Consider the following 57,671-nt stretch of genomic DNA (forward strand, 5'->3'; position numbering starts at 1 on the left):
CTGTTCAACCTCCTACAGCAAAACGGACGAAAATCTCATAGGTATGAGAAGAAAACAGTCTTTGATATATTAGGTGTCGTTTACAATTGTACCATGCCTGATAATCAAGCGGCTTAAATCAAAAAAATGAAACCCATTAGGGTTTATTTCGTATACAAATCTTTAAATTCCCTACACGTAGCCTTTTAAAAAAAGAAACACCCTCTACTATAATTGACGTTGTATGAGCTTAGCTTGATAGCGATGTGGATTCTCCCCTAAACTAATGACCTTTTCTCCTTTTCCATAGTTTCGAATTAGGTCGGGATCTCTAAAGATCGCGTACGTTCCAAACAATCTCACCGCGCTCGTCCCACGTACTGTGATGCCGCTCAAATCCTATCTTCTCTAGCACCCGAAAGGACGCAACATTCCAAGCGCGTACAGTCGACCAAAGTCTGTGGCGCCCGGTAGCAATCGCAGCGTCCAGCACAACGGATGCTGCCTCAGTCGCATAGCCTTTACGATGAACACTGCGGAACAACTCGTATGCGATCTCCGGCTCTTCAAGTGTGGAACGACCGATAATCAAGCCACAGTATCCGATGAAATCGCCTTCGTCTCGTCGGCGAATAGTGAGAAGGGAAATGCCATTTTCGACTGCTCTCTTGCGCATCTCGATAAGCTGGCTACGAACGGCGTCAAGGGTTGGCATGTCCACACCACGTTCGCCAATTAATTTTCTCATCCAGGCTGAATCGGATTCCTCCCACATACTCAGGTCAAGTCGTTCAGTTTTCAGCTGGAACGCCATAGCTTTAAATAAAGCTGTCATAGTGGAAACCTCCTAGTTATGTCACTGCACTCATAATAGCTTCGCACCTCATCACTACATCAGGTTGGAAACCCGGTTGATTCGCGAATCTATTTTCCAACTCTCTCGAGAGTTTATAGCAACAGTATATAAAAAAATAGTGTTATTTTATGCATAAGCAATTCCCCTACAAAATAGACCTTTTTATCAAACTTTTTTACTAATTATCAAGCTTTATTATAAATTATCAAACTTTATTTTAAATCTACAATATGATATTTAAAGAAGTTAGAAATTACAATTACAGTAGAAAACCCTTTTGTAGCTTTAGAATAAAGATTGATCAAATTAATACTAATAGCCTTGATAAACAAGCAAAAAGAAAGAGCGTGTTTTGAAAAAAGATTAATCAAAACACGCTCTTAATATATTTTATTGAATCATTCTTTTATAAAAAAGTTTGATCATTTCCTTTCTATGTAGCTTCACAATTGCGCTCGAAAGTTGAAGAATGAAATTAAAACTTTTCCCAAGGTAATCTTTAGCTGTCTATGCAAAATTTAGACTCTTAATGAGCCACGAAAACCTCTTGCGGCATAATAGGATTCTGCTCCATTGTGATACACGAAGACGTGTCCAAAGCGACAATCACAAAAAAGGGCACCGCCGAGTTCTCTAATATCAGAGGGTGTTTGCACCCAACTCGACGTTTTCATATCGAAATTCCCAAGCTTCTGCAACGCCCGATATTGTTCTTCCGTTAATAGTTCAATGCCCATGGCAGTTGCCATATCAATAGCGTTATTTTCTGGTTTATGTTTTTTTCTTGACTCGAGCCCTTCACGATCGTAACAAACACTTCTGCGACCTTTAGGACTTTCCACTGAACAATCATAAAAAATGTATTCGCCCTTCTCTTTATCATGATCAACAACATCCGGTTCGCCGCCCGTTCTTTCCATCTCATTGAGCGACCACATTTTTTCAGTATTAGCATCTAGCTTTTCTTGGATTTCAGTCCATTCAAGGCCTTTATGGCGGTTCATGTTTTTCTCAAAACGATCTTTCAATGCTCCGAGTAATTCTTCACGTTGTTCTAGTGACAACTCCTTTTCACTTCTCTTTGTCATGCTAGTTTCCTCCTTATTGTTATTACTCATAATGGTTTAAGTATATATAAATATTTGTTTTATAGTAAATCATTTAAATAATTATGTGAATTCAGTTTACAATAAATTATATAATTTAGTAAATCCATTTCCTCACAATCTGACCCTTTAACGGAACAACTTATTGTCACTCAACAATTCCTTAATCTACCTTTTATTCAGATGTTCTTTTTCTTTTAGTCATAAAAACACCCCTTCAGACATAAATGTCCAAAAGGGTATAGCTTCGCAACTTTTTTCAAAAAACAGATTGAACATAAAACAATCATCATTCCACTCATTATGACAGGTTGGACTTTATACATATTGGGATACAAAAGATTCTCCAAAACATCATAATATTGTTACCCTTATTTCTAAATAAATGAGGCTAGTTCTCTTTATTTTTTAATAGATATATTACATTCCCCTTGTCTATTTATCTCAATCTGTTTTTTGTGATCAACTTCTATTATTAACGGATGAACTTCTGCATCTACATCCGAGAAAAACCATCGGCGCCCTGATGGCCCTAATAATAAGTAGACTCCGTTTTCTCCCATAAACTGAAAACCATTACTTAACGCTTCTCCGTCTCTTACCAGAATCCCATGGTTTATTAATCGCTTCCCTACTTTAAGAACTTCATCTGTCGTCAAACTCATTTCACTCACATTTAATATTGAATCAATAGAGAAAGGTTCATTACTTTCTGAAGATGTCGTATGTCTAGAGATAAACTCTACTATATTCCCCGCTGGGTCCATAAGATAGAACGAATGTGCATTCGAACGTGAAAAATATACTTCATCCGCTCCATCCTCTACATTTAAAACGAATTTCTTTTTTGCCCATTCTTTCGCTTCAGCAAATTGATTGGATGGTATATTGAACGCAAAATGATAAAACGGCTTCGTGTTTGAATGACTTTTACGAAATTCTAATTCACTCTCTCCTACTTGAATGCTAAAACTCGCTTCATCACTATGTATTAGCTGAAAACTTAATGAATTATTATAAAACTTTCTCATTTCTTCTAAAGTATTACTGTATAAAGTAACTTTATTAATCAACATTATAAACACCTCCTTCTATTTCAATTTTATATTCAGATTCTATAATGAATACCTTAATTTTACAAATAATTGAATTAATCGGAAAACTAACTTATAATTATAACTAAGTATTAAAACCTAGTATCAAAAGAGGGTATTTTTATGAATTCAAAAGCGCGAATTACAGCTGTTGGGACTTATATACCTGAGAAAGTTCTATCAAATAAAGATTTATCAAACCTTGTGGAAACGACAGATGAATGGATTGTACAGCGGACTGGTATGCATGAACGAAGAATTACTTCCCCTGAAGAATTCTCTACAACATTATGTATCCGAGCAGTACAAAACTTAATCGACCGATTCCAAGTTTCTCTTGATGACGTTGATTGTATTATTGTCGCAACTGCTACACCTGATTACATGTTTCCAAATACCGTAAGTCAAGTTCAGGCTCATTTTGAAATACCTCGTACAGGAGCAATTGATCTAAGTGCAGCTTGTGCTGGATTTGTATATGGATTGATTGTTGCCAACGGCCTCATTACTTCCGGGACTAACAAAAAGATACTTGTGATTGGAGCTGAAACCCTTTCAAAAATCACAGATTATAGCGACCGCACAACTTGCATTCTGTTCGGGGACGGCGCTGGTGCAGCTCTTGTAGAATATGATGAAAACAATCCAAGCTTCTTAGGAACTCATATGGGATCTAAAGGTTCTGGCGGAATTAACTTATATCAAACCGCCTTATCCAAAACAATGAATGGAACCCCATTACAAGATACACCTTACCTCGTGCAAAACGGACGAGCTGTTTACAAATGGGCCGTAAACACAGTTCCACAAGGCGTACAAGAATTACTAGAAAAAAATCATTTAGATGTAACAGATGTTGATTGGTTTATTCCGCATAGCGTTAATTTAAGGATGATTGAATCCATTTGTGAACGAACTGGCATTTCTCTTGATAACACACTTATGAGTCTACAATATTGTGGAAATACTTCTGCTGCTTCTATCCCTCTAGCACTTGATATCGGATTAAAGGATAGAAAAATTAAGAATGGTGATACTTTACTTTTATACGGATTTGGTGGAGGACTTGTACATGCGGGACTTATTTTAAAATGGAATATATAACAGAAAGGCTGATGTCTTATTACATCAGCCTTTTCTATTCCTTATATTGTATAATGAACGTAATACTAAAAAGGAGAGTAATTATATGACATTAGGAACATTACATATATATGAAAGAATGAAGAAATATTCTGTAACTGGACTAAGCTTAGCTATGATTCGTGACGGAAAATTAGAACACACTGAAAGCTTTGGATCACTTGAATCGGGGACAGCTAGAGAAGTGAACATAAATTCTATTTTCAACGCTTGTTCCATAAGTAAATTCCTTACAGCAATGCTCGTATTGAAATTAACAGACCAAGGAATACTAGATTTAGATGATGATGTGAATAATAGGCTTACCTCATGGAAAGTTCCTGAAAATCAATTTACTCTTGATAAAAAAATTACATTACGAAATCTATTAAGTCATCAATCAGGAATCATTGATCCGCCTGAAAGCTTTGATATATATCATTCCGCAAAAGGTAACCCTACCATTCTTCAAATTCTTCAAGGGCACACATCTTATTGCCCAGTCCCAATTGAGATTCAGCATGAACCAGAAAGCACCTTTCACTATTCAGACGCTGGATATTGTATAATAGAACAACTCATAGAAGACGTTACCGGAGAACCTTTTGATCTATTATTACAAAAGTTCATATTTGAACCTTTACATATGAATAACAGTACACTCTTGTATCCTAAGCAAAATATCACAAATGATCGTTTTGCTTGTGGTCATGATAAAAACGGACATGTAGTAGAGGGGAAATATCCGTTCTACCCATATTCAGCTGCTGCAGGAGTTTGGTCAACTCCGACAGATTTAGCCGCTTTAGTAATTGAAATCATCCAGTCTTTACAAGGAAATAGTAAACTCGGTCTTTCCTCAAAAATAACAGAAGAAATGATTTCTCCACAAGGTTGTTCAAAGTGGACTGGATTAGGTGTATTTCTAGACAATCCAAATCAAGAGATAGAAATTTCGTCACTTGGCTGGGACGTTGGATTTCAATGCATGATGGATGCATATCCTTATAGAGGTACTGGCGCTGTCATTATGACAAACTCGGATTTAGGTGTTCATCAAAACGAAGGAATGATTGGAGAGATTGTTAACTTATTAAAACTATAGAAAGCTTTAGTAAAAGGGCTATAATAAAAAAGCTAGCAAAAGACTAGCTTTTTTCGTTCTGACAAGAAATATAAAAATCCAATACTATACAGAGTGAAGAGCACTTAAAGCAGATTCTTCATCTCTTAAAAAGAATACTGCCTTTCCTTTATTACATTCATATATAAAATCCGCAAGACTTTCACTATTATATACACTGAAATCCCCAACAATAGCTAATTTCACTCCATAGTTCATATACTTTTGTAAAATTTCACCCGCTAGATGAGTTCTTAAATTGAAAAATTCCTCTGTAATATTGATTTTGTGAATCAATATTTTTTGACAATCATGCTCATAATTGATGGATGCCATTAAGTCTAATGCCCCTTGTACATCCTCTATTACGATATCAGTACTTTCTATAATAGCAACTTTAGAATTTTCTTTTTCATGAACACGTATTTCCATCTATATCCCCACCTAACATTTCATTCTTCTTTTTTCTTTATACAATATTTTTTGCTACAATTTTCAAATGCTCCGGCGCAATCATTTCCTTTATGTTTTCTTGAAAGTCCTCATGAAGCATTTCTTCAAGATGCTCTAATGACACTTCAAGAGGTGTACACTCTAAGGTATCAATGTTTAATAAAGAATAATGTTCTTTTTTCTTTATTACTAAATATTTATTTTCTTCCGTTATAAGTAAAGAACCCAATCGAACCCCAAGTAAGCGTTGATCATCAAATTTCATATTCTATCCCTCTCTCTATATTGATAGATATACTATAGGAGTAACAAACTTTACATAATTTAACAACTGTATACATACTATGAATTTATCATAATTTATTTCAAAAAAATACAAAAAATTATCGCTATTATTTCTTAAGATAAAACTCACACGACACATTTCACATACAATATTCTTAATTCTCCATATATTTCGGTGTAAAAAACTTTCTCAACATATAGAGATCACTTTTTTGTTTTCGGAATTATCAGAATACGATACAATAGATGTAATCAAGTTTTACCTCTCCTAATTGATGTACATATATTTTGATCGGTACACTTTGTGACCGATCCTTTTTTTGTTTATGAAAGTTCCTCTTCTTCCCTTTCAATCATTGAAAACACAAATTCTGCATCTCGTCCCACCCCGCAAAGAAGCGCGGACCCTCTTTGATGCTGCCAAGGTAATCCAATATAGTATAACCCTTTCACCCCGCTTATCCCTCTCGTATGAATCGGTAACCCTGCTTGATTCACTGCACCTTCTATTTCAATCCACTGGTAATCTGGTATAAACCCTGTAGACCAGACTACATTCTGAACATGGCATGTGCTATCATCTGAAAAGATTGCTTTATTCTGCAATGTATTTACTATCTTTGGTTTCACTGTTATTCGCCCCTGACGAATCAACTCCCTACATTCAAAACCAAATATAGGATCTTTCCGCTTATGAAACCATCTTCCCCGCCTTGTATTGGTTCCGGCATATAATAGACCTATTTTTTCCAGCCAAGCAAAAATACTTTTCCCCATTATTTGTAGTGGAAGAAATGTAAAAGGATGGCTCACTGCAATCGTAACCTCGCGAGACTCTGCAAGTTCTACTGCGATTTGTGTACCAGAGTTCCCCCCTCCAACGACAAGAACTGGCCCTTCAGGAATTTGTTTTGGTGATTGATATTGTGAAGAATGGATTTGAAAAATATCATTGGAAAGATTTTGAGAAATGGAAGGAATAAATGGCCTTTGAAAAGCACCTGATGCGATAATCACCCGTTTAGCTTGTAGAATTTCTTTAGAAGTGTAGACTTCAAACTCATGTCCCTTCTTTCTTATTTTTGAAACATCCGTATTTAGCCTCACCGGTATGGAAAAATGATTCGCATACACTTCTAAATAATTTGCAATTTCATCTTTACTAGGAAATTCATTTTGATTTCCATTTAAATTCATACCTGGCAATGCACAGTAGCCTCTTGGCGTAAACAATTGTAAAGAATCGTATCGGTTTCTCCATGAATCACCAATTCTTTTTTCTCCATCTAATAATACAAAGTTATAATTTCCTTGCCGCAAATAATACCCCATAGCTAACCCTGCTTGACCAGCTCCTACTATAATTACGTCTAACATTTTTATCCCCTCGTTTCATCACTCAAAACATATGAACATTTGCTCATATGTTCATATGTTTTGTTCCATCATATCCATTTTCTTTTTACAAATCAAGGGAAATAACACCATTTATAATTGAATTATACACAAAAAAGAGACACTTAATAATTAAGAAATTTCTTCATCATCAAGTATCTCTTTTTTATTTATAAACATCAGCTCCAAGCTCTTTTAAACGATCTATATTTATCACTTCAAAGCAACCGTTATTCTTTCTTATTATCCTTTTATCACAAAGGGTATTTAACGTTCGCAATAAATGCCTATAACTTGTTCCTAGCAATTCCGATGTCTCAGTTAAATTCCCATTAAATATAATTCTTTGTTCATTATGAGTAAGGCTTTCCCCAGTGGCAAGAATGTAACTTGCTAGTCTATTCTCCAAAGGATATAGTAAATTAATCGTGCTGTTTTTAGAAAGTCTATTTAACTTATGAGATAAGGAGCCACAAATATACCGTAAAAAAGTTGCATCCTGAAGTAACCTTTCTCTCACCTTTTCTAAAGGGATTCCAATGCAATAAGAATCTACCATCACTTGTACATTTGAAGCTGTTTTTTGCGAGTGAATTAATTCAACATCCCCCAATATTTGCAAGTTATCATAGAAACATAACAATACAGACTTCCCGTTACTTAATGTATTATACGCCTTCGCTTTTCCTTCAACAAAAAAATACAGATAATGAATATCTCATTCTCCTTACAAATATGTTCATTCTTTTTAAAGAGTAATAATTCCATATATGATTTCATGTCATTGCTAAAAAACGATTCAATATTATTCTGCTTAACAAACTCATCTAACTTATATGAATTACATATTTTCTTCATACATCCCCCACCCTTATAACTCATTTTCATTATAAAGAAAATTTCTTCCTTTCACTATGACATATGTCATAGTAGCTCACGATTTAATCATGATACATTACATGTAAATTTGTAAGGAGGAAACGTCATTGTATAATTTACTCTCAATTATTATAGGTGCTCTTATTGCCATTATGATTCCTCTAAATGGGATCTTATCTGAAATGACGGGTAACTATATGTCTAGTGTGATAATTCATATCGTTGAGTTAGTTGGCATTGTCATTGTTTTACTCGCTAGCAAATCTAAGCTTCGTATGCAAAAAGGGATACCACTTTATCTTTATAGCGCAGGAGCCATTGGTGTATTTACTGTACTGTTTAGTAATATAAGCTTCACAGCACTTGGCGTGTCTATCACCATCGCTTTAAGTTTACTCGGGCAATCCGTTTCTTCTATTATTATCGATCATTTCGGCTTATTAGGTATGAAAGTCGTGAAATTTGAAAAGAAAAAAATGTTTGGATTACTTCTGATTTCTTCGGGAATTGTTGTAATGACTATTTTTTAACGGAGGATCGAATTATGTTATATATTTGCATTGCCATACTAGCTGGAATCTCTATTGTAGTTGCAAGAATTATTAATGCTAACTTAGCAGCAAAAATTGGAATTTTCCAAGGAACATTTTTTAACTATATTACAGGACTGTTCTTTTCTTTTTTATTTTTACTCTTTAGCAATGAATCTCTTCACGTATCAACCGCAACATTACAATCTATACCATTTGTAGTGTATTTAGGAGGTTTAGTAGGTGTTATTGTAATCGTGCTGTCAAACTATATTACCCCTAAAATCTCATCTTTCTATTTAACGTTATTGATTTTTGTAGGGCAATTGTTTATGGGCGTTTTGATTGATTTTTTCAATTCAGGCGATGTGTCTATCGGCAAAATAATCGGAGGCTTTTTAGTATTACTTGGACTGACTTATAACTTAATACTGGATAAGACATACGAACCTGTGAAAAATAGTAGGGTGCAGCTCTAACAACAGATAGAGTGATGCTTTAATCATTGGGGCATAATTACCTGTTAGTGCAAGATAAAAAACAGAGAGATGAGTTTATCAAGACCTAAATTAAAAAAAGATAAATAATTTAAAGGAGATTACATATTTTATATGACTAATATGTAATCTCCTTTCTTATTCAACAATCGCGCCCGATTGTTGAATATGCTTATTGAAGAAAAGCACCCCTTTACTTTAAGTACAGGACTTCACAACCTTTTTTACGGCTCATTAAACTCAATTCCTATTGTGTTGTACATGCAAAAAGACGTCTTCTTATTTAAGAAAAGCGCCCAACTGTTAAACAATGAAATATGCGAAAGATCTCTCTGCAAATACGTTCTAATTTATTTGACTATCACACCAGTTTAGCCATCCATAAAACAGGAAAATCACCCGCTTCACCATATAGAGAATGTAAAGTGGTTTCACACCTTCAATATTGCTTCTACGGCTGGGCGAGGAAGGTCGCGGAATTATGGTGCTTTAGGACCAATCAACGCCGCCCCAAGAGGATTGCAACTTTCGCAACAGAACAATTTGGCCGAGATGATATGTATCGTGCATCATGATATTGCTGAGTAAACGCTCAATAGAGTACCTGTTAGCTGCATACGGAGCTTTTAACTTTTCATCGTCAAGGTCCGCAATGACCGTTTTTAATTTATTCATGACTTCATTGAGGCGCTGCACTGTCTGGGTCCACCCAATTTCGTCTTCTGGATCCCCCGGATTTCCAAAGGTTTCTTCATTGTCTTCTGCCTTATGCGGATTCTCTGTTACCTTGATTCGATGGATTACGTCTTCATTCCAAAATATCAAGTGGTTGACAATCTGCCAAATCGAATTGCTGATTCCCGAACTTGTCCATGCTGCCTCAGCTGCGCTGACTCCATGAAGCGCCTGATCCATAGATGCAAACCAATCATTCTCATGACAATGCATGTCGAGTTGTTCTAAAAACATTTTGGTTACAACTTGCATACAACCAATCTCCTCACTGTTTAGTATAATCTTTCAAAGTTAAAAGACAAGAAAAAATCTGACTATAGTATAATTAATCGGTCCTAAAAAGGTAAAAACCAAATCCAAGCGGTCCCTTCCATATTAGACATATCTTTCTCTCCAGCTTCTAATTCTCTCCAACATGGCAGGGTAATCCGAAATTTCCGAGTGACGATAACAATAATCCTCAATCAACTTCGAAAAAGCCATTCATACGCATAAAATAACCTTCATTTTCGACTGTCGGCCATATAACGAAAAAATATTCTCAATGAAATACTCCAATCATTTATATTGGGAATACAACAAAACCATGATCACTATGACTTATTCGGCTCATCCAGCTTTTATTCCTTCATCATGACAAGTAAAGTACTCTATAGGACAGACCTTTTTAAGTGTCTACTCTATAGGGGACATTTTATTTTTCTAGTTGAACTGTTGGCTAAACGACATACCTGGCCTTTGATTTTATAAGTGGCTTAATTCATATAATGCTTTGGCATAGATGGCTGTCGCTTTGATTAAATCATCGATTTCTATAAATTCATCAATTTGGTGAGAGCTATCTACCTTACCAGGGAAAAGCGCACCGTAAGCCACTGCATTTTTCATTAACGCTGCATATGTTGCCCCGCCCGATGTTAAAAGTGTGGGTTCATCCCCTGTAATCGATTGATAAGCCGATTGTAGTGTTTTAATCATTGGATGATCGGCAGGGATATAATGTGTAGAGAATTGTTGCGCATCAGCGATTGTAAAATGGCAGGTCTCAGCTTTTTTCGTGATCATTTCAATGGTATGTTGGTGATCATTATTTAATGGGATTCGAATGTTCAACTGAATTGATCCACCTGTATGATTGTAATTAAAAATGCCGGCATTAACCGTTAAAGGTCCGAGCACATCTTCACTGTATTAGATTCCCAACTCTTCCCAAAAAGGATCTCTATATAGGCTGTTTTCGGCAAATGTGATAAATGATTTGTCACTACCCGCAAAGCTTAATGAGTTTAAGAAATGCAGGCACTCCAGTCCGGTATTCACTCCATTTTGCGGTTCCATACCATGCACAGTTTTACCGTAAAGGGTTAAAATAATCGTTTCACCAGACTTGCTGACCTCTCCATGCAGCCCCTGTTCCGTACAATATGTTTTAAAACGATTCACAAGTTCCTCAGGTTGTTTCGTTTTAATTTCAGCAACGGCTTTTCCAGGTACCATGTTTCCCCTGTCACTCGAAGAAAAGTTAACTAAAATAGTTCCATGTTTTTCTTCTTCACTGCCATTTAAAGTCAGTTTCACGTTAATTTGCCCTTTTTCGGCGTGCATCATCGGAAATTCATTATCAGGAGAAAAACCGTAAGTTGGCGCGGGTTCTACGTCAAGATAATGTTTCATACAGAGCATACCGCTTTCCTGAACACAATAGCAGTACCAAGCGCCGAGGCCGCCGGTACGAAGAGGTCGCCCGAGTTCGTCTCCGCTATCGGTAAACCATTCTCTTCGAGATAACTTCGAGTGTGGGAGATGTCGCTCACTGCTACCGCGTACCCGGCGAATCCCGACACTGGGGGGGCCACCTCTCCTGGTAGCAGCTCTGACAACCGCGATCCGGGAACGATTGTGATGCGAGCTCCTTCCAAGTTGAAGATGTGCGTCACTCCATCCGTCCGGACCTCACAATCCAAGTATCGGCCGTATCGCTCAGTGAATTCGTCCAGCTCAGAATCGTCTACGCATAAGATTGATTCGACTAGATCCGTCGCCCCATTCGGATGGTTCGGAGGTATTTGCTCCTTCATTATGGCTAAGGGAGGATTTTCCGCTGCAGCCAGACGACCTTCGTGCACGTTGTCCCCGTCAATTTCCAAATAGCGCACGGGAATAAGTTGAATTCCCCCGGACATCTCAAGAGGTCGTTGCACGGTGTTAACGCCGCTATGACTGATTCCACTCCGTTGGAAACGATCCGCTGTCTGGTCGGCGGCCTCGGTACCGAAACAAAGAATATGCGCTCCTTCATAACGGGACAGACATCTGGAGACAGTATCGACAGTGCGTTTGATTTTTCCGATTATTGCTTGGAGCACATTCGGCGGTGCCTGCAGCGGAACGAGTTTTGCATTGCTCGGAATCCTCGCGCCTTTCTCGGCAACCGTTACGATTTCGATGAAGCTGCCCAAAAACTCGGCATGAGAATTGGCTGCTCCGAATGGCTTCAGAGATTCTCCCTCATTTTCGGCCATTGCCGGATAGGACGGCGGCGAACAGACAAATCCCAGTTTTCTGTACAGCTCGAGTGCAGCTTCCATATCGGAGACTACATGACCGACGTGATGAATGAATTTGATTTCAGCATGCATCTGCATCCACTCTCCTTGAATTCAATAATTGTGATAAAAGAAAAGTTTATTTTAATTACATTGAACAATTTGGGATAGAGACACATAACTATCAAGCTAAAGTTTTATTGCACCTCTAGAACGAAATTTTTAGGCTTTCTTGTAACGAAGAAGCTTATTTATCGTTTTTGGGGTGACTTATTTTCTTAAGTTGATGGCAATGTGGTGGTACCCCAATTTATAATCCTTTGTTTAGTTGATTATTCTTATTTTTAAGAACCTCGATGCTTTACATCTGCGGATACGCCTCCTGCTATAGGCTATGTCCTCCTCCAAAACCAATTAATCCCTTATATAATTCCTTTGTTTTATACTCTTTTGCGTATAGTATGTAGTCTTTTATTTTTAACTAATTTATTCTGAAAAGACTACGGAAATTATCGAACTTTATTTTAAACCTACACCCTACTCTTCTGTTCCATGCCTTCCATCAAAAATAAATACCCTTTAACTATAATAATAGCTAAAGGGATATAACAGTACGACTTTATTCTAGCGCCACAATCGTAAATAGAAGAACACTTAGCTTGTCAATGCGACTGATTTAGAGATACAAGAAATGAATTGATGAATAAATTCATCGATTTCAGCTTTTGTAATAATATAAGGGGGAAGTAGACGAATAATATTCCCTTGTGTAACATCGACTAGCATTCCTTTATCCAATAATTCTAATTGTAGTTTTTTCACATTTTCATTCGTATCATGAATACTAATTCCAAACATCATCCCACAGTGACGTATTTCTTTAATAAGATAAGGGTTTTCCTTCTGAATTTCTTGAAGTTTAGTATTTAAATATAGTGACATTTCATAAGACCTTTCCATTAAACCATCGTCAATTAATGTTTTTAATATAGCTAAACCTAAAGCTGTACCAATCGGTGAATGTGCAAACGTCGTTCCATGATCGCCTGGTGAGAATATATCATAAAGTCGTGAACCTACTATTATCCCTCCTAACGGTGTACCGCCACCTGCTCCTTTACCAAATTGAATAATATCAGGTGTAATATCAAAATGCTGATAAGCAAACAATTTTCCCGTTCTCCCTATCCCACTTTGCACCTCGTCAACAATAAATAACAAATTATACTGTCTGCAAAGCTCTTCCACACCCTTTAAATATTCACCCGACAAAGGATATACCCCGCCACTTCCTAATACTGGCTCTAGCATAATAGCAATTGGGTTTTCCTTGCGTATCGTTCTTTCTAGTTCCTCTAAATTTTCTCGTTCCACTTCATATACAGGAATAGATGTACGTGGAAAATTTTGATATATACTTTCTTGTCTTGTAAAGTGAAGAGCACCTAATGTACGTCCGTGAAAGCTTTCTTTAAGTACAATCACACCATCACGTTTCTGATTTGTTATCTGTCTGTACTTATGGATTAATTTTAAGGTTGCCTCAGTAGCCTCTGCACCAGAGGTTGTATAATAGACTTTCCCGTTCTTTAAAGAATGTTCCACTAATTTTTGAGCGTACTCAATAGCTGCTGGGTTTAAGAAATGAAAGGGAAGATGTAAACATCTCGTACTTTGTTCAAAGGTAGCTTTTATAAGATTAGGATGATTGTAGCCTAATATATTCACTCCTACACCAGAAAATAAATCCAAATATTCTTTACCATTCACATCATAAAGCTTACAACCTTCTCCCTTTTCTATAGCAACTGGCATGCGGTGATACGCAGACATTACATATTCTTTATCTAATTGAAACCAATCGGTCATGCATGATTCCCCCTAGGTGTAATCATAGTATTTTTACATTTTCTAACACAAAAATTCGGTACAACTTCTGAATTGACTACACCGTCATCCGATTTACGTGTTAGAAAAAATATATGAGCATAGAATTTTTATTTATTGTCCTTTTCAATAATCTTATATATTTAGCGAATGATAGAAAAAACGAGATACTTTTTTGTTCCTACAACTATCAGAAACTGAGCAACTAAAAATAATAATTTCATCAGAATTTTCAGTTTATAAATTATATTTAAATATTATTAATGCTATTAAAAACCTTCACTCCTTCTAACTTGTAAGGAGGTTTCAATAATCATATCTAATAGCTTGTTATAAGAAATTCCCGCTGCATGGGCACTTTTAGGCAGTAAGCTACTTTTTGTCATCCCCGGTAATGTATTCACTTCCATCACATATGGGATTCCGTCTTTTATCATCATATCCACTCTCGCATAAACACTACATTTTAATGTTTTATAACACGCCATTGCAGCTTCTGCGACACGTTCATATGTTGCAGGCGGAAGTTCTACAACCTCTTCAATCGTAGCGACATCATCGTATTTCGCATGATAATCAAAAAATTCGGCCATATGTTGAATCGAAATAATCGGTAAAAGCTTTCCATCCAAAATAGAACATGTAATTTCTTCGCCTTTTATATATTTTTCAATCACGATTTCAGCATCCCATTTGAATACATCTTCAAGAGAGGCAAGTAAAGATTCCTTATCGTATACGATCTTTACTCCTACACTGGAACCACCCGAGTTCGGTTTTACTACTAACGGATATCCCATTTTATCTATTTCATCAAGCTGAAGCTCTTCCCTATTTGAAAGATGAATCCAATCTGGTGTTTGAATCCCATCATAACGAATCATTTTTTTCGAAAGATTTTTATCCATACAAATACCGCTTGATAGCATGCCGCTTCCGGTATATGGAACACCTAGCGTTTCTAATGTACCTTGAATCGTGCCGTCCTCCCCATATTCTCCATGAAGTGCTAACAATGCAATATCAAGATCGCTTCCTTTTTCAACAAGCTCTTTTTTATCATGTAGTGTAATAGGGACAATTTCATACTTACTCTTATCCAAATGTGCAATCATTTCTTCCCCCGTCATGAGGGATACTTGTTTTTCAGAGGACACGCCTCCCATAATAACGCCAACTCTCATTTTTCCAACTCCTCATATTCATTTTTCAACGTATCACCAATGATCTTTATTCCATTGAGAATATCCTCTTCTTTTAACCGGGAAAATCCTAATCGAAATGTATTGCTGCCCTTTCCATCTGTGTAAAAGACATCTCCAGGAGAAAAAACAACTCCTTTTTCATAACATTTTTTCAAAAGTGTACGTGCATGTATTCCTTCTTCTAATTCTATAAAAAGATGAAGTCCTCCATCTCCAGTCATTCTTTTATATGGAATGTATTTCTTACAAGAATGAAGGGCTAGTTCATATTTTTTCTTATAAATGGCCTTGGCCTTTTTTAAATATTTTTCGAAATAGCCGTCATGTAAATATTGATAAAGCACTGCCTGATCCAATGTGGACGTATGAATATTACGTGCCCTTTTCATACTCTCCAAGTAGTGGATTAATTTCTTATCCGCTAAAATCCAACCGACACGTAAACCCGGAAAAAGAACTTTTGAAAAACTACTAATATAAATAACGTTGTTCCCGGGTCCAGAAAACGTCAATAACGGCGCTAAATGTGAACCTGAATAACGCAACTCCTCATTAAAGCCATCTTCTACAATTGGAATTTTATATTTTGAAAAAAGCTTCATCATTTCAGATCTTTTTTCGGAGGAGGTGACAATCCCAGTAGGGTTATGGTAGGAAGGAATTAGATAAGCAAAATCAAAATCTGTTTCCGCCAAACTTTTCTCAACTTGACAAATATCGATACCATCATCCTTCATCTCTATACCATGGATTTCATATCCATGTAATCGAAATAGCTTTAATGCAGTATGATGGGTAGGGTTTTCACAAATAATACGCCCGGATTTTTTAGCAAAAGAAGACAAAAAAATATCCAGACCCTCAGTGAAGCCATTCGTAATGAGAATATCTTTATTGGAAGTGTCTACGCCTTTCATTTCCATATAATGAAGAAGGTAATGAATTAAGGGTCTATACCCTTTGGCATATCCGTAGTTCAAAATAATATCTCCTTCATTGGATAACCTCGTTAAAAAAGCTCGTTTAAAATTTTCGACATCAAAAAGCTTTTCATCCGGGGCAATGCTATTGAATGAAATCATACCTTTTTCCCAGCGAACACCGTGCTTCATTAAATCCAATTCATCGGCTTGAAAAGTTACTTCATTAAGCTTTTCTTCCCAATTTAGTTCGATGGACGGCGTTTTGGATGCATCAACTTTCCCTACAAAATTTCCTTTTCCCTTTATCGCATAAATTAGGCCTTCTTGCTCTAATTCTGCGTAAGTAGTAAGAATAGTCGTTCTGCTAACCGATAATAAATTGCTTAATTCTCGGGTAGATGGGAGCTTCTGATGCTCCAATAGTTGGCCTTTCATAATCATTTTTTTCAAATGATCCTTTAATTGAATATAAACTGGGCGGTTGTCTCCAAACTCAAAATCATTAAACACTTCCTTGCCCTCCTTACCATCATTTTCACATAATTATATCTATCTCAAAAGGTCCACTACATATGTATTTTCTTTAACTAGTGGTATGGTTAAAAACACCATTCAGACAACTTTTTTACAAACATCATGAGTTTATTTTACATCTAATTTATAATAGGAAACCCTACATCTCATTTTAAGAGCCATTGAACATCCTAAGCAAGCCTTAGTTGAAGCTATTCGAGTAATGAAACAAACAGGGTTTCCCGAGAAACATTTTTGGACGTACAAAGAAATATACGAGTTCATACAGAAATAAGGATAATTCTTAGAAAACACACTTAATAAAACAAATATGTATTTATACTTATATAAAATAATATGTTATGTGTAAAATGACAAAAAAGTTGTTTAAAAAAATGCGAGTCATTCTATTCAACAATCGGGCTGAATTGTTGAGGAATTATAGACAGTAACCATCCTACTTGAATACGATTAATGGTAAAATTGAGAAGCACAGAAGACTGTATAAAGAATACAAACTAGTTGGTTACAATTAAAAGGATTTTAATATTAAGGAAGGAAGTGCAAAACTATGGATTTCGAAACAGTTATGCAGGAGCTTGAAGCCCTCGGTAAGGAACGAACGAAAAAAATATACATATCCAATGGTGCACACGAGCCGCTTTTTGGCGTAGCTACAGGTGCTATGAAACCAATCGCAAAGAAAATAAAAATAAATCAACATTTAGCTGAAGAGCTTCATTCCACAGGTAACTACGATGCAATGTACTTTGCAGGCATTATCGCAAACCCAAAAGCTATGAGTGAGTCGGATTTTGATCGTTGGATGGATGGAGCGTATTTTTATATGCTATCCGATTATGTGGTGGCAGTAACTTTATCAGAGTCAGATTTTGCACAAGACGTTGCTGATAAATGGATTGCAAGCGGTGACGAGCTGAGAATGTCAGCGGGCTGGAGTTGCTACTGCTGGCTTTTAGGGAATCGCCTAGACAATGAATTTTCCGAAAGCAAGATTTCCAATATGCTTGAAATTGTGAAAAATACGATTCATGATTCGCCAGAACGAACGAAATCTGCTATGAATAATTTTCTATACACCGTAGGGATTTCATATGTGCCGCTACATGAAAAGGCAGTCGAGACCGCAAAGGAAGTAGGTACAGTAGAAATGAAACGGGACAAGAAAAAAAGCAGTTTTCTAAATGCTTACGAAAGTATTCATAAAGAAATTGAGAGAGGAAGGCTTGGTTTCAAACGTAAATATGTAAGGTGTTAAAAATCAGCTTAGTATCGGGGTGTTGATCCAAGAAAGATTGACACTCTTTTTGTTGAATAATGGAATAAAAACTTTTGAAATAAATTTATTCGTTTATGAAGTTCGAATATAACTAACTGTAAAAATATGAAAATAAATTCCTTCATCAATATTGACAATGGAAATAAATCGAAATAAAATTTGATTGATTAATCAATCATTTATTATGAAAGGAGTATCTAAATGAAACCTAGACTTACTAATGATGAAAAAAAGAAAAGAAAAAGATCTACTATTCTAAACGCCGCAATTAAATTATATAGTGAGAATGGTTTTGCAGAGACAACAGTTGCTGAAATAGCAAAAGAATCAGGAGTTAGCTTTGGTACCGTATTTACGTATTTTGATTCAAAAGAAGCACTTTATGAATCGGCGATTTTGGAGCCATTGGAGGAAATCAAACCATATTTTATTGAGATAGAAGAACACTTTAAAGGTGACCCTCTTGAAGTTGTGAAAGAAATGATAGATTGCCATGTACAACTCTTTTCAATGAGAAGTGAATACCTACGTCTAATCCAGCAGGTTCTTGCGAGACCTGATCGATTTCCAAAGCTTTTTAAAGAACTAAACGATTTCGTAAATGTATTTATAGACTGTATTTATCCGGTTATTGAAGCAGGGCAAAGGCTTGGTTACTTTTATGAAGACTCACCTTCATTAATTGCTGAGTCGTACTTATCCATCTTAAACGGAATGCGTTTAACGTTTATTGATGAATATACAAACTTGATGTGGAAGGATATAACGATACAAGCTCTGAGATTATTTGGACCTATCTCTAATAAATAAGGAGTGATTTATATGAAATTGAGAGATATTCATCCCAACATCAAACTTCGTCTGGTCATGCAATTTCTAGGTAGCCTTATTTCCATGGCAGTTATACCTTTTCTGGCAATCTATTTTTCTCAGAAAATCGGAACTACTGAAACAGGGATTATTCTTATAATAATTGTGATTAGTGGGGTTATTGGAGGTTTTATCGGGGGGCATGTCTCAGACAAAATAGGTCGGAGAAAAATAATGATTTATTCTGAACTTGGTATATTGCTTTCGTATCTGTTTATAGCACTTTGTAATTCCCCTTGGTTTAACCTTCCTTATATTTCCGCAGCATGCTTTATCATCAATATGTTTTGTGGAGGAATGTTTCAGCCCGCAGCACAAGCTATGATCATTGATGTTACAAACTCTGAATCGAGAAAGCTTGTATTTACAATTAGCTACTGGTTGGGGAATTTATCAACTGCTATTGGAGGAATCATTGGAGCGTTTCTTTTTAAAAACCACTTGTTTGAGTTATTTATTGGGATTTCACTTATCTCTTTGTTATCTGTACTCATGACCGCATTCTTCATCACAGAAACCTATACACCGGAACCTTCATCTAAGTCTTCTAATTATAAGAAAAAATTTTCACCAATAGAGATGTTTCAAACCTATTCAACCGTTTTAAAAGATAAGCTGTTTATGTTTTATATTTTCGGAGCGATCTTGATCTTTTCCTTGGAACAGTCTTTAACAAACTATATTGGGATTCGTCTTGAAAAAGATATACCCCATCATTCAGCTTCATTGTTTGGAATAGATTTCATGGTTGATGGCACAAAGATGCTGGGTTTTCTCCGAACAGAGAATACAATTCTTGTAGTTCTCCTATCAAGTGTTGTATTATTCCTATTTAAAAAGTGGAGTGATCGCTGGACTCTAGTTACAGGAATGTTGATCTTTTCTATATGTTTTAGTGTTTTTGCTTTTACAAATAGCGTGTTGTTTCTTTTTATTTCCATGTTTATTGGAACAATTGGTGAACTGATGTATGTTCCTATTAAACAGGCGATGATAGGGGAACTTGCACCATCTAACGCTCGTAGCACCTATATGGCTTTTAATAGCTTAACTTTCTACGGAGCAATGATTGTATCTTCGTTGTTGATCATCGTTGGAGAGTGGATTCGCCCCATATATATGGGGGGATTGCTTCTTACTCTAGGATTAACTGGTACATTTTTGTACTACATAATAACAAAAATGTTAGACTCTAAAGTTAGTGAAAAAAATGAAAGAAAAGTACCTGCTTCTTATTAAAGGGTTCTTTTCCCACTAATACATGAAAAAACTAACTAGAAAACGATTTTCCGCAATCGGGCACTATTAAGTGAAAAGCTTATCTTAAGGAGGAGATATAAATGAAGAATGTAATGATGATGCTATCGGACCAAAGCATTATAAGAAATTTAAGTTCCCTCATATGTCCATCGCTACCTTAGAAGCTAAACACCATCCTTACTTAGAAAATCAAGAGGAATTTAAGAATGTAATTCGCAATTTTGTACTGAATATACCTCTTCTAAAAGCAACTGAACGTTAGTAAAAAGTGCTTTCATATACAGAAAGCACTTTGAGTCTACAACTATTTTTTAATAGTTTAATACTTTTTTCTATTTAAATACAATAAATAATAATGTTAATGATTTTAATTATGTGATTCACCTTCGCCTTTTTGAATTGCTACTTTTTTAGGCATGAAACATGCAAAAATTAATGCCACAAAAGATAAGAATAACATAAATACATAGGCATCACTTGAACTAAAGATAGAAGACAGTTTCGCTAGTTGCATAGCTGAAATATTTTCATTTTCCATAGATAACTCCGAAGCATGAGAAGTTGCTTGAATTGTATACACCGTGATGACAACTGCGGTTCCAATAGCGCCTGCTAATTGGCGAATGGTATTATTTACTGCTGAACCATGCGAACCCAACTCTCTTGGTAAAGCATTCAAACCTGCTGTATTGAAAGGCATCGAAATGAAACTTAATCCAATTCGTAAAATAATGGTACGAACCATTACATACATATAAGTTGTCGATTCGGTCAAATCAATTACACCCCACATCGAAATAATGATACATACTAAACCTGTAATAAAAAGTGGTTTCGCCCCGTATTTATCATACATTTTACCTGTGATAGGTGATAAGAAGGCATTAATTATAGCTCCAGGTAATAAAAGTAAACCTGATTCAAATGCGGTAAAACCTCGTCCATTTTGCAAGTATATTGGTAAAAGAATTAAATCCGCGTACATAATCATCGTAATGAGTACGTTAATAACTGATGTAAGAGTGAAAATTTTATACTTAAATACAGATAAATTTAATAATGGATCATTAGATTTTATTTGACGCAAACAGAATAGAGTTGTAACGATTATTTCGATGATAATTGTTGTAATAACAACTGGATGGGCCCACCCTTTGCTTCCTGCACTACTAAATCCAAACAAAATACAACCAAAGCCAATCGTCGATAAAGTGACACTTATGATATCTAACTTTTCTTTTGTTGTGTCTGCAACATTCATTAAATATTTAAGCGCAAGAATAATTACGATTAATACAAATGGTGCTAATCCAATAAATAGCCATCTCCATGATACATATTCAATGATAAAACCAGATAATGTTGGAGCGATGGCTGGTGCAAAAATTATGGCAAAGCCGATGGTTCCCATAATACTTCCACGCTTTTCACTTGGATACAAATATAAAATAACCGTCATCATGAGTGGCATAATAATTCCTGCCCCCATTGCTTGAATCATTCTTCCTGTTAACAGAATGCTAAAGTTCATGGCACAGGCACATAGCACAGTCCCCATGAGTAAAAAAGAGCATCGAGCTAATAAACAGCTGCCTTGTTGTAAAACGCTTCATTAAAAATGCTGTAATCGGTACCAGAACACCGTTGACGAGCATAAAACCTGTTGATAGCCATTGTATAGTTGCAGGTTTAACGTCAAATACTTCCATTAAATTACTCATTGCTACATTTAATAGTGTCTGATTTAATGTTGATAAAAAACAGCCAGCAATTAGGACAATTAATATGATTTTTTTATTTCTTTCTGCTATTTCCTTTTGCATGAATAAACTCCTTCATTCTTCCCTTGAATTATCGACATCGTGTCGATAAAATTAATGGTAACAAAATATATTTTCTTTGACCATGAACAGTTTTTTTGAAAATGTTTACTACTCGACATAGAAAGTATGCGATGTCGAGTAAGTCAAGAAAAAATCTATAAAGGGGTTTAAAAATGTCTACACCTAAAAAAGAAGATCCTCGTACAGTTCGTTCAAGGGAAATGTTCAAAAATGCTGTTTTTTCTCTCTTATGTGAGAATCCTAGTATTTCAAGTTTAACAGTTCAAAAAGTCGCAACTAAAGCAGGATTGAATCGGACAACATTTTACTTACATTATCAAGATATTCAAGATTTACTAGACCAAATTACTAATGAGATTTTAAATGAGCTTTCTAATAAAATTGTTGATTTAATACACGAAAAAGATTTATCAGAAAAACAAAAGCTAACACAATTGCTTGATTATTTATATACCCACCGAAGTTATTTATTTGTTTTATTTAAAATGAATCAATTTGAAGAGCAATTGTTTTTATTTTTAAAAGAATTAATAGAAACGAGAAGAGAGAATACTAAAAAGGAGTTACCTAATAATTATGTTGCGGTTGATATAAAAACAGCCTCATTAGTAGGTATCATAATGTGGTGGATAAGGAATGGACTACACTTTAGTTCAGATTATATCGCAAATCAAATTTATTTCATGTACAAAGGGCAATAAATCTAAATCATTTATCAATATTATTCGTGTAGGACTTAGAATAAAGTTTGATCAAAACACTGGCTTCCTTCTATTGGTTCCTATATTTTTTTTAAGCAAGTAGATAAACGATATTCTATAAATTTATACTTAAGTAGCATATGGCTAATCAAATTTCCATTTTGTTCAAAATAAAGAGTCCACCAATTAAGGTAGACTCTTTATTGGGGTCCTGCCGCATCGCCATCAAGCTAATATTTTGAAGTGTCTCCAAAACAAAAAAATTGTACATTTCCACCTGGAAATGCCAATTTTCTCGTTTTGGGATATTTACTTTTCTGAGTTTCATAGTGATGGATGACATACCTATTACGTAATGATTGTTAGGCGTCCAATTTGATTACACTCTTCAGCGAACCAAATATCGCCATTCGGACAAAACGTGATACCATGTGGCTCTGCATTATTTGTAGGTATCGTATATTCTGTAATAACTCCTTCAACTGTAATTCGGCTGATTTGGTTACCTCCCCATTCCGTAAACCAAAGATCTCCGTTCTTCCCGGGTATTATGGCATGAGGGCGAGCGTTCGGCGTCGGTATAACAAATTCTTCGATCTCACCTTCGAACGTAATTCTACCAATTTTATTGCCCATGATTTGCACAAACCATATTGCTTCATCTGGTCCGCTCGCAATTCCAACTGGCCCGGAGTTAGGTGTTGGGATTGGATATTCTGTCACCTCACCTTTAGTGGTTATTCTCCCAATCGTATTGTTCTGATTCTGTGTAAACCATAATGCCCCGTCTGATCCCAGAGTAATAAAAGAGGGAAATGATTTAGAGTTAGGCAATTCAAACTCGGTGATTTCCCCTGACTTTTTTATTCTTCCGATCCTACCGTTATTCATTTCTGTAAACCATATTGCTCCATCTGGTCCTTCCGTTATGCCAAAAGGGGCAGCATTCGTTGCAGAGAGTGCATATTCTTCAAAAAGACCGTTCATCGACATTTTACCGATCTTGCTTGCGTTATATTCCGTAAACCATAAGTCACCATTCTGGTCCGAAATAATTGACATAACTCCTGCATTTGCTGTCGGAATGGGAAAAGAATTTATTTCACCATTAGCATTTATTCTTCCAATTCGATTCCCTTTCTGCTCCGTAAACCACAATGCCCCATCTTTTCCTACCGTTATTCCATATGGTCCTGATTCTATTTCATTGACCACATATTCTTGTATTGTGATCCTCATATCATTTCCTCCCATTGAAAATTTTGGGTGTTGTTTATGAGTATACCACTTCTACTCATCAGGTAGCATAGTAAAAAAATTGAAACCCGTCAGGATTTTGTCGACATGTTTATAACATTCGGTTTTTCATTATATGTTAGTCATTTTTTATTAATATATAATATTTTTAAAACATTTAAGCTATTTAGGAGGAGAGTATATAGGGGTACCGCCACATCGCTATCCAGCAAATATTTTAAAGTGTCTCCAAAACGAAAATTTTATTATTTTACAGTTATTTATGAGAATTCAACTCATTTCCTTCGTTTTGGGGAACTACCAATGTCTTAAGTTGATGGGCATGCGGTAGGACCCCTTATTTAACTTCTTCTACACTTCTTGGCCCATAGGGATAACGCTTATTATCACCAATATAGTAAATACTCTCTTTTGGCAATTGTCTTATAATTTCTTCGACAACTGTTAATCCCCCAACTCCTGAGTCTAGTACACCTATTACGGAATTTTTATTAGCTAGATTCATATATTTCATCCTTTTTAGTCTTTTCTCTTTTGTTAATACAGTTATTATAAAATCTTAAAAACTTTATAATATAATATTATTATTTGGTATGTTTTATCTGAACTCCCTATTAAATTCACAATAATTATAATGACTTGATTATTATTTTTTTATAAATGTCTGTACATTAGTGGATACAAGCTATAAATGTATTACATAATCTAAATTAGCAATGTAAATTGAAGGGCGGTAAAAGTTTAATGAAAGTCATAATTTTGTGTGGTGGAAAGGGATTAAGGATGCAGGGAATTCTCAAAGATATTCCAAAGCCATTAGTTCAAGTTCAAGGAAAACCTCTCATTTGGCATATAATGGATTGGTATAGTAAGTTTGGACATCATGAATTCATCCTACCATTGGGATATGGTGGTGAAAAAATTAAAGAATATTTCATGGACTATATTTGGAAAGAACATGATTTTAATTTAGATTTAAAAAATAATCGGTACCAGTTGCTTGAAGAACCAAGACAATGGAATATAAAATTTATAGATACAGGGATTGAAACCATGACCGGAACCAGATTAAAAAAACTTGAAAAGCATATGCAGGATGAGATGTTTTTATTAACTTATGGTGACGGATTAGCAAAGATAAATATTAACGAACTTATAAAATTTCATAAAGACAAAGGAAAAATCGCAACATTAACCGGTATAAAAAAAAGTAGTCAATATGGTCTTTTACAGATTGAAAACGGGATTGCTGTGGATTTTAAGGAAAAACCCCTACTTAATGCTGTAATAAATGGAGGTTTTTTTGTATTTAATAAAGGAATATTCGATTATTTGAATGATAATGATTGTATGCTTGAAGAAGAACCTCTACTAAATTTAATAAAAAACAAGGAACTTGCAGTTTATGAGCACAATGATTATTGGATTAGTGTAGATACACCTAAAGATCTTAAAGATGCAAATGAAAGCTGGAACCCTAACAAAAATAGTTGAAAGGGGTGAATAAACATTGCGTTTTAACAATAGAAAGAAAGGTTGGCCGCACCGCTATACTCCCTTTAAAATAGAAAAAGATTTTCCGTTATCTTCAGATGCTTCAGCTATTGATCACTCTAAAAAAACTACAAGCAAACAAATCTATCCTCTACCTTATAATAAACAGCCTCACTCTGAAAATCATTTTTGTGCCATAGTTGGAACAGAATACGTCTTGAAAATAATTGCTTTGCACCAATCTCTAATGCAAAATTCACAAACGTTTACATTATGGATTTGTTGTATAGATGTGTTTGCTTATTCAACATTGAAAGAAATGAACTTGAATAATGTAAATCTCTTGCAGGTAGATGATATAGAAGATCCAAATTTGAAAGATATTAAAAGAAATAGGACAGTCAGTGAATATTGTTGGACTTTAAAGTCCGTACTTATTGAATATTTATTGGTAAATTATAATTTGCCATCTGTTCTTTATTGTGATAGTGATTTATATTTCTTCTCTGATCCTAACACGATATTTGAAGAATGGGGTGACAATTCTACTTATCTTTGTCCACAGAGAGACCGTGACTGGGTAGAAGAAAAATATGGGAAATATCAGGCTGGGTTAATTGGGTTTAAAAACGATTTCTACGGATTAAAAAGCGTACGATGGTGGAAAGATAAATGCTTAGATTGGTGTAGTGCTAATCCTGATAAAGGAAGATTTGGTGACCAAAAATATTTAGATTTAATTCCTATTTACTTTCCAAAAGTAAAAATCTCAAGCAACCTAGGTATAAATGCCGCACCTTGGAATTGTATTTATAATAACAATTATATAATTGATAAAAATCAAAATAAGGTATACATTGAAACAGATAAACTAATTGTATATCATTTTGCATGCATTACCATTTTCAATGAACAGGATTTTGACCTTTGGTCTTTAGATAAAATTTCAATACCGAATAATATATTACACCTTATCTATACCCCCTATCTAGAAGAAATTCAGTTTATCCTCACAAAATTGACAGAAAAATTAGGTAAAAAAACACAGCGCCTGTTAAGTGTTAAAGACATAAATGAGGCGCAATCTTTATATAAAGATTCACAGTTAAGAAGAAAAATGAATCTATCAAATCATTTTATGAACTATTCAATGATTATGAGTCAAAAACGTTTAATTCAAGGTCTGACTTGCTATTATTCCCTAGAAAGCCATGGCACAAATTTTATTGTGTGGATCTGTTGTATGGATAATTTTACTTATCAAATTCTAACAAACTTAAAATTGGAGCATGCTATACTGATTCATGTGAAAGATATAGAAAATCAAGAACTCTTAAGTATAAAGAATGAAAGAAGTTTGCAGGAATACTGCTGGACATTAAAAGCCCCTCTATGCCTTCATATTCTTAAATATTATTCTGAAGTTGATCACATTATATACTGTGACGCAGATATGTTTTTCTTTACAAAGCCTACTATAATTTTAGATGAATGGTGGAAGTATTCTGTATTTCTTTGTCCACAGAGAGGCACTACTGAACTGGAAAATGTACATGGCATGTATCAGGCCGGCCTAATAGGATTTAAAAATGATCAAAATAGTAAAGATATTTTAACATGGTGGAAAGATAAGTGCCTGGAATATTGTTTGGATGTATATGATGTTGAGATGAATAGATGGGGAGATCAAAAATATTTAAATCACATTCCCGATTTATTTTCTAACATTAAAATCATGACTCAAAAGGGTATTAACGCTGCACCTTGGAATCTAATTTTAACCAATCATTCTTCTATAACCAACACAGAAAACAGGATTTTTATAGATCAAGATGAATTAATCGCTTTTCACTTTGGGAGTATGCAAATTATTAATGAAAATGAATTTGATTTATGGAAACAAGAACATGTAGAAATAGATCCGTCAATTTTAGAATATATCTATATCCCTTATATCGAAAAAATAAGAAATACATGTCGCATACTTAATGCTGCTTTTTCTCTTACTCCTTTATTTGCTGGACAATTAGATAATTCCTCAGTAAAAAACTATTTCCGATACCCTACCTCACATTTCAGATAAAGTCCATTCTCTCTTTTACACAAGTAGTATTATTTTCTAACTTTTACAAAATAAATAAGTAAAATTATTTATTCCCTTCACCTAAAAATTTTTTAAGGAGACGAATGAAATTCCATGAATAGGATTTATAATTTTGAAAATAAAACGTTTCTTATCACTGGCGGATACGGATTTATTGGTTCTCATTTAGTACGAAGATTACTAAGATCACAAGCAAAAATCGTTATTTTGGCAAGACATTCATCTAACACGTGGCGCCTTAAAGACGTATTAAAAAATGTAAAACTGTATGAAGTAGATATACGCAATAAGATACAAGTTCAAAATATTATAAAACAAATTCGTCCAGATTATATTTTTCATCTCGCTGCATATGGGGTAAATTCAGCTCATACAGATTACATGAGTGCCATTGAAACGAATGTTTTAGGTACAATTAATATTATTCAAGCAGCAAAGTCTATAGATTGCAAAAAGATTATTAATATTGGAAGCAGTTCTGAGTATGGAGATAAAGCAGAATCTATTCATGAAGATATGGCATTAACACCAGTAGATATTTATGGAAGTAGCAAAGCAGCAGCCACTATACTTGCTCATCAAATTGCTGCTGAAAATAATACTAGCCTTATTACCTTAAGACCCTTTGGAATATTTGGAGAAGGTGAAGAACCACATAAAATTTTTTGTTATATTATTTTACAAGTATTGCGGGATAGAACTGTAGATTTAACTCTATGTAATCAATTAAGAGATTATTGCTATGTAGATAATATTATAGATGCTTGTATGCTAACAATTGAAAATAATTCTATACAAAATGAGATTTTTAATATTGGAAGTGGTGAAATTTACCCTTTAAAACATTATGTAGAATTACTCTTTAAACACTTACAAACCGATAAAAGACCCAATTATGGTACATTATCCTATAAAACGAATGAAAGAAGGATTTCTAAACCAAATATTAATAAAATTAAACGGATGCTCTCCTGGGAACCACGTATAAGTATTGAGGAAGGTATTATTAAAACTGTAAATTGGTATAAACATAATGCACATCTATATCCGAATGTATGAAAATCTATTTCTAAGGTGTGAATCAATTGTTAAATAATAGCTTTAATAATGTATTTCATGGAAAAAAGATTTTAATCACAGGACACACCGGCTTTAAAGGCTCTTGGCTATCCATTTGGTTAAAAGAGTTAGGTGCAACTGTAATTGGATATTCTTTAGATCCTAAAAATAAAAAAGATAATTTTATGTTAACAAATCTCCAAAACGACATAATTGATATTCGTGGGGATATTAGAGACTTTCATAAATTAAATAAGCTTTTCAAAGAATATAAACCTGAGATTGTATTTCATTTAGCAGCACAGCCACTTGTTAAATATTCCTATGATTATCCTAGAGACACGTATGATATTAATGTTATGGGAACAATGAATGTATTAGAAGCAATTCGTTTACATGAATCAACTAAAGTGGGAATTATAGTTACAAGTGACAAATGTTACGAGAACAATGAATGGGTTTGGGGATACCGCGAAAATGACCCAATGGGTGGACATGACCTTTATAGCTCTAGTAAAGGATGCTGTGAACTTTTAATTTCTTCCTACCGTAACTCTTACTTTCCAGAAAAAAAATATGAGCATCATAAAAAAATAATCGCAAGTGTTCGAGCAGGCAATGTAATTGGCGGAGGAGATTGGTCAATAGACAGAATTATTCCTGATTGTATACGAGCACTGGAATCAAATCGAGAAATCTTTATTAGAAATACTAATGCAATAAGACCTTGGCAACATGTACTAGAACCCTTAAGTGGATATTTACTTTTAACAAAAAAAATTTTAACAGATGGTATCCTTTTTTCTGGTGCATGGAATTTTGGTCCAAAACTAAATAATATTGTCTCAGTAAAAGAGCTTGTTACCGGTATAATAAAGTCCTGGGGATGTGGGAATTGGATATCTTCAAATGTAAATCCAGAAGAATTTCATGAGGCAACACTCCTAAACCTGGATATAAGTAAAGCAAAATTCAAGCTCAATTGGGAACCAAAATGGTCCCTTCAACAGACTTTAGACCATACGGTAGACTGGTATAAAAATTACAAGGCGTACTCCAGTACAGAAATGAGAAATTTATGTATTGATCAAATTAAACAATATGTGCAGTCTTAAGAAAAGAAAATAACAATTTTGGTAGACCAAGTTGTTATTTCAGGGTGAATATCAGTTTTCTCTTATACGTATTAACTTGAAACATTTTATTCCTGTCAACAGTATTTCCTTTTAAGAAGTTAGCAAAAAAAACGTTTTAATATTAGGAAGATTCAATATGAAATTTTCATTCTATTTTCTCCTTTAACTGATACACACATATATTAATAATCTAAAAAAGCACTATTCGAAAGTGCTTTTTTTGGTTAATCCAGTCTTCGAGCGTAATGTTATATGACTGTCTTATTCTCACAAAAATGTCTTTTGCATAATTAGATATGTCATCATCAAACACTTTTCTGCGGTATTTAAAATGATCATGCAGAAGAAAGACTGAATGTTTATTACTATCTAATTCCATTGTGTTCTCAACTTTCTATGTGTATAGATTTATTTTAACAAAATCATCAGATAACTATAAGCACTTTGACTTACGCCACCAAAAATTCATCTCCCACTTATCGTTGATCTACGCCCTTCACACGATTGAAGTGAGAGGATTCTTTTCTTTTTTAATCATCAATGATGAATATAATCTTAGATTTTAAGATTCATGCATTTAAATCTGTTATGGCAGGAACATTAATTTCCTTTACACATGAAACAGGTGATAAATTCATAACACATTGGACAATCGCTACAATGTCTTGTACAGGAATACGTGTACCTTCATACAACATAATTGCCTTTTCTGCACCTTCTTCATAAGGGACTTCAGCACCAAGCTCTCCTGGATTTATACACGTTACAGAGATCTTGTCTTTTCTTACATGCTCACGCAAAGCATTCGTAATGCCACGTAAGCCAAATTTAGATGTGACAAATGAAACTTGTGCATTATTCGTATGATCTAACCCTGCTGTTGAGCCAATTAAAATAATTTTTCCGTTTTCCGCCTGTCTTACATTAGGTAAAAGCGCCTGAATATAAGTAATAGTAGAGGTTAAATTAATATTGATTAAGCTCGAAATATCTTCAATTTCATCCTTATCAAACGTATAATCATCTTCAAAACCACGCTTTTCCCATACGCCGACATTATAGATTAATACATCAATAGGGACACCTTTTAACGTTTCTTTTAAATAAGAAATTTGTTGTTGACTAGATAAATCAATTGCGAGCCATTTACGATTGACACCATCATTTATATCTAAACTACTTGGCCTAGTGCGTGATACTATCCATACTGTATCTCCCTTTGTAGGCAAGCCTTTTACAAATGCATCGCCTAATCCTTGGCTTGCTCCAAATATAATAAAGTTCTTGCTCATCCCATCACTCCTTCTTAACAACTAAAGTAATCCTGTATAGGGGTACTCAACTACTTGTATGTCATTTCAAAAGTCTCTTTCTTTACATCCCATTCAATTGTAACAAGAAACACTTCTTCCTTATCATGCACTGCACAGCCTGAACATGATGATTTTAATTGAATCGTTCCTCTATCAATGAATCCTGTTCCTTCTTGATTGCCACTATTACTTTCAACTTTCCATTTCACTTCATTAACTTTTTCTTTATCTTTTCCTTTGTAAGTAATCGTACCTTCACCAGACTCACTCGTATCTGTTTGTGAAATAATATATTTTCCTTTCCAATGCTTACTTTCTCCATCATATGAATAGGTGCGATTATAGCTATTTAACGGTAAGAAATATATCATTACACTAAACAGCATTTTGATTTCCCTCATACCTTCCACTCCAAAACTCAATATGGAAAAAGGGGGAGTTTTATTTCTACAAAATGAGTACATTATAAAAATTCAGGGAATGTTTTACAACTTTTCTCTTGTTCCATATCATGTCCAAAGAAAACGATTGGTTTTTCATCCAAAACAATTTCTTTTAATCGTTTAATAGATTTTGAGGTCATTTCTGAATCAAATCCTGCGAATGGGACTTCCTGTTCAAAATTTTCCTGTGTGTATGATGCATCAATTGTGAGCAAAACAGAACCTGACTTTTCTGTTTTAACGAATACTGATTGATGCCCTGGGGAATGCCCCGGCGTATAGAGCAACTGAACACCTGGCATTACTTCATAATCTCCCTCAATTATTTGATAGTTCAACCTTGGTAATATGCATTCCTTTAAATATTCTTCTCTATGTAAAGCAGCATCATGTTCAGTTCGTTGCACAATAATAGGTGTATGGGCAAAGCTTCCATTCCCTCCAGCATGATCAAAATGTAAATGAGAACTTATAATACAGAGAAGATCCTCAGGCGCATAGCCTACTCGTTTTAAAATATTTACAATTCTATCATCCGGCTTCATTTTAGGAAGAATCTGTCCTTCAACATATGTCCCCTTAAAAAAATCTTCATTATCTACTGCGCTTTCCGGCATTCCTGTGTCTATCAAAATTAGGCCTTCTTTTGTTTCTAAAAGATAGCACCATACTGGTAAATTCAAAAGTTTACCAGGAGTAAGCGTACTATTAACAGAAGAATGATCCAACATGCAGCGGCCAGCTGGTAAAAAGTATAGTTTTTTAACGGTCATTCTATATCCACCTTCTCATGTCAATTTGGATGAAACAATACAGTAATACTTCCGCTAATAGCAAACTTTCTCCTTCTATCTCTTTTTTCACTATAAACTTTTCTTTATATTTTCATTTATCCATCCCCGCATCATCAGCAATTCCTCATTTGAAGCAGTTCCTTCCCCATATCTCACTTTTCCATAAATCGGAATAATATCATCGCTTTTACGAATACGAGAAAACCACATTTTATTTCTTTGAATGTATAAATACATATACATTTTTCTCTTTCTATTACATTACAAAATTATTATTTCATTACCAGTGTTTCTATTTCCTTACTAACATTTTAAAGCCTAATAACATATTAGAAAAGTCGCTTTCATTCCTTTTAAAATAGGTGTTGGTATTACAGCCAGGAGGTGAAAACATGATAGATCAAAAACGTGAATTGTGGCTTGATTCAGCAAAAGGATTTGCAATGATCCTTGTTGTTGCAGGACATGCTTACAATCATAACAGCTTTATAACCTATATCTATTGGTTTCATATGCCTGCCTTTTTTTTGTTTAGTGGTTATGTATCTAGGCCGGTAGAGCGGTGGTCACAAATCGGACCTTATCTAAAAAGAAGAGCACATAGTCTTCTCATTCCTTATATAACGTACTTAGGTCTCTTTACAATCATTCGCTATGTAGAAGAACTAGTACAAGGGAATGTTTCTTTAAGTTGGTATATAGAAGACATTGGAAACGTACTGTTTGGTGGAAGGTTTATTACAAGCTATTACGGAGTATTTTGGTTTGTAACTTGTCTGTTCTTTACACAAGTATTATTCCTTGTTATATTTCTTATTTTTAAAAGAACAAAAACCCGCTTGTTGTTTATTATACTCTTATATATAGTGTCTCATATTGAAGGAAGTTATATCGGTACATTGGGCGGCTTAGAGCCTTCTCTACATGTATGGATCCCTTGGAATATAGATGTGTCTATGCTTGCCCTTGTATATTATAGTATAGGGTATTATATAAAACCGTATGTACAACAAATCCCTTCTGTACTTACAGGGTTCTGCATCTTATTGATAATTGGATTTATTACAATTCAGGAACTGAATCTGATGGATTATCATTTAAGTATGAAGTATGTATCATATGAACACTATGGTTTGGATGTAGTGATTCCGTTAGTAATGACCATAGCATATTGCGGGATATTCCAGCTCATGAAATCTGGAAAAATCCTATCGCTTTTTTCTCTTATTAACAAAAAAGGCATGGCTATCATGTATATGCACATAGGGGTTAATAAAATCCTCCTTCAATTTATAGATTACGGAAATATAATTTATACAATTGTAGGAGTAACAATCCCCCTATTCATTACTATCTTTATTCTAGAGAAAAAAGATAAAGTTAGGAATCTCTTCTTAGTTATTATGCAAAGGCGTAGTGAATTAAGACACTCTAGAGGGATGAGAACAGGATAAAGTGAAACTTCCATCAGTGGGGTTTTTCTTCATCCCCACTGATAGTTAGCCCTCACCAATCGTACTTTTACGGACAGTTGATTCCCCACTTACTTTCTTTACTGCTGCTGAATTTTGAGATGGGGGTCTTACTGCCCGTTAATGCGGGATAAATAGTGTATACAACTCTCTATACAAAAAAAGATGTCTAAATTAGACATCTTTTCATTTAGATACTAAATTAGCAAGTTTCCAATGGATATCTCCAAATGGATCAAGCTTGCTATCCATATATAGATACATACTATTGAAATCTTTTGGTGGATTTTCCATCTTAAATGAAACGTCAAAAGTTAAAGAGTAGCCTGCTGGAACACTTTTGAATTTCTCTTCGTACATAGGCATAACTTGACCTTCATATTTTTCTCCCGTCTTTTCATCTTTAACAAAATACTGTATTTCTGAAAGATCAATTGCTTTTTCATCAGCCCGAGCATTATTAATCGTAACACGAGCTACAATGCGCTCTATTCCATCTACTTTTTCATATTTTGCATTTTCAACTGTTGCTCTGTAGTACCCACCTTTTGCAATTTCTCCATATAGTAGTGCATCCTTCTCCATTTTGTTCTCTTCAGACACTTCTTTTGATTGAGTAGTTACTTCTTGCTTTGTTGTCGTTTGTTCACTACAAGCTACCGTTAAACTTGTAAGTAAAAATGCTGTACATGTTACTTTTAGTAAAGATTTCATAGAACTCCCTTTCCCTATCCAAAAAATTAAAACACAGGAATAATTTTACTCCAAAAGATAGATAGAAAGGAAGACTTTTTAGGGAATTTGTTTTTATTCCCAGAACGCTGATTATGTCAATGAAAAGTTCCTTAAGTATTTCTAATGTACTCTTTGTAAATGATTAGCCAAGTGTTCAGAAACAAGAATGGTATAAACCTTCACAACAGAGTAATAATACCAGTATAAAGTAACGATCTATTTAAGGAGGAACAATGCATATGTCTACTCATAAGCCAAATCGTTCAAAAAAAGAATTAACACCCAAAAAAAACCAACACACAAATGAGTTGAACGCCACGGAAGATGTAAGCATGCAGGATGGCGATAACATCTCAATTTACTGGGGCGATGAATGGAATGTAGAAGAGGGAGAAAAGAAACAAGAAAAATAAGGATAAACCTTAGGAATATTATATAAAGTGAAACTTTAATCAGTAGGAGTTTTCCCCATCCCCCACTGATTCTCATCCCTCACCAATCGGGCTTTTACGGACAGTTCATCTCCCACCTAACTTCTTTAGAAAAGCGGAAGCGGCTCGCCCAAAATCGCAGGACGTTGGAGCCCTAGGCAGAGAGGCGCTTTTTGCCTCGTCCGAGGGGGTGAAACGACCGGGGATTCTAGCCGCTAGAGCTGGACATTGTTTTCGCTGAATTTTGAGGTGGGAGTATTAATTACTGCCTGTTAATGCGGGATAAAATAGTTGCACTCTTTATAATGTTTTAATTACGAACAAGCTCTTCACTTAAAGAATAAATATAATTTTACATAAAGAGGTAGATAGAAAGACTTTTTGGGGAATTTGTTTTATTCCTAGAACGCTGATTATGTGAATGGAAAGCTCCTTCTATACTTCTGAAGGAACTTTGAAAGGTTTTGTGATACTTTGATTTTATGTTAGCAAAATATAGTCTTTATTTTGCATATCCTTTATACGTTTTTTATCAACATATAATCTCCTTCCTCCATTTTTATTCTGCATCTATATCAGCTGAAAAAGTTCTCCTCACTAAAAATTCAAAAAGATATTAGAATTTCTTGTTTTACTATAAAAAACGAATACATCGAGAATTAATTCCTTGCAGTCGTTTTTTACACATCGGCACGATATATAAATTAAAAAACGTCAATATACCTGTTTTTCAATTTACCCTATAGGATATTTTTGTACAAGCTGTTATATAGATGAAGGGGCACATCACTTCCAATTACCGGAAATAAAATATCTCAATTAGATGAAAATACAAATAATATTACCGATTTATTTTCTTTTTTCCTTTTCTTCTCGTTTTCTTCTTCTATAAAGAAATTATTGTTTAACCCTTTAAATGCCACTATTCTCATTCCTATTATCTCGTAAAAAATATGTTCTGTTTAATAAGTAACGATACAGTTTTCAATAAACCTCAATATTCCATCAATAATGTAGATACAATAATCTTTCTCCTCCCCCTTGAAGATGAGCAGCTAACTATTGCTAGCTGCTCTTTTTAATTCATGTAATTTCTTCTCAAGTTCCTCAATTCGTTCATCTCTAATTTAAAGATTATCTCTTAAAAACTTATTTTCTTCTTTTCAAGAAAATTCTTTCTAAACATTTTGCAGCACTGATATCTGGAGGTATTTGTAAAATAAAAACGAATTCCTATATTTGCAAGATAGAAAAATTTTAGGAGGATGTTAAAATGGAAAAAACAATGATGGTAGGAACAACAAACATGATGATGTCTATGGAAAAGATGATGTGTGAAATGAAATGTATGAAAATGATGATGAACAATATGATGCAAATGGATGTAGAAATGGATAAAGCTATGGTGAATAAAATGCAAGAATGTGATGAAATGATGAATTCTACTATGTCTATGATGAAAGCAATGAAAGAGAAGTGTTGTTAAAGAACAACATTGTTTAAATACGTATATAAGGAAAGCTAGGTTTTTATCGGTCTTTCTTTCATTCATTTTTGATACGATTATATTTTAACACCTTTTTTCAAAATGCTTGTTACCACCAAAAGGATATAACAAAGTGTTTTGATCAAGACATTTTTTGAGTTTTTCGATGTCGTAATATATTTTCATTAGAACTAACAATTGTATACATGTATCTTCTTATATTAGATTAGTTTTGCTTATTAACAAAAAAGGAAAAGAATTATTATAATTCTTTTCCTTTTTTAGTAGGGAAACTTTCATATTCATTAGTTTTCCAATGAAAAATGTTGTAGAATTTACATCCTCTATTATAACAATATAAAACATACATTAATAATGAAAGGAGTAAACGAATGAAAAAAATTAATCTTGGTGATTTAAACTCACCAGAAACTATGCGTAATCCCATTATTTTCTATAAGTCTTTCTTCGAACAACAAGAACCCCTCTTTCGACTTGATGATTTTTACGGTATGGGAGGAGCTTGGATCGCATTGCGCTATGACGATGTTTTTTCCATCCTGAAAGATCCTCGCTTCCTCAAAGATTTGCGAAAATTCGAACCACCCAAAGATAAAAAGGAATTTACTGAAGAAAATACATCTGTGAGCAAGCTGTTTGAATGGATGATGAATATGCCGAATATGCTTACGGTCGATCCACCTGATCATACTCGCTTACGCCGGTTGGTCTCTAAAACCTTTACCCCGCGTATGATTGAGAAACTTCATCCCCGTATTCAGGAGATTGCTGACGAATTGTTGGATACGGTAAAGGAAAAAGGAAAGATGGATATTATTGCAGATTTTGCCTATCCTCTGCCCATTATTGTTATTTCAGAAATGCTTGGAATTCCCACTACTGATCGAAATCAATTTCGTGACTGGACACATGAGCTCATGAACGCTGCTTTGGACCCTCGTCAGGGTGCTACAGTTACTGCAACGCTCGAAAAATTTATTCATTACATTGAAACATTACTAGCCCAAAAGCGCATAAATCCTAACGATGATCTGATGAGCGCTCTGGTCCAAGTACAAGAAAAGGAAGACAAGCTAAGTAAGAACGAGCTTCTTTCGACGATTTGGCTTCTCATTATCGCTGGGCACGAGACAACAGTCAATCTAATTGGTAATGGCGTACTGGCTTTACTGCAACATCCCGAACAAATGGACCTGCTACGAGACAACCCTTTGATGCTTCCCTCCGCTGTCGACGAGCTGTTGCGATATGCTGGTCCAATTATGATAGGTAACCGTTTTGCCGGTGAAGACATCACGATGCATGGCAAAACGATTCATAAAGGTGAAATGGTACTATTTTCACTTGCAGCTGCCAACATTGATCCGAAGAAATTCTCTAATCCTGAAGCATTAGATATTACACGCGAAGAAAATGATCATTTAGCTTTCGGCAATGGTATCCATCACTGTTTAGGTGCTCCGCTGGCACGCCTAGAAGGACAAATTGCATTTGGCACATTGCTACAACGTCTACCTAACCTGCGTCTAGCAACTAAACCCGAGCAACTAGTTTATAATTATAGTAAATTCCGTTCTCTTGCAACTCTACCAGTAGTTTTCTAGCTCTTGCTTCCCGTGATTGCCAAAATCATTTAAAAAAATTGGCTTCGCCTAACAAAAATTCATCACCCACTTTCATTGATGCTTTTACACCTTCACGTTTAGAAGTGGGGGATGAATTTCGAGATAATATTAAATTTTTACCCAGCAAATATTTTTCTTCGACCATAAGCAAAAATGGTCATCATTACACCTAAGATAGCACAAACCATATACATAAATGAGTATGAGGTAAAGTCAGCTATTGGCCCCATAATGACACTGCCTAGCGAAACACCTAAATCAGCCATGGCAATAAATAAACCAATTAACACATTACGATTCTTTTGTGGTAAGACAAAAGTCAAATACGTTGTTAATGCTGGATAAAGAAGTGCCTGAGGTATTCCCATTAAAATTGCACCCATGTAGAAAAAAACTGCTCCGCCTATTATAGAAAAACTTACACACTGTGCAGCTACTGCTAAAAGAAGCATAGTCCCCATAACAAAGGACGCATGCCATTTACCGTCTGAAGGAATTTTTTTTCTTAAAGCAAAACGAACAAAGACAACAGTCCCCGCCTGAAGCATTAAATAAACTCCAGCATTTCCACTTTTCAATTGTATAGCGTATAGTGGTATAAATGTTGTAATAGCTCCAAATACAATCGAAGCAACTAACATTAATACACTGCATTTCAACAAAAGCAGATTTTTTACTAACTGCCTGAAAGATTTAAGTATACTTTCTTCTTGCTCGGTACTATCTGAAACAGGTTGCTTCTTTCTTTTTTCTATTTTAACACTATAGCCAAACATCCCTGTAAAGATAGCAATTGTTATCAGCACCACTGTAAAATAATCCATACCTCCTGCCTTCCAAATGTTATATGCTACTACAGGCCCAATAATACCTGGCATATTAGCAAATAAAGAGTAAAGCGAAATTCCCTGAGAGCGATCCTTCTCTGGCAGTGCATCAATTATCCCCATCTGTAATGCCATTGAAAAGAAAGCTGTCGAAACTCCTTGTAAAATACGTGCAATGAAAAAACCCCCTAACCCAGAAATAGTATATAATATTAAAGCAACACCATTGAGAATGAGAATAATACGTAATACGTTTACCGGACCGTGCTTTTGAATAATATGACCTGCCCACGGGCGAAAGAACATAGTTGTAAATAAATACCCTCCCATAATTAAACCAATTGTTGTATTGTTCGCCCCTAATATTCCCCCTTGTAAAGGAATAATAACGTTTAATATGGCATTAGCACTAAAATAAAGAAAAATTAATATATACAAACGTAGAAAAGGCCAAGACATAGCTCCATTCACAATTTCTCCTCCTAACTCTATACCTCTTTGCAACGAACTCTTTTTCTGAAATCGTTTCATTATTTACCTAAAAAGACCTACTCTTTTCATACCTACACTATAATAATGATGCATACTCAACATGGATCATATCAAAACGTTACTACCATCCCCAGTAATTTCCTTGCATATTCTGACCGAACATCCTTTAATTGCTCAATCTGGGCCATTTCTTCAATCTGACCATCTTTAAAGATTATAATTCTATCACAGATATAGGCAGCAGCCTGAATATCATGTGTTATAAAAATATAACTCATATCATAAATCTTTCTTAATTCCTTTAATAATTCAAGTACTTGTTTTTGAACAGATACATCTAAAGAGCTGATTGCTTCATCTAATAAAATGCATTTGGGCTCTGTTGAGATGGCTCTTGCGATACATACTCTTTGAATCTCCCCTCCCGATAACTCATGAGGGTATTTCTTTCTATAGGACGGATTTAATCCAACTTGATTTAGCAAATTATCAATCTTGTTGTTAAATTCTTTTCTATCCTTTTTCTGAGCTTTTAAGGGCTCCATAATCGCTTCTTCAACAGTAAAAAATGGGTTGATTGAGGAAGCATAGTCTTGAAAGACGGCGCTAAGGTTACCTAACCTCACTTTTCTGTCCTCTACACGATTTCCCTCAAATAAAACTGTTCCACGATCAGGCTTTTCAATTCCTAATATCAAACGTCCTAATGTTGACTTACCACTACCACTTTCTCCGATAATGCCGAGACATTCACCATTCCTACATTCAAAACTAACTTTCTTCACGATTTTCTGCTTTTCTCTAGAAAATAATCCGCCCTTATTATAGGATTTCTCAACACGATCAACTTTCAACAATTAGAACTCCTCCCCACTATTCTCTTAAAATGATTGCTTAGTGCTAATCTAGTGGATACTAAGTATCTTGTATATTCATGTTGTGCTTCTGAAAAGATGGTTTGGGTATTTCCCCTTTCAATAACTCTCCCATCCTTCATTACCAAAACGTTATCGGCAATTTTTTTTACAATACCTAAGTCGTGGGAAACAAAAATCATCGAACAACCCACTCTTTCCCTTAATTTAATAAATTGCTCAACGACCTCAAATTGTGAAATTGTATCTAGTGCTGTGGTCGGCTCATCAGCAATTATAATGTCAGGTTTCAATACTAATGCCAATGCAATCATAATTCGTTGTAACATTCCACCCGATAGCTGGTATGGATATTTATGCATTACCTCTATCGGGTTTTTCAACATGACACTTTCCATAGCATGTTTCATTTCACCCACTATTTTGCTATTATTCCAACCAAAATGTTGGGCAAGTGTTTCTCTTAAATGAACACCAATCACACAGGAAGGATCCAATGCACTCATGCCATTTTGTAGAATCATACAAAGGTTTTTTCCCCTTTTCTTTCTCATCTCTTTCTCAGAAAGACTATTCAAGTTTTCTCCTTTAAATAGAATATCTCCCGATTGATGAATACAAGGTTTATTCAATCTCATAATTGACCTACACGTTACAGACTTACCACTTCCACTTTCTCCCACGATTGCTAGACAGCTTCCATACTCTAAATGAAATGAGCTATTATAAATAATCACTTTATCAGTGTTGCTATCCCAGATTCTTAAGTTTTTGACTTCTAATATATTCATAAATTTATTTTGCCACCTCTTTTTCTTTGAACTTATCTTTAGGGGTGATCCAATTTTCTCGAGCATTATTTTTAGAAGTTCTTAATTTAGGATCTAAAGCAATCTGAAATGCATCAGATAAAAAATTAAACGCGGATACCACAATAATAATAGCTAATCCAGGTGCTAACATTAACTCTGGTTTTGAAAACATAACTTTTCTCGCCTCATTTAACATCATTCCCCATTCGGCATCTGGAGCTTGAACTCCTAAACCTAGAAATGAAAAACCAGATATTTGTAAAATCATTGAACCAATAGAGCTACTTGAGATCACCGCTATATCAGGCAATGCAACAGGAACAATATGCTTACATATAATTTGTATATTACTCATACCAGATGCTTTAGAAAATTTCACATAGTTTAACTCAGAATACTGCATAACAGATGTTCTGATTACTCGGGCAAACCATGCCCATTTGATGAAAATAAATGCAATTAATATATTCTTAAAACCCACGCCTAGAATACCCACAACTGCTAATGCCATAACGTACCCTGGAAAAGAAAGCATTATATCACAAATCCTCATAATAAAAGCATCTACTCTTCCTCTAAAGTAGCCGGCTATGAGGCCTAAAATAGTTCCAATTGAAACAATTATCAATAGCGTAACTAAAACCCATAGAATGCTAGGACGAATTCCATAAATCAGTCTAGATAAGACACATCTCCCTAAGTGATCATTACCTAATAGGTATTCCCACGATGGTGCTTCATACCGAAGTCTCATATTTACTTCCTCGGGATCATGTGGCGCAAGTAAAGGAGCAAATATACCGGCAACAATTATCACAACAATGACTACCAAAGATATAATGGCTAACTTATCTTTCCTTAAAGCTTTTAATATTTTCATTTAGAGATCATTCCTTAATTTAGGATTCATTACAGCATTTATAATATCGGAAATCATATTAAACAACACAAATGCTACCGCTAGTATAAGGACATACGCTTGGATAACCGGTAAATCTCTACTTAGAATAGATTTAACACTCAGACTTCCTATCCCCGGCCATGCAAACACATTTTCTATCACTACTGTACTTCCCAATATTATAGGTATAGACATACAAAATATTGAAACGGCAACTTGCAGTGAATTTCTTAAAACATGTATAGTAATTTTCCCCTCTGTTAAGCCGCATGCTCTTCCGTACAGTACATAGTCTTCAGTTAAGTTACTTAACATCGAACTTCTAACAGTTCGAAAGTAAACACCTACATAACTTATCGTGATGACAATAACCGGTAGAATATAACTTTCATACGAATTCATCCCGCTTGTTGGTAATAGATCGAATTTAACAGAAAAATACCAAATCATAATGGAAGCAAGCCAGTATGACGGCATTGCTGTTAGAAGAAATAAAATCCCTCTTACTGATTTATCAATTATTCGTCCTTCTTTCATTGCACAGATAACACCTAATAATATCGATAAAATAATAATGGAAACAGATGACACTATGGTTAGTCTTAATGTATTTAGAAAAGCTGGTCCTATTAATGACCAAACTGGTTTCCCTGTGACATATGAATTCCCAAAATCTAATTGCAAGCAGGCAATGGTCCAATGTAAATATTGTTCTATAAATGGTTTATTCAGCCCTAACTTCTCTTTCGTTTGTGCAATTAATTCACCTGTTATTTCTGGAGTATCTTGTGCACGTAATATCACTTCTGCTGGATCTAAAGGAGAAAGATTGATTAAAACAAACGTTGCCAATGAAATAACAAAAAGTAAAGGAATAGATATTAATAACCTTTTAATAATATAGCTTCCCATAGAAAATCTCCTTTTAATAAAAGGGGGAAAATCCCCCTCTATATCTTTATTTAAAGTTCATTCTCTCAAATGGTAACTCATATTGTGTTTGCTTAAATGAAATGTCTTTTAAGTTTTTGGGAGCAACTACAGTGACACGACCATATGAAATTGGAATAAAGACTGCTTCATCATGAACAGTTTTTAAAATATCAGCATACAATTGTTTTCGTTCTGCCTCATTCGTAGATACCATAACCTCAGCAATTTTATTGTAAAGCTCATCTGCCTTTGCAATACCACTTGTAGTATGCAAATAAGAAGCATTGGAAGTAAAACCAGCTATTGTACTTTGTGGATCATACGCTAGTCCCCATGTTTGATTGAATAATAAGTCATAGTCCCCTGTTGACCTTCTATTAGCGATTGAAGTTGATTCTTCACCAATAATTTTTAATTGAATACCTATACTTTTTAACGAACTTTGAATAAATTCAGCCTCTGCTTTTTGGGAAGGAGAATTACTATCATAATAAAGATTCATTGCTAGTTTATTACCGTCTTTAGTTCTAACAACAGCATCACCTTCCAATACCCAGCCTGCTTTTTTTAAAATTTCTTTTGCTTTTTCTAAATCATAGCCTCGTTTCTTCAATGGAACATCTGCATATTTAACATTAGAAGAGAACAGTGTATTAGCTACTGTTTCGGTATTATTTAAAATATCCTTAGTAATTGTTTCTCTATCAATAGCGTACCAAATAGCCTCGCGAACAGCTTTTTCACTTACTGGATTATGAGATTTACTACTATTAGCCACGATCATTTTCGTATTCATTGCTTCACTTCTAGTAATTTTATAGCTGCCTGAATCAATCAATTGCTTCATTGCCTCAACATCAATACTGTCTGCACCTCTATCATCTGTGAAAGCAAAATTAACTTCTCCTTTTTGTAATGCTAAAAATGTTGTTTCCCCTGCTGGTAGAACTTTAGAAGTTATCTTCTTAATTTTAGGTAAGCCACCCCAATAGTTTTCATTTGCTTTAAAAGTTGCGGATTCATTGATTTTATGTTCATCGAGAATATATGGACCTGTACCGTTATATCCATTTACACCATCTTTTGTTTTCCCATTTACAAAATTTTTAGGTGATATAAATACATAAGGTCTAGTCATAGACAATTCAACTAGAGTTGGATAATATGCTTCTGATAGCACCAATTCAACTGTATATTCATTCACCACATTACAAGCTACTATTTTTGTTGATAGTTTAATCCATGAATGCTTTTCTGCATTATTTTGTATAGCATCAATATTTTTTTTCACTGCTTCTGCATTAAATGGTTCCCCATCATGAAATTTCACGTCTTTCCTTAGATGAAAAGTATATATTTTTCCATCTTTTGATATCTCCCATGATTTAGCAAGTAAAGGCTTAATCCCTTCTTTTGTATTTTCAACTAATGATTCATATACCATTCCTTGAGCGGACATTGAACCTGTATACAAATGCGGATTCATATCATTAATATCTTTAGATACTGCATAAGTTAATTCTTTTTTGTTACTTATTGAATGATCACCTTCCTTTTTCTTGCTATCTGAGCTTTTCAAAATTATAAAGCAAGCAGCTAGAAGGCATAAGACTGAAAAAACTAGAATCGCTACCTTAAATCTTTTAATCAACAAAGTATTCCTCTCCCTTTCGTCTTCTTAATTTAGATGTAATTTATTTTTGCTATTTAACTATGATTGACGCTCCAAACATATTAATCAAAGATATGAAAATAGTAATCATTACGATTTGAATAGTGTGGTGATTTACTTTAAGTGAAAGTTTATTCCACCATTTTCTCTCCAATATTTTTTTCTATTTCACTACAAATCATATTCAAATCTTCATCGAAACTTTGAATATAATATGCATTAGATAATAATTCTCCTTTATAGAATTGAGCAACTTTTTCAATTTTACTCTCGTATGTCTTAATAAATTTATCTATTGTTGGACAATTTAAACTTAAATATTTTGCAATTCCTTGTATTATTTTAATACGATAATAGTCTTCCTTAGGCATTCTCGGGATATCCCAATACCCTTCTCTGTTGACAAACATTTTTCTAATTGGAACAGCTGAAAAATCAAAATATTTTCCATCCTTATCTGGTTCTGAAAAAGGATCAATTAATAATGAGGAATAACGAATATACAATAAATATTCTTGATGGATATCTTCTAAATGATTAAAATTTTCTATATCTTGTCGAGATAGACTTTCCAATCTTACTGGATAATTATCATCTGTCATGAATTTCAACAAATTAAGTCTTTTAATCTTCATTTTTTCTACAATATTCATAATTTCCTTCCATTGGGCCAGCATATCACGTATTAAATATTGTGTAATTGGACCCTCAGGGTAAATTTTATACACAAATTTTCGGGTATCTAAATCTCCAAATATCGCACTTAACGAAAAATCATTCATAAATAATGGTGGGTGAACATACAAAGAAATATTTCTTGTTTCTGCCTCAATTGGAGATTTCATGATTTCTAGAATAATGCCTAATTGTTCATATGCCTTACAAAACATGTCGACATTTTTAGATGGATAATTCGTCGATCCTATATAGATTTTTTTCTTAATCGCTGTTGTCAAAACATGACTAGAAGGGCTATCTTCCATCCAACGTGTATCCCCATAATATGTAGAAAATACTAATAATTTCTGCTCCCGAATTAATACGATTCATATAATTACTTATTAAGCTATTTGAACCAAAAGTCGGAGAAACTAAAACAATACACCTTACTTGTTTCAAAAGCTCTTTATTAATCTGCTTTATTACTTCAATATACGCATCCGTTGTTACAGAGAAAATAATGGTATCCCAATTACCTTTAATAGTTTCATACCCTTTAAAAACTTGATCAACGAAGCATTCACCTTCCATATTTCGATGTTGTTCATTTTGAATACTTACACGAATTAGATGATTACTTTGTTTAAGAGCCGAAAAAAAGTTCTCTGAACGAGCTGATTCTCTTCCAGCAATCCCTACGTCACTTTTCAATTTCTTTTTTAAATTTACAGCAAGTTGAATAGATGTAGGACCAGTTCCTAATATTAAGACACGCTTAAAAGCATTCATAAAATCTTTCCTTTCTCATAAGTAAGCAATTTAAACTTTTTGATACAACTCAATATCAAACACATCATCTGGACGCAATATATCATCAACTTTATTCCATTTTTGTTTATCAACTTCCCTCGAAGGGTAATTAAATAGAGACTTTAACTGATTACCATATCTCATAGCCACCACTACATTATCATTTGTTAATGTATGTAATTGTTCTAGTATGTCATATTTATCTTTAACAGTTGAACTAAAAATGATATGAGTCGCATCTCTTGTAAAATCAAGATTTTCTACTGGTACTCTTTCTAATCTAATATTTAATCCTGCACCTATTCTTTCTACAACGTTTAATCCAAATTTGATAGCCTCATCATCAATATCTATGCCAACAACCTCAGCTCCAGTTCGCTTAGCAATTAATATTGGTGTCATTGGAAATGAGCCAGCCCCTACTAGTAATACTTTGGAATCAGAAGTAATTTGAAAACTACCAAATTCCTTTTCAATACATGATTCTATATTCTTAAAGTAATCTGTTATTTCAGCAACTCCACTAAGAAGCTTTAATGCACGATATTTTTCCATAATAGCTACACAAAGCGCTGATTTTTCTCTTAAAGACACCGCAAGTTGGTTCAAATCACAGTGTTCTTGTTGCTGCAATTTCTCCCATATTTCTTTGTTCCTTGTGTTTATAATAAAGTGTGAGTATTCATCTATTAAGGTCTCTAACTCCAAACAATCATTGATAGTGTGATCATACCTTCCTATCAAGGCAGTAAATTTCTCTAGGTAATTACTCAAATATTTCAGAAAATCCCCTAAGTCATTCATTCATTTTCTCTCCAATACAATGTAATAGTTAAACAGTTATAAATGCTTTTCCTTGTGCTACTATCCCAACACCTCCTTCAATTTTAAGACTTGTTAACTCTTCTTTATGCCAGTTGGCGACAACAGTAATAGTTCCACCAGGTTGTCTTACATGTGCAACCACCTCCTTTTGATTTTTCCAAGCCAAATAAGCTCCTAAAGAGGCAGTACCTGAACCACATCCCCTTTCCCATACCATACTATCAAGATGTGGAACATAGATAAGTGGAGACAATTCATTAGAATTTGATTTATACAATAAGATACCTATCAATTTAGTGTCTAAGGTTAATGCCAGTGATTTTGCTAATGTTTGGGCTTTTTTTCTCACTTCTTCACTAATAACCTCTACTTCTATCACAATATGAATAGAATCATGGTAATTTACTATAACAATGTCTAAATCATTTCCTTCATGCTTTATAGTTTTCTGTTCTATCTCTTTAGGGATAGGCATAGTAACTTGACAATAATATTCCTCTAACTCTCTTCTCACTTGACACACTATGAGTTCGTCTGTACCCGAAACTTCTAATAATATCTCCGATAAATCATTGTGTTTCAGTCCTTTTTTAGATGCAATAAAAGCTGCTAATGCCATACAGGCGTTACCACAGAACTCACCTCCAGCCATTTGTAGATGTGCGTCGGCTTCATACTTTGTAGATTCTTCTATAAATCCTACTTGTTCTGCATACACGCTGTCATACGACATAATTTTTTTTGCAATCGTCTTATACTCTATAACTGGATGATTAGTCTTAACGAGAATCGTCATATTTTGAGTTGGATTAAATTTTATAAACTCTATTTCCTGTGTCATCTCACTTATCCTTTACGTCATATTTTTATTGATTTCCTTTGTCCAACTAAATGAAAACAGTAATCATTACGTTTTACATTACGGGAATAGATTATATCATAATTTTTATGGTGTCAATATTTATTCTTAAATTAATTGGATGCTTCTGAGGCCGATGAAGAGCCGTTTTCTTTAAATCTAATTCTTACACTCTCTTTTTGTTCACAAAAAGTTCGATTATTTCATATAATCAAATACCTTATAATTATGATAAAATAATTTTTAATCTGATATAACATGACTCCTGGGCAACTAGGAGTTTTTGCTATATAACATTTGAAAATACAATAGGAATTTACGAATCAAAAATGAACATTACGAATTCTACTTCAGGAGGTATAAAATGAAAAAATTATATTATGCATCGTTCGTATATTTAGTCATTGGTTTATTATCAGGTGTATTCGCTAGAGAATACGCAAAATCAAAGGGTATTCTAGGATCTACACTGCTGAACCTTTTACATACTCATACGCTCGTACTCGGTTTTTTATTTTTCTTAATCGCCCTTGCATTAGCAAAATCATTTTCATTTCATAAAGTGAAGGGCTTTAATAGTTGGTTCATCGTCCATAATGTCGGATTAATTTTAACCCTCTCTTCATTGGCAACTCGAGGGCTTCTTCAACTTAATGGTGCTAATTTTAAAGAATTAACCTACATAATCGGATTCTCTCATTCTCTCATTGGTTTTACCCTAGTTTGGTTTATGATTCTATTAAAAAAATCATTCAAAATGTAATGTGTAACAAAACATCACCAAAAATAGAACGGGGCTGTCTTTTAAAAGACAGCCCCGTTTCTATATAGATTATTCCCCTGTTTCAGCAAACTTCTTAATTCGCTCACCAATCTCATCACGAACACGTTGGAATACTAACCATTCTTGCCCTGCTGGGTCATCAAATCCCCAGTGAACACGTTTTACATGCGAAGGTGTAGTCGGGCACACATCGTTTGCATGACCGCAAAGTGTAACAACAAGATCTGCTTTATTTAAAATGTCACGATTAATCATATCAGATGTTTGCCCAGTGATATCGACATCTACTTCTTTCATTGCCTTAATAGCATTTGGATTCACGCCATGCGCTTCAATCCCTGCAGAATATACATTCCATTTGTCGCCCAAATATTTCTTTCCAAATCCTTCTGCAATTTGGCTGCGACAAGAGTTACCCGTACATAAAAAGTAAATCGTTTTTTTCTTTTCCATATGAATTCCACCTTTATTATGATTGTTTTTGAAAGTATTTTTTCTGAAACCATAGTGCTACATTTACAAGTGCTATCATAACGGGCACCTCAACTAAAGGCCCAATAACTGCCGCAAATGCTGCTCCAGATTGAATTCCAAATACCCCTACAGCTACAGCGATTGCTAATTCAAAGTTATTACTTCCAGCTGTAAACGCTAATGTTGTTGTTACTCCATAACTTGCACCAATTTTCTTGCCCATAAAGAAAGAAACAAAGAACATCAATACAAAATAAATGAGCAATGGAATCGCGATACGTACAACATCGAATGGTACGCTAACAATGACTTCACCTTTTAATGAGAACATCACAATGATTGTAAATAATAATGCGACTAATGTAATTGGACTAATCTTTGAAATGAATACTTTTTCATACCACTCTCGACCTTTTACTTTTACAAAAATTAAACGCGTTAACATGCCAGCGATAAAAGGAACTCCTAAGTAAATAAAGACTGACTTTGCAACCTCTGCCATTGTAATATCCACAACAGCTCCTTCAATTCCTAACCATTCTGGAATGACTGTTACAAACACATAAGCGTATACTGAGAAAAATAACATTTGGAATACAGAGTTAAAAGCAACTAACCCTGCCGCATACTCCGTATCACCTTTTGCTAAGTCGTTCCAAACGATAACCATTGCAATACAACGTGCTAAGCCAATCATGATGAGCCCTACCATATATTCTGGCTTATCTTGTAAAAATATAATGGCTAAAACAAACATAAGGACAGGACCAATAATCCAGTTTTGTACAAGCGATAATATGAGTACTTTTACATCTTTAAAAACGTGCCCTATCTCTTCATAACGAACTTTTGCAAGCGGCGGATACATCATCAGAATTAAACCAATTGCAAGCGGAATAGAGGTTGTTCCTACCTGTAACCGATTCATTCCATCCACAAAACCAGGTGATAGATACCCTATTGCAATTCCCACTATCATCGCAAGAAAAATCCAAAGGGTTAAAAATTGATCTAAAAACGATAATCGTTTCATTTTTTCTCCTTTTTTGTTTTAACAACATGAAGTTGAATTGATATTCTTTTCATCAGAACTTACACAGGACGTTTCTATTTTATGAATTTCACTATCAGCCTTCGTATAGAAAAACTCCCATTCATTCCCGTCAGGATCCGTTACCCAAAACTTATCTTGCACGGCGTAGCAACAAGTCGTATCCATTTCCTCACGAGCAAAGAAACCCTCCTTGTCTAAACGCTCTTTATGCATGATGATTTCTTCTTGATTCTCTACTTGGAAACCAAAATGATTGACCTGGCTTCCTTTTACTTCATCTCTTACATTTAAAGTGAAATTTAGCCCTGGACTTTCCAATAAAAACTTCGCGTAATCTTCTTTTACTTTCACTGGTGTTACTCCAAATACCTTACTGTAAAATTCAATTGACTTTTCCAAATTCGTCACATTGATCCCCACATGTACATATTGCATATCCTATTCCTCCCTCACTTTAATTAATCAATTTTTTTTGATTTATTTAACATAAAAAACTCAGCAGCAACTACCTCTGCCAGTTTTTCGGAACACACAACAAAGTTCTTCCGACAACAAATTATTCACTTCTTCATCATTTAAATCATAATAGCTCCATGTTCCCTTTGTTTCTTTTACAATTAAATTTGCATCAAGTAATATTTTTAAATGATACGAAAGTTTAGATTGTGAAATTCCAAATACTTCCGTCAAATCACACACACAAGTCTGTCCACGTTGACATAACTCGTACATGATCTCTAATCTTTTTTTGTCTGCAAGAGCTTTAAACTTCTTTTCAAACTGTCCGAAGTTTTCTTTCACGCGCTTCACTCCCTTTATCAACTTTTTTTGATATTTATATTATATACATCATTCTAACTACAATTCAACCTATACATCAAAAAAAATTGATTTATAGGTTGAATTGTAGTTTATGAATCTAAAAAAGGAGGGATTTCCCACTCCTTTTTCCCCATCCTTATTCAAAATATACTTGTCCACCATTCAAATAAACATCTTTCCACTTTCCATTTTTATTGATAAATTTGATTTTCACATTACCTGATTGTTCCGTTAAAGGTGCGACAGGGACATTTAATACACCAACAAAATTCCCAATTTTGACGCTTCCTATTTCTGATTCTTCATGCAATATTTGAATCTTCATTTCTGAAAATTTCCTTTTCGCTTCCACAACTATATTTTTCGGTTTATGGTAATCTCTTCCTTGTCCAATCCACACATGACCTTTAAATTCTGTTTTCTCATAGTTATAAACCGATAATCCAGCTTCTTTTACATTCTCTATTGCAGCCCGGTGAACATTAAGAAGCTCCTTATTGCTAGAACTTATCATATTCCCATTTGCGTCCATAGAGTAACCAAAGGGCTCCCCATCACCTTCAGGAATTTTATAAATATCTGGGGCAATAATTTGCTGTTTTAGTTCATTCATTTCTTCTTGGGAATAAGACTTTATTAGATCTCCTGTTTGACTGTACAATTCCATATACGGCTTTCCATTATTCTTTTTTTCTATTGAATCAGATGCCGTAGATATAGTTTTTCCATAAGCAACACTACTAGTAGGGATTAGCAGAAATAGAAACAAAGCGAAAAGAGTTAACTTTGACCAATACACTTTTTTCATAAAATTCCCTCCTACTATTTATATGTTTTATAGTTTAACACACACAACAACCTTTTACATTTATATCCAAAAGAAAAAAAGAGTCTCATAATCTCTATGAGACCCTTTCTATACATTAAGCAGATTCTATAGCTTTAGCCTTATAAATAAACATTCGACTTAACACCGTCATCACAATTACAAGTAGAAGAAAATATACAGGCATAACAAGTAAAGAACCTGTATGCAACTGACTCATTCCCCATATCGTAATTGTAACAATTACATAATATCCCAAACTAAATATAGCACCTGCTGTTCCAATAACGTCCTGGAAATCTACTAACGCTAAGCTTAAACAATTCGGCAAAGCAATCCCTATTCCTAATAGCAATATAAATATAGCTACAAGAAAAAGAATCATATATATCATATTTGCAATCGTTCCAGTAAAAGCAACAGTTGATAAAATAGTAGCTCCTCCCGTCATTACGATGCAACCTATATAAATAATCTTTTCTGGTTTATAAACTAAAAGTAATCGCTTTGAAATTTGCGCTCCAATAATGGAAGCGCAAGCTACTACAATACCTAAAAAACCAAATACACCAGGTGATAGATTAAAATGCTCGATAAAGATAAACGGTGCTTCAGCGTAATAGCTAAATACTATACCGTTTGTTCCTCCAATTAGCACACCAAATGTTACTACTTTTGGATCTCGAATCATTCGTTTTATTATAGCAAAAATATTGATTCTATTTGCCGTTACATTCTTACGAGTTTCTGGCAAGTTCATACAAGTACAAACCAATAGCCCAATACTTATCAAAACTAAAGTAAGAAAAACACTTCTAAATCCAAATATTTGATCAATCCAACCACCAATTAACGGGCCAATAGCTGGTGTGAATGCAATGACTGCTGAAATTTGTGCAAACATGACATGTCGTTTATGCCCATCTACACTTTCACGAAGAATGGTTTGTGTAACAACTGAACCAGTACTTGCTCCAAAAGCTTGTACAAAACGACTAAGTAGCAATAATTCAATTGAATTGGCCAAGTAACATAATAAACTACCGACACCATAAGTTACAATTCCCCAAATCATCGCAGGACGACGCCCGATTATATCAGACAACCATCCCCAGCAAAACACTCCTAAAGCAAATCCTGCAAAGTAAATGCTTAGCGTTAGCTGCGTAGCATTATTACTGACATGCAACGCTTTCGAAATATCTGGTAAAGATGGTGTGTAAATTGTTTCACTAATTTGTGGGAATGCCACAAGAATAATCATTAACCATAATGATGGTACTGAGACTTTTTTCATTTTCTAATACCCTCCTATAACTTAGAAAATCTCAGATATTTAGAGCTTTTCTTCGCTACGGAACTGGAGGGGCCATTATCGAAATACGATCATAAAACAACAAACGAAACACCTCGATTGCTTCATGTTAATACCTATAGGAGGGTATGAATTAATATTAATTTTTCATTGCTTCTATTTATAAAGATTAACATATATTATGAGTTTTTGTATATAAAAAACCTACTAATCAAATAGTAGGCTCTTCGTTTCATTCTCATATTCCGTCTACAAAGCATCTCTATTTTTCAGTTGTAAACCACACAATCTGCTGAATTCTCACAAATACCGGTATTTCATTTTCTTCTAATACAACATGATCTGGCTTTATACTTCTTAGCGTCCCATTTACACTGCCACGGATTGTTTCCACTACAATTCTTTTTCCAACTATGGATTGCAATGTTTGTACAACATATGGGTCAACAAGTGCAACCACATCACCACTTATCTCATAACCATCTCGAAAATAACCGAACACATCTTCATATGAATAATACATAGTTGCCCCCTCTTTTCAAGATTTGCTGTAGTGTATGTGGTATGCAACTTAAGGATTTAGACTATTTTTGAAGTCAAAAGCACATTACTATTCTCTTATGTTAATGAGAAAGAGTGACGTGCTTTTTATGAATATGCACCAAAAACAAGAGTTATCTTTATTTGCTGAAGAGTTATATCGATTCATTCTATAGTGATGTGAAAAAGTCGATTATTAATGAATTTAAAATAATAAGAAGACCGAATTAAATTATTTTTCTAGTTTGGTCTTCTTATTTAGTCTATTTATTAACTTTTTTCATTTTACTTACAAAAAGACTAAGAATACCGATAGCTAGAAATGAATACCCTATTGGTAGTAAATAGAATGGTTCCACAAGAGTACCATCCGATGCAACTTTAGCTCCGATAGTATTATAACTAACTACAAACCCTAGTCCTAAAATAAATGGTATTAAAGTTAGAATATATTTTTTTATTTTAAAACCTCCATGTTATTCTTCATATATTTCCACCAGACCCAAATAAATTAGTATATCTTCAATAGAGACACATTAATTTAAGTTATAATATTTTTTGCATAAAAAGAAATGTTGTTTTTCATGTATAGCTATTAAATGAATACTTTGTATTAAGTTTGGATTATGAGCGATTGGATCAGGGAAACGTATGTGGCCAGCAATGTCATCTTCTATTTTAGAAAGTATTTTTTCTAAATTCTTCGTTTCATTATCTAGCCCTTTAATTAATCTTTCAAATGAAATTTTACCTTCTATTCCTTTAGGTGGTAGCAAAATAAAAGGTGCTTTCATTGGTTTATTGTGTTTCTCTTTATATTCAGTATATATGTCCTTACTATGGGTTTTGTAAGGTAACTTTTTTCTTGCTACAGCAATTGGTCTAGACAGTGGTAAATATAACTTATTTAATTGTCGAAATCGCCTGACCATTAAGTATAAATGATAATATGTTTCTCCAAAAGACCACTTATCCTTACAAGGTCGTTCCCATTCTTTGTTTTTGAAATGCTGTATTTCATTAGCGAATGCTTCTCTTTGTTGATAAATTTTGTTAAAGTGATTAGTCATGTAAATGCTCTGCATAATTCCCCCTGTGTATGTTAGTTAAAGTTTCTATAAGTTGTGAATAGCACACTAACTTAATATTATAGTTAGTAAAATTCTTTCCGCTAAACAAACACCAACTATAATTTTCGATAACCCCACGTACATAATGAAATAATTCACCTTGGATTTCTTTGTCATCCTTAATAAAATAATTCCTTACTAAAGGTGAATTGATATTGTTTTTAATATCGAATAAACTGATTCCTTTACATTTCACATAACTTTCTTTAAAAGTCCATGTATCTGTTAACAAAAAGACAGATAACGAACAATGTGTCTTTTATAATAAATTCATGTTGTTTATAATGGAATTATATCGTTTTTTCCACAAATTTCAATTTACATTTAAGGCATAAATGTAAGATAAGAAACAAAATGATGAAATCTGTTGTCTATAATGACAATAACGAACAGGGAGGTAAAAGATGTTGAAAAAAGCGGATCTGCGGATTATTCGAACAAAGAAATTTATAAATGATGCTTTTATCAAACTGATAGCGGAAAAGGGATACGGTGCTATTACCATTCAAGACATCGCAGATGAGGCACTCATCAATCGGGCAACATTTTACTCGCACTACAGGGATAAACAAGATTTGTTAACAAAGCTTAGCGAGGGTGCACTAGAAGAGTTGACAAGTAAGATGGTCCTATATGCCCATGTGCAGGGACATCAAATAGATCTTTCGAAACTCGAAGAAGTTTTACAATCAATATTTGAGTGTATAGTAAAACATGTAGACTTTTATAAAACCATGTTTGGGCCTCATGGCATTCATGATTTTAACCTACAAATGCAGCAGACTATTATGGATAACCTTGAACGAAATTACATTGAGCTTAAAATTGGAGAACATGACTCAGATATTCCAAAGGATATGGTATTGCGTTTCTTCACTTCCTGTGTTGTTGGGATGGCAATTTGGTGGCTTCAAAATGACATGAAATATTCACCGAAATATACTGCACAACACTTAGTGAAGCTTATGACTAAAGGACCCTTTGGTGCAGTGGGTTTTACATTTTTTAATGAGCGCTAGAAGGAGCAACTGTGTTGGGAATCCTTTTATTATTACCTGCACTGTATAAAGATTCCAGTACACTTGGATTGGCTGTTATTGCTTATTCTTTAGGGTTGCGCCATGCGTTTGATAGTGATTATATTGTCGCAATTGATAATACTGTTCGAAAACTATAATTTAGAGGGGCCTTTTTGGAGTCTTATAGGGGTCCCGCCACATCGCCATCAACCTAACGAAATTAAATACTCCCAAAACGAATAAATGAGCTTTTTTGTTACGCACAAAATTTCGTTCTGGGGGTACTATAAAATTTTAGCTTGATGGATATGTGGTATGCCCCCAGGAAGTGCCTATCTAACAGAAAAAACGACGCCACAATATGACATCGTTTTCGTATGTAAGGAAGACTAGAAGAAGCTCTTCTAACCTACTCCCATTTATAAGTCCAAAATTGTTCAATTTGTAACCATTTTAATGTTGCAGCATCTTTGTTTTGCAGTTTTACTTCCGTTTCTTCTAACATCGCTTCTGTTTGCGAACGATGCGCACGTAAAGCTGCTAATTTTTGTTCAAATGCTTCACTAATGTTGTTAACAACATCTGGTTCACCTAATACTTCTTCACGATTTTTTGTAATTGCAACTGCATGAATAACCGGACGCGTTTCTTTTGGCATACGTGATACTGCACGAACTGTAGCACGACCGAATGCATCATGGTCTGGGTGAACACCGTGCTCTGGATAGAATGTAATAATTCGTGATGGCTGCACATCGCGAATTACCGTTTCAATTTTATCTGCTACAAAGTCTACATCTTCAAATTCTAATGTTTTATCATGAAAACCAAGCATTCTTAAATCCTCAATGCCCATCGCTTCACATGCATCTTTTAATTCTTTTTCACGGATATTTGGAATTGTCTCACGGTTTGCAAACACATTCTTTCCCATGTTACGTCCCATTTGTCCAAGCGTTCCGCACGCATATGTTACAGGTACTCCTTGCTTTCTTAATAAACTAATTGTTCCTCCTGCTGCAAACGATTCATCGTCTGGATGCGGAAATACAACAAGTACGTGTCTTTCCATACTTTCCCCTCCTTCTTACTTAAATGGCGTTAAGCTTAACTCAAGTGCTACGGCTAAGCGACCTTTATTGTCATGTCCTGCTAGTAATAGACGATCTTGCTCGTCTACTTCCCAATGCGTAATACCTTCAGCATATACCCAGCCATGGTCCATTTTAAGACCTACTCGGTATGGATTTGTTCCTGTTATTTTCCCGCGTTCAAAACGAATGATTGCATTTCGAATAAATGCTCCAACTGTCATCATTTTTTCATTAAAATGTGAAGCGTATGCTCCATTTGTCGTTTCTAAATGAATATATACATCTTTATTTACAAAACGTTCGATTTCATGTTGAATAACAGCACTATCTTTTACTATTTCCATCGGATTTCACCTCTTTAAACCATTTTACGCAAAAGTAATGTAAATTGCTATCTCTATATTAGAGGACAAAGCTCACTTTGCATAATAATTTGCATTTCGTTTTTTATTTTTATATAGCATGTGAAATTTA

58 protein-coding genes and 5 pseudogenes are annotated in these 57,671 nt (G+C 34.4%); 19 read left to right on the top strand and 44 right to left on the bottom strand.

Features of this window, described 5'->3' with window-relative positions; genetic code table 11:
• Positions 1-310: 310 nt before the first annotated feature.
• The 3 genes from HRG09_RS20375 to HRG09_RS20385 all read right to left on the bottom strand — a co-directional run bounded on the left by HRG09_RS20375 (position 311) and on the right by HRG09_RS20385 (position 3,017).
• Positions 311-814, bottom strand: coding sequence for a GNAT family N-acetyltransferase (locus HRG09_RS20375; RefSeq protein WP_098166496.1), 504 nt, complete (start codon positions 812-814; stop codon positions 311-313).
• A 539-nt stretch (positions 815-1,353) separates the two neighbouring features.
• On the bottom strand, positions 1,354-1,923 hold the full coding sequence (locus tag HRG09_RS20380) for a DUF4256 domain-containing protein (RefSeq protein ID WP_174102689.1): 570 nt from the start codon (positions 1,921-1,923) through the stop codon (positions 1,354-1,356).
• Positions 1,924-2,342: 419 nt separating this feature from the next.
• Complete coding sequence (locus HRG09_RS20385; protein WP_174102690.1) at positions 2,343-3,017, bottom strand: glyoxalase; 675 nt, start codon at positions 3,015-3,017, stop codon at positions 2,343-2,345.
• Positions 3,018-3,158: 141 nt separating this feature from the next.
• Here HRG09_RS20385 and HRG09_RS20390 point away from each other — a divergent pair, with 141 nt between their 5' ends.
• A complete protein-coding gene (locus HRG09_RS20390) occupies positions 3,159-4,139 on the top strand; it encodes a ketoacyl-ACP synthase III (RefSeq protein ID WP_174102691.1) in 981 nt (326 codons plus the stop codon).
• An 85-nt stretch (positions 4,140-4,224) separates the two neighbouring features.
• On the top strand, positions 4,225-5,262 hold the full coding sequence (locus HRG09_RS20395; protein ID WP_174102692.1) for a serine hydrolase domain-containing protein: 1,038 nt from the start codon (positions 4,225-4,227) through the stop codon (positions 5,260-5,262).
• An 84-nt stretch (positions 5,263-5,346) separates the two neighbouring features.
• Here the strand turns inward: HRG09_RS20395 and HRG09_RS20400 are convergent, their stop codons facing one another.
• The 4 genes and pseudogenes from HRG09_RS20400 to yeiL all read right to left on the bottom strand — a co-directional run bounded on the left by HRG09_RS20400 (position 5,347) and on the right by yeiL (position 8,271).
• Positions 5,347-5,712 carry a DUF4180 domain-containing protein gene (locus HRG09_RS20400; RefSeq protein WP_174102693.1) on the bottom strand — a complete coding sequence of 122 codons (366 nt, stop codon included), beginning with the start codon at positions 5,710-5,712 and terminating at the stop codon, positions 5,347-5,349.
• Between the two features lie 37 nt (positions 5,713-5,749).
• Positions 5,750-5,998, bottom strand: coding sequence for a hypothetical protein (locus HRG09_RS20405; RefSeq protein WP_174102694.1), 249 nt, complete (start codon positions 5,996-5,998; stop codon positions 5,750-5,752).
• A 344-nt stretch (positions 5,999-6,342) separates the two neighbouring features.
• Positions 6,343-7,395, bottom strand: a complete 1,053-nt coding sequence (locus HRG09_RS20410; RefSeq protein ID WP_174102695.1) for a flavin-containing monooxygenase — start codon at positions 7,393-7,395, stop codon at positions 6,343-6,345.
• Between the two features lie 184 nt (positions 7,396-7,579).
• Positions 7,580-8,271 (bottom strand): annotated as a pseudogene (yeiL, locus tag HRG09_RS20415) (transcriptional regulator YeiL).
• Positions 8,272-8,399: 128 nt separating this feature from the next.
• Here yeiL and HRG09_RS20420 point away from each other — a divergent pair.
• Both HRG09_RS20420 and HRG09_RS20425 read left to right on the top strand, forming a co-directional pair.
• Positions 8,400-8,822, top strand: coding sequence for a DMT family transporter (locus tag HRG09_RS20420; RefSeq protein ID WP_174102696.1), 423 nt, complete (start codon positions 8,400-8,402; stop codon positions 8,820-8,822).
• A gap of 14 nt (positions 8,823-8,836) precedes the next feature.
• Positions 8,837-9,301: a DMT family transporter gene (locus tag HRG09_RS20425; protein ID WP_174102697.1), complete on the top strand. Its 465-nt coding sequence runs from the start codon at positions 8,837-8,839 to the stop codon at positions 9,299-9,301.
• Positions 9,302-9,808: 507 nt separating this feature from the next.
• On the opposite strand, the gene HRG09_RS20430 is transcribed toward HRG09_RS20425, so the two are convergent.
• The 7 genes from HRG09_RS20430 to pdxR all read right to left on the bottom strand — a co-directional run bounded on the left by HRG09_RS20430 (position 9,809) and on the right by pdxR (position 17,125).
• Positions 9,809-10,306 (bottom strand): DinB family protein, encoded by a 498-nt coding sequence (locus HRG09_RS20430; protein WP_174102698.1) that lies wholly within the window; start codon positions 10,304-10,306, stop codon positions 9,809-9,811.
• Between the two features lie 492 nt (positions 10,307-10,798).
• Positions 10,799-11,167: a M20/M25/M40 family metallo-hydrolase gene (locus HRG09_RS29090; RefSeq protein ID WP_254610136.1), complete on the bottom strand. Its 369-nt coding sequence runs from the start codon at positions 11,165-11,167 to the stop codon at positions 10,799-10,801.
• Positions 11,168-11,245: 78 nt separating this feature from the next.
• Entirely contained in the window at positions 11,246-11,728 is a 483-nt protein-coding gene (locus HRG09_RS29095) for a zinc-binding metallopeptidase family protein (protein WP_254610137.1), read from the bottom strand.
• Positions 11,725-12,693 (bottom strand): VOC family protein, encoded by a 969-nt coding sequence (locus tag HRG09_RS20440; RefSeq protein WP_174102699.1) that lies wholly within the window; start codon positions 12,691-12,693, stop codon positions 11,725-11,727. Before HRG09_RS20440 ends, HRG09_RS29095 begins: the two co-directional genes overlap by 4 nt.
• Before the next feature lie 561 nt (positions 12,694-13,254).
• Entirely contained in the window at positions 13,255-14,469 is a 1,215-nt protein-coding gene (locus HRG09_RS20445; protein WP_174102700.1) for an aspartate aminotransferase family protein, read from the bottom strand.
• 287 nt (positions 14,470-14,756) lie between these two features.
• Entirely contained in the window at positions 14,757-15,671 is a 915-nt protein-coding gene (locus tag HRG09_RS20450) for a D-alanine--D-alanine ligase (RefSeq protein WP_174102701.1), read from the bottom strand.
• Complete coding sequence (gene pdxR / locus HRG09_RS20455; RefSeq protein ID WP_174102702.1) at positions 15,668-17,125, bottom strand: MocR-like pyridoxine biosynthesis transcription factor PdxR; 1,458 nt, start codon at positions 17,123-17,125, stop codon at positions 15,668-15,670. Before pdxR ends, HRG09_RS20450 begins: the two co-directional genes overlap by 4 nt.
• Before the next feature lie 574 nt (positions 17,126-17,699).
• Here pdxR and HRG09_RS20460 point away from each other — a divergent pair.
• The 3 genes from HRG09_RS20460 (at position 17,700) to HRG09_RS20470 (ending at position 20,537) form a co-directional block, all read left to right on the top strand.
• Entirely contained in the window at positions 17,700-18,407 is a 708-nt protein-coding gene (locus HRG09_RS20460) for a DNA alkylation repair protein (RefSeq protein WP_174102703.1), read from the top strand.
• A gap of 222 nt (positions 18,408-18,629) precedes the next feature.
• Positions 18,630-19,238, top strand: a complete 609-nt coding sequence (locus HRG09_RS20465; protein ID WP_174102704.1) for a TetR/AcrR family transcriptional regulator — start codon at positions 18,630-18,632, stop codon at positions 19,236-19,238.
• 12 nt (positions 19,239-19,250) lie between these two features.
• Positions 19,251-20,537, top strand: a complete 1,287-nt coding sequence (locus HRG09_RS20470; protein WP_174102705.1) for an MFS transporter — start codon at positions 19,251-19,253, stop codon at positions 20,535-20,537.
• A gap of 388 nt (positions 20,538-20,925) precedes the next feature.
• Here the strand turns inward: HRG09_RS20470 and HRG09_RS20475 are convergent, their stop codons facing one another.
• Positions 20,926-22,116 (bottom strand): DHA2 family efflux MFS transporter permease subunit, encoded by a 1,191-nt coding sequence (locus HRG09_RS20475; protein WP_483862115.1) that lies wholly within the window; start codon positions 22,114-22,116, stop codon positions 20,926-20,928.
• Positions 22,079-22,381: an MFS transporter gene (locus tag HRG09_RS29840; protein ID WP_483862116.1), complete on the bottom strand. Its 303-nt coding sequence runs from the start codon at positions 22,379-22,381 to the stop codon at positions 22,079-22,081. The genes HRG09_RS20475 and HRG09_RS29840 overlap by 38 nt, the downstream gene beginning before the upstream one ends.
• 173 nt (positions 22,382-22,554) lie before the next feature.
• On the opposite strand from HRG09_RS29840, the gene HRG09_RS20480 reads away from it, so the two are divergent.
• Positions 22,555-23,103, top strand: a complete 549-nt coding sequence (locus HRG09_RS20480; RefSeq protein WP_174102706.1) for a TetR/AcrR family transcriptional regulator — start codon at positions 22,555-22,557, stop codon at positions 23,101-23,103.
• 348 nt (positions 23,104-23,451) lie between these two features.
• On the opposite strand, the gene HRG09_RS20485 is transcribed toward HRG09_RS20480, so the two are convergent.
• Together HRG09_RS20485 and HRG09_RS20490 are read right to left on the bottom strand one after the other, a co-directional pair.
• Positions 23,452-24,342, bottom strand: coding sequence for a Vgb family protein (locus HRG09_RS20485; protein WP_174102707.1), 891 nt, complete (start codon positions 24,340-24,342; stop codon positions 23,452-23,454).
• A 361-nt stretch (positions 24,343-24,703) separates the two neighbouring features.
• Positions 24,704-24,865, bottom strand: a pseudogene (locus tag HRG09_RS20490) (glutamate racemase); the annotation flags it as partial.
• 239 nt (positions 24,866-25,104) lie between these two features.
• On the opposite strand from HRG09_RS20490, the gene HRG09_RS20495 reads away from it, so the two are divergent.
• The 4 genes from HRG09_RS20495 (at position 25,105) to rfbG (ending at position 30,132) form a co-directional block, all read left to right on the top strand.
• Positions 25,105-25,854, top strand: a complete 750-nt coding sequence (locus HRG09_RS20495; protein ID WP_174102708.1) for a sugar phosphate nucleotidyltransferase — start codon at positions 25,105-25,107, stop codon at positions 25,852-25,854.
• Positions 25,855-25,870: 16 nt separating this feature from the next.
• Positions 25,871-27,937 (top strand): glycosyl transferase, encoded by a 2,067-nt coding sequence (locus tag HRG09_RS20500; RefSeq protein WP_174102709.1) that lies wholly within the window; start codon positions 25,871-25,873, stop codon positions 27,935-27,937.
• Positions 27,938-28,051: 114 nt separating this feature from the next.
• On the top strand, positions 28,052-29,017 hold the full coding sequence (locus HRG09_RS20505; protein WP_174102710.1) for an NAD-dependent epimerase/dehydratase family protein: 966 nt from the start codon (positions 28,052-28,054) through the stop codon (positions 29,015-29,017).
• A gap of 26 nt (positions 29,018-29,043) precedes the next feature.
• Positions 29,044-30,132, top strand: coding sequence for a CDP-glucose 4,6-dehydratase (gene rfbG, locus HRG09_RS20510; protein WP_174102711.1), 1,089 nt, complete (start codon positions 29,044-29,046; stop codon positions 30,130-30,132).
• Between the two features lie 220 nt (positions 30,133-30,352).
• On the opposite strand, the pseudogene HRG09_RS29100 reads toward rfbG, so the two are convergent.
• From HRG09_RS29100 to HRG09_RS20530, 5 genes and pseudogenes are all read right to left on the bottom strand, one after another.
• Positions 30,353-30,532: pseudogene (locus HRG09_RS29100) on the bottom strand (transposase); the annotation flags it as partial.
• 190 nt (positions 30,533-30,722) lie between these two features.
• Entirely contained in the window at positions 30,723-31,445 is a 723-nt protein-coding gene (locus HRG09_RS20515) for an SDR family NAD(P)-dependent oxidoreductase (RefSeq protein ID WP_174102712.1), read from the bottom strand.
• 50 nt (positions 31,446-31,495) lie between these two features.
• Complete coding sequence (locus HRG09_RS20520; protein ID WP_174102687.1) at positions 31,496-31,867, bottom strand: hypothetical protein; 372 nt, start codon at positions 31,865-31,867, stop codon at positions 31,496-31,498.
• Positions 31,868-31,929: 62 nt separating this feature from the next.
• Complete coding sequence (gene aiiA, locus HRG09_RS20525) at positions 31,930-32,682, bottom strand: quorum-quenching N-acyl homoserine lactonase AiiA (protein WP_174102713.1); 753 nt, start codon at positions 32,680-32,682, stop codon at positions 31,930-31,932.
• A 90-nt stretch (positions 32,683-32,772) separates the two neighbouring features.
• On the bottom strand, positions 32,773-32,940 hold the full coding sequence (locus HRG09_RS20530) for a hypothetical protein (protein ID WP_174102688.1): 168 nt from the start codon (positions 32,938-32,940) through the stop codon (positions 32,773-32,775).
• 155 nt (positions 32,941-33,095) lie between these two features.
• Here HRG09_RS20530 and HRG09_RS20535 point away from each other — a divergent pair, with 155 nt between their 5' ends.
• The gene (locus HRG09_RS20535; protein ID WP_174102714.1) at positions 33,096-34,157 is read left to right on the top strand and encodes an acyltransferase family protein; all 1,062 of its coding nucleotides are present in this window, start codon (positions 33,096-33,098) and stop codon (positions 34,155-34,157) included.
• 204 nt (positions 34,158-34,361) lie between these two features.
• Here HRG09_RS20535 and HRG09_RS20540 read toward each other — a convergent pair whose 3' ends face one another.
• Positions 34,362-34,889 (bottom strand): hypothetical protein, encoded by a 528-nt coding sequence (locus HRG09_RS20540; protein WP_174102715.1) that lies wholly within the window; start codon positions 34,887-34,889, stop codon positions 34,362-34,364.
• A gap of 260 nt (positions 34,890-35,149) precedes the next feature.
• Between HRG09_RS20540 and HRG09_RS20545 the strand changes: the two genes are divergently transcribed.
• From HRG09_RS20545 to HRG09_RS20555, 3 genes are all read left to right on the top strand, one after another.
• Positions 35,150-35,323: a hypothetical protein gene (locus HRG09_RS20545; protein WP_174102716.1), complete on the top strand. Its 174-nt coding sequence runs from the start codon at positions 35,150-35,152 to the stop codon at positions 35,321-35,323.
• A gap of 1,291 nt (positions 35,324-36,614) precedes the next feature.
• Positions 36,615-36,827 (top strand): hypothetical protein, encoded by a 213-nt coding sequence (locus HRG09_RS20550; RefSeq protein WP_174102717.1) that lies wholly within the window; start codon positions 36,615-36,617, stop codon positions 36,825-36,827.
• A 392-nt stretch (positions 36,828-37,219) separates the two neighbouring features.
• The gene (locus HRG09_RS20555; protein ID WP_174102718.1) at positions 37,220-38,452 is read left to right on the top strand and encodes a cytochrome P450 family protein; all 1,233 of its coding nucleotides are present in this window, start codon (positions 37,220-37,222) and stop codon (positions 38,450-38,452) included.
• 137 nt (positions 38,453-38,589) lie between these two features.
• Here the strand turns inward: HRG09_RS20555 and cntE are convergent, their stop codons facing one another.
• The 9 genes and pseudogenes from cntE to HRG09_RS20600 form a co-directional block, all read right to left on the bottom strand.
• Entirely contained in the window at positions 38,590-39,771 is a 1,182-nt protein-coding gene (gene cntE / locus HRG09_RS20560; RefSeq protein WP_174102719.1) for a staphylopine family metallophore export MFS transporter CntE, read from the bottom strand.
• Between the two features lie 131 nt (positions 39,772-39,902).
• Positions 39,903-40,649, bottom strand: coding sequence for an ABC transporter ATP-binding protein (locus HRG09_RS20565; protein WP_174102720.1), 747 nt, complete (start codon positions 40,647-40,649; stop codon positions 39,903-39,905).
• A complete protein-coding gene (cntD, locus tag HRG09_RS20570) occupies positions 40,643-41,458 on the bottom strand; it encodes a staphylopine uptake ABC transporter ATP-binding protein CntD (protein ID WP_174102721.1) in 816 nt (271 codons plus the stop codon). Before cntD ends, HRG09_RS20565 begins: the two co-directional genes overlap by 7 nt.
• A 4-nt stretch (positions 41,459-41,462) precedes the next feature.
• The gene (cntC, locus tag HRG09_RS20575; protein ID WP_174102722.1) at positions 41,463-42,359 is read right to left on the bottom strand and encodes a staphylopine uptake ABC transporter permease subunit CntC; all 897 of its coding nucleotides are present in this window, start codon (positions 42,357-42,359) and stop codon (positions 41,463-41,465) included.
• On the bottom strand, positions 42,360-43,292 hold the full coding sequence (opp1B, locus tag HRG09_RS20580) for a nickel/cobalt ABC transporter permease (protein ID WP_174102723.1): 933 nt from the start codon (positions 43,290-43,292) through the stop codon (positions 42,360-42,362).
• 46 nt (positions 43,293-43,338) lie between these two features.
• A complete protein-coding gene (cntA, locus tag HRG09_RS20585) occupies positions 43,339-44,964 on the bottom strand; it encodes a staphylopine-dependent metal ABC transporter substrate-binding lipoprotein (RefSeq protein WP_217448119.1) in 1,626 nt (541 codons plus the stop codon).
• A 152-nt stretch (positions 44,965-45,116) separates the two neighbouring features.
• A pseudogene (locus HRG09_RS20590) lies at positions 45,117-46,434 on the bottom strand (opine metallophore biosynthesis dehydrogenase).
• A 30-nt stretch (positions 46,435-46,464) separates the two neighbouring features.
• Positions 46,465-47,259 carry a methyltransferase domain-containing protein gene (locus tag HRG09_RS20595; RefSeq protein WP_174102724.1) on the bottom strand — a complete coding sequence of 265 codons (795 nt, stop codon included), beginning with the start codon at positions 47,257-47,259 and terminating at the stop codon, positions 46,465-46,467.
• A 28-nt stretch (positions 47,260-47,287) separates the two neighbouring features.
• Positions 47,288-48,121 (bottom strand): histidine racemase CntK family protein, encoded by an 834-nt coding sequence (locus HRG09_RS20600; RefSeq protein ID WP_174102725.1) that lies wholly within the window; start codon positions 48,119-48,121, stop codon positions 47,288-47,290.
• Positions 48,122-48,503: 382 nt separating this feature from the next.
• Between HRG09_RS20600 and HRG09_RS20605 the strand changes: the two genes are divergently transcribed.
• Positions 48,504-48,902, top strand: coding sequence for a DUF2871 family protein (locus tag HRG09_RS20605; RefSeq protein WP_174102726.1), 399 nt, complete (start codon positions 48,504-48,506; stop codon positions 48,900-48,902).
• Between the two features lie 69 nt (positions 48,903-48,971).
• Here HRG09_RS20605 and arsC read toward each other — a convergent pair whose 3' ends face one another.
• The 9 genes from arsC to HRG09_RS20650 all read right to left on the bottom strand — a co-directional run bounded on the left by arsC (position 48,972) and on the right by HRG09_RS20650 (position 55,039).
• Positions 48,972-49,376, bottom strand: a complete 405-nt coding sequence (gene arsC / locus HRG09_RS20610; protein ID WP_174102727.1) for an arsenate reductase (thioredoxin) — start codon at positions 49,374-49,376, stop codon at positions 48,972-48,974.
• A 16-nt stretch (positions 49,377-49,392) separates the two neighbouring features.
• The gene (gene arsB, locus HRG09_RS20615; protein ID WP_174102728.1) at positions 49,393-50,430 is read right to left on the bottom strand and encodes an ACR3 family arsenite efflux transporter; all 1,038 of its coding nucleotides are present in this window, start codon (positions 50,428-50,430) and stop codon (positions 49,393-49,395) included.
• Positions 50,431-50,448: 18 nt separating this feature from the next.
• Positions 50,449-50,886, bottom strand: a complete 438-nt coding sequence (locus HRG09_RS20620; RefSeq protein WP_174102729.1) for an ArsI/CadI family heavy metal resistance metalloenzyme — start codon at positions 50,884-50,886, stop codon at positions 50,449-50,451.
• A gap of 60 nt (positions 50,887-50,946) precedes the next feature.
• Positions 50,947-51,252 (bottom strand): arsenical resistance operon transcriptional regulator ArsR, encoded by a 306-nt coding sequence (gene arsR, locus HRG09_RS20625; protein ID WP_000662011.1) that lies wholly within the window; start codon positions 51,250-51,252, stop codon positions 50,947-50,949.
• Between the two features lie 157 nt (positions 51,253-51,409).
• Positions 51,410-52,081: a hypothetical protein gene (locus HRG09_RS20630; RefSeq protein WP_174102730.1), complete on the bottom strand. Its 672-nt coding sequence runs from the start codon at positions 52,079-52,081 to the stop codon at positions 51,410-51,412.
• 115 nt (positions 52,082-52,196) lie between these two features.
• Positions 52,197-53,396 (bottom strand): multidrug effflux MFS transporter, encoded by a 1,200-nt coding sequence (locus HRG09_RS20635; protein ID WP_174102731.1) that lies wholly within the window; start codon positions 53,394-53,396, stop codon positions 52,197-52,199.
• 280 nt (positions 53,397-53,676) lie between these two features.
• Positions 53,677-53,937, bottom strand: a complete 261-nt coding sequence (locus tag HRG09_RS20640; protein ID WP_174102732.1) for a YuzF family protein — start codon at positions 53,935-53,937, stop codon at positions 53,677-53,679.
• 280 nt (positions 53,938-54,217) lie between these two features.
• Entirely contained in the window at positions 54,218-54,415 is a 198-nt protein-coding gene (locus HRG09_RS20645; RefSeq protein ID WP_174102737.1) for a DUF3955 domain-containing protein, read from the bottom strand.
• Between the two features lie 75 nt (positions 54,416-54,490).
• The gene (locus HRG09_RS20650) at positions 54,491-55,039 is read right to left on the bottom strand and encodes a DinB family protein (RefSeq protein WP_254610139.1); all 549 of its coding nucleotides are present in this window, start codon (positions 55,037-55,039) and stop codon (positions 54,491-54,493) included.
• 449 nt (positions 55,040-55,488) lie between these two features.
• Here HRG09_RS20650 and HRG09_RS20655 point away from each other — a divergent pair, with 449 nt between their 5' ends.
• Positions 55,489-56,103 (top strand): TetR/AcrR family transcriptional regulator, encoded by a 615-nt coding sequence (locus HRG09_RS20655; RefSeq protein ID WP_174102733.1) that lies wholly within the window; start codon positions 55,489-55,491, stop codon positions 56,101-56,103.
• An 11-nt stretch (positions 56,104-56,114) separates the two neighbouring features.
• Positions 56,115-56,258: pseudogene (locus HRG09_RS20660) on the top strand (HoxN/HupN/NixA family nickel/cobalt transporter); the annotation flags it as partial.
• Between the two features lie 254 nt (positions 56,259-56,512).
• Here the strand turns inward: HRG09_RS20660 and bshB2 are convergent.
• Entirely contained in the window at positions 56,513-57,175 is a 663-nt protein-coding gene (gene bshB2, locus HRG09_RS20665; protein WP_003198867.1) for a bacillithiol biosynthesis deacetylase BshB2, read from the bottom strand.
• Between the two features lie 15 nt (positions 57,176-57,190).
• Entirely contained in the window at positions 57,191-57,541 is a 351-nt protein-coding gene (locus tag HRG09_RS20670) for a YojF family protein (RefSeq protein ID WP_000407035.1), read from the bottom strand.
• Between the last annotated feature and the right edge of the window lie 130 nt (positions 57,542-57,671).

The sequence above is a fragment of the Bacillus sp. Xin1 genome, assembly GCF_013314535.1.
GTDB lineage: Bacteria > Bacillota > Bacilli > Bacillales > Bacillaceae_G > Bacillus_A.

Coding starts and splice junctions, on each gene's coding strand:
- HRG09_RS29095 (WP_254610137.1), bottom strand. CDS start 11,728: ATGAAACATTATCTTGACGTAGAACCCGCGCCAACTTACGGTTTTTCT.
- HRG09_RS20505 (WP_174102710.1), top strand. CDS start 28,052: ATGAATAGGATTTATAATTTTGAAAATAAAACGTTTCTTATCACTGGC.
- HRG09_RS20640 (WP_174102732.1), bottom strand. CDS start 53,937: ATGTATTATTCATATGAAGATGTGTTCGGTTATTTTCGAGATGGTTAT.
- HRG09_RS20470 (WP_174102705.1), top strand. CDS start 19,251: ATGAAATTGAGAGATATTCATCCCAACATCAAACTTCGTCTGGTCATG.
- HRG09_RS20380 (WP_174102689.1), bottom strand. CDS start 1,923: ATGACAAAGAGAAGTGAAAAGGAGTTGTCACTAGAACAACGTGAAGAA.
- HRG09_RS20440 (WP_174102699.1), bottom strand. CDS start 12,693: ATGCATGCTGAAATCAAATTCATTCATCACGTCGGTCATGTAGTCTCC.
- HRG09_RS20485 (WP_174102707.1), bottom strand. CDS start 24,342: ATGAGGATCACAATACAAGAATATGTGGTCAATGAAATAGAATCAGGA.
- HRG09_RS20390 (WP_174102691.1), top strand. CDS start 3,159: ATGAATTCAAAAGCGCGAATTACAGCTGTTGGGACTTATATACCTGAG.
- HRG09_RS20530 (WP_174102688.1), bottom strand. CDS start 32,940: ATGTATTTATACATTCAAAGAAATAAAATGTGGTTTTCTCGTATTCGT.
- HRG09_RS20635 (WP_174102731.1), bottom strand. CDS start 53,396: ATGAAAAAAGTCTCAGTACCATCATTATGGTTAATGATTATTCTTGTG.
- HRG09_RS20545 (WP_174102716.1), top strand. CDS start 35,150: ATGTCTACTCATAAGCCAAATCGTTCAAAAAAAGAATTAACACCCAAA.
- HRG09_RS20495 (WP_174102708.1), top strand. CDS start 25,105: ATGAAAGTCATAATTTTGTGTGGTGGAAAGGGATTAAGGATGCAGGGA.
- HRG09_RS20405 (WP_174102694.1), bottom strand. CDS start 5,998: ATGAAATTTGATGATCAACGCTTACTTGGGGTTCGATTGGGTTCTTTA.
- HRG09_RS20425 (WP_174102697.1), top strand. CDS start 8,837: ATGTTATATATTTGCATTGCCATACTAGCTGGAATCTCTATTGTAGTT.
- HRG09_RS20465 (WP_174102704.1), top strand. CDS start 18,630: ATGAAACCTAGACTTACTAATGATGAAAAAAAGAAAAGAAAAAGATCT.
- HRG09_RS20595 (WP_174102724.1), bottom strand. CDS start 47,259: ATGAATGACTTAGGGGATTTTCTGAAATATTTGAGTAATTACCTAGAG.
- HRG09_RS20670 (WP_000407035.1), bottom strand. CDS start 57,541: ATGGAAATAGTAAAAGATAGTGCTGTTATTCAACATGAAATCGAACGT.
- HRG09_RS20385 (WP_174102690.1), bottom strand. CDS start 3,017: ATGTTGATTAATAAAGTTACTTTATACAGTAATACTTTAGAAGAAATG.
- HRG09_RS20520 (WP_174102687.1), bottom strand. CDS start 31,867: ATGAGGGAAATCAAAATGCTGTTTAGTGTAATGATATATTTCTTACCG.
- HRG09_RS20655 (WP_174102733.1), top strand. CDS start 55,489: ATGTTGAAAAAAGCGGATCTGCGGATTATTCGAACAAAGAAATTTATA.
- arsC (WP_174102727.1), bottom strand. CDS start 49,376: ATGGAAAAGAAAAAAACGATTTACTTTTTATGTACGGGTAACTCTTGT.
- HRG09_RS20555 (WP_174102718.1), top strand. CDS start 37,220: ATGAAAAAAATTAATCTTGGTGATTTAAACTCACCAGAAACTATGCGT.
- HRG09_RS20375 (WP_098166496.1), bottom strand. CDS start 814: ATGACAGCTTTATTTAAAGCTATGGCGTTCCAGCTGAAAACTGAACGA.
- aiiA (WP_174102713.1), bottom strand. CDS start 32,682: ATGACCGTTAAAAAACTATACTTTTTACCAGCTGGCCGCTGCATGTTG.
- HRG09_RS20540 (WP_174102715.1), bottom strand. CDS start 34,889: ATGAAATCTTTACTAAAAGTAACATGTACAGCATTTTTACTTACAAGT.
- HRG09_RS20480 (WP_174102706.1), top strand. CDS start 22,555: ATGTCTACACCTAAAAAAGAAGATCCTCGTACAGTTCGTTCAAGGGAA.
- HRG09_RS20620 (WP_174102729.1), bottom strand. CDS start 50,886: ATGCAATATGTACATGTGGGGATCAATGTGACGAATTTGGAAAAGTCA.
- HRG09_RS29840 (WP_483862116.1), bottom strand. CDS start 22,381: ATGCAAAAGGAAATAGCAGAAAGAAATAAAAAAATCATATTAATTGTC.
- HRG09_RS20550 (WP_174102717.1), top strand. CDS start 36,615: ATGGAAAAAACAATGATGGTAGGAACAACAAACATGATGATGTCTATG.
- HRG09_RS20400 (WP_174102693.1), bottom strand. CDS start 5,712: ATGGAAATACGTGTTCATGAAAAAGAAAATTCTAAAGTTGCTATTATA.
- bshB2 (WP_003198867.1), bottom strand. CDS start 57,175: ATGGAAAGACACGTACTTGTTGTATTTCCGCATCCAGACGATGAATCG.
- HRG09_RS20410 (WP_174102695.1), bottom strand. CDS start 7,395: ATGTTAGACGTAATTATAGTAGGAGCTGGTCAAGCAGGGTTAGCTATG.
- cntC (WP_174102722.1), bottom strand. CDS start 42,359: ATGAAAATATTAAAAGCTTTAAGGAAAGATAAGTTAGCCATTATATCT.
- HRG09_RS20475 (WP_483862115.1), bottom strand. CDS start 22,116: ATGGGGACTGTGCTATGTGCCTGTGCCATGAACTTTAGCATTCTGTTA.
- HRG09_RS20600 (WP_174102725.1), bottom strand. CDS start 48,121: ATGACACAGGAAATAGAGTTTATAAAATTTAATCCAACTCAAAATATG.
- arsB (WP_174102728.1), bottom strand. CDS start 50,430: ATGAAACGATTATCGTTTTTAGATCAATTTTTAACCCTTTGGATTTTT.
- HRG09_RS20450 (WP_174102701.1), bottom strand. CDS start 15,671: ATGAGAGTTGGCGTTATTATGGGAGGCGTGTCCTCTGAAAAACAAGTA.
- HRG09_RS20535 (WP_174102714.1), top strand. CDS start 33,096: ATGATAGATCAAAAACGTGAATTGTGGCTTGATTCAGCAAAAGGATTT.
- HRG09_RS20430 (WP_174102698.1), bottom strand. CDS start 10,306: ATGCAAGTTGTAACCAAAATGTTTTTAGAACAACTCGACATGCATTGT.
- HRG09_RS20460 (WP_174102703.1), top strand. CDS start 17,700: ATGGATTTCGAAACAGTTATGCAGGAGCTTGAAGCCCTCGGTAAGGAA.
- cntD (WP_174102721.1), bottom strand. CDS start 41,458: ATGAATATATTAGAAGTCAAAAACTTAAGAATCTGGGATAGCAACACT.
- HRG09_RS20445 (WP_174102700.1), bottom strand. CDS start 14,469: ATGACCGATTGGTTTCAATTAGATAAAGAATATGTAATGTCTGCGTAT.
- HRG09_RS20630 (WP_174102730.1), bottom strand. CDS start 52,081: ATGAAAAAAGTGTATTGGTCAAAGTTAACTCTTTTCGCTTTGTTTCTA.
- HRG09_RS20650 (WP_254610139.1), bottom strand. CDS start 55,039: ATGCAGAGCATTTACATGACTAATCACTTTAACAAAATTTATCAACAA.
- HRG09_RS20605 (WP_174102726.1), top strand. CDS start 48,504: ATGAAAAAATTATATTATGCATCGTTCGTATATTTAGTCATTGGTTTA.
- opp1B (WP_174102723.1), bottom strand. CDS start 43,292: ATGGGAAGCTATATTATTAAAAGGTTATTAATATCTATTCCTTTACTT.
- HRG09_RS20395 (WP_174102692.1), top strand. CDS start 4,225: ATGACATTAGGAACATTACATATATATGAAAGAATGAAGAAATATTCT.
- HRG09_RS20515 (WP_174102712.1), bottom strand. CDS start 31,445: ATGAGCAAGAACTTTATTATATTTGGAGCAAGCCAAGGATTAGGCGAT.